The 57671-nt window shown below is 39.9% G+C and carries 59 protein-coding genes, 4 pseudogenes and 1 riboswitch (1 of these 64 running past the window's edge); of the genes and pseudogenes, 21 read left to right on the top strand and 42 right to left on the bottom strand.

What is annotated here, in order from left to right; translation table 11 throughout:
• The 4 genes from WD019_RS11050 to WD019_RS11035 all read right to left on the bottom strand — a co-directional run.
• Positions 1-189, bottom strand: the 5' portion of a protein-coding gene (locus WD019_RS11050) for a hypothetical protein (protein ID WP_425711519.1). It extends 30 nt beyond the left edge of the window; the window shows 189 of its 219 coding nt (coding positions 1-189); it begins with the start codon at positions 187-189; its stop codon lies off the left edge, out of view.
• A 118-nt stretch (positions 190-307) separates the two neighbouring features.
• Positions 308-1642, bottom strand: a complete 1335-nt coding sequence (locus WD019_RS11045; protein ID WP_051291457.1) for a nucleobase:cation symporter-2 family protein — start codon at positions 1640-1642, stop codon at positions 308-310.
• Positions 1635-2228, bottom strand: a complete 594-nt coding sequence (locus tag WD019_RS11040; protein WP_026677809.1) for a xanthine phosphoribosyltransferase — start codon at positions 2226-2228, stop codon at positions 1635-1637. The genes WD019_RS11045 and WD019_RS11040 overlap by 8 nt, the downstream gene beginning before the upstream one ends.
• A 121-nt stretch (positions 2229-2349) precedes the next feature.
• Positions 2350-2451: riboswitch (purine riboswitch) on the bottom strand.
• 52 nt (positions 2452-2503) lie between these two features.
• Positions 2504-3628 carry an MGDG synthase family glycosyltransferase gene (locus WD019_RS11035; RefSeq protein ID WP_425711518.1) on the bottom strand — a complete coding sequence of 375 codons (1125 nt, stop codon included), beginning with the start codon at positions 3626-3628 and terminating at the stop codon, positions 2504-2506.
• Between the two features lie 132 nt (positions 3629-3760).
• Between WD019_RS11035 and WD019_RS11030 the strand changes: the two genes are divergently transcribed.
• Both WD019_RS11030 and WD019_RS11025 read left to right on the top strand, forming a co-directional pair.
• Positions 3761-4336, top strand: coding sequence for a YkoP family protein (locus tag WD019_RS11030; protein WP_425711517.1), 576 nt, complete (start codon positions 3761-3763; stop codon positions 4334-4336).
• Positions 4337-4396: 60 nt separating this feature from the next.
• Positions 4397-5206, top strand: coding sequence for a metallophosphoesterase (locus WD019_RS11025; RefSeq protein WP_425711516.1), 810 nt, complete (start codon positions 4397-4399; stop codon positions 5204-5206).
• Positions 5207-5236: 30 nt separating this feature from the next.
• On the opposite strand, the gene WD019_RS11020 is transcribed toward WD019_RS11025, so the two are convergent.
• The 7 genes from WD019_RS11020 to WD019_RS10990 form a co-directional block, all read right to left on the bottom strand.
• On the bottom strand, positions 5237-5818 hold the full coding sequence (locus WD019_RS11020; RefSeq protein ID WP_425711515.1) for a superoxide dismutase family protein: 582 nt from the start codon (positions 5816-5818) through the stop codon (positions 5237-5239).
• Positions 5819-5976: 158 nt separating this feature from the next.
• Positions 5977-7281: an ABC transporter permease gene (locus tag WD019_RS11015; RefSeq protein WP_026677804.1), complete on the bottom strand. Its 1305-nt coding sequence runs from the start codon at positions 7279-7281 to the stop codon at positions 5977-5979.
• On the bottom strand, positions 7265-7969 hold the full coding sequence (locus tag WD019_RS11010; RefSeq protein ID WP_425711514.1) for an ABC transporter ATP-binding protein: 705 nt from the start codon (positions 7967-7969) through the stop codon (positions 7265-7267). Before WD019_RS11010 ends, WD019_RS11015 begins: the two co-directional genes overlap by 17 nt.
• A 136-nt stretch (positions 7970-8105) precedes the next feature.
• Positions 8106-8879 (bottom strand): hypothetical protein, encoded by a 774-nt coding sequence (locus WD019_RS11005; protein ID WP_425711513.1) that lies wholly within the window; start codon positions 8877-8879, stop codon positions 8106-8108.
• The gene (locus tag WD019_RS11000) at positions 8864-9445 is read right to left on the bottom strand and encodes a sigma-70 family RNA polymerase sigma factor (protein ID WP_425711512.1); all 582 of its coding nucleotides are present in this window, start codon (positions 9443-9445) and stop codon (positions 8864-8866) included. The genes WD019_RS11005 and WD019_RS11000 overlap by 16 nt, the downstream gene beginning before the upstream one ends.
• A gap of 98 nt (positions 9446-9543) precedes the next feature.
• Entirely contained in the window at positions 9544-10419 is an 876-nt protein-coding gene (locus WD019_RS10995; RefSeq protein WP_026677801.1) for an alpha/beta fold hydrolase, read from the bottom strand.
• 140 nt (positions 10420-10559) lie between these two features.
• The gene (locus WD019_RS10990; protein WP_026677800.1) at positions 10560-11624 is read right to left on the bottom strand and encodes a M42 family metallopeptidase; all 1065 of its coding nucleotides are present in this window, start codon (positions 11622-11624) and stop codon (positions 10560-10562) included.
• 256 nt (positions 11625-11880) lie between these two features.
• On the opposite strand from WD019_RS10990, the gene WD019_RS10985 reads away from it, so the two are divergent.
• The gene (locus WD019_RS10985) at positions 11881-13191 is read left to right on the top strand and encodes a murein hydrolase activator EnvC family protein (RefSeq protein ID WP_425711511.1); all 1311 of its coding nucleotides are present in this window, start codon (positions 11881-11883) and stop codon (positions 13189-13191) included.
• 101 nt (positions 13192-13292) lie between these two features.
• Positions 13293-13439 (top strand): hypothetical protein, encoded by a 147-nt coding sequence (locus WD019_RS10980; RefSeq protein WP_154657969.1) that lies wholly within the window; start codon positions 13293-13295, stop codon positions 13437-13439.
• Between the two features lie 51 nt (positions 13440-13490).
• On the opposite strand, the gene WD019_RS10975 is transcribed toward WD019_RS10980, so the two are convergent.
• The 5 genes and pseudogenes from WD019_RS10975 to WD019_RS10955 all read right to left on the bottom strand — a co-directional run bounded on the left by WD019_RS10975 (position 13491) and on the right by WD019_RS10955 (position 17844).
• A complete protein-coding gene (locus WD019_RS10975; protein ID WP_425711510.1) occupies positions 13491-14255 on the bottom strand; it encodes a protein-glutamine gamma-glutamyltransferase in 765 nt (254 codons plus the stop codon).
• Positions 14256-14382: 127 nt separating this feature from the next.
• On the bottom strand, positions 14383-15402 hold the full coding sequence (locus tag WD019_RS10970; RefSeq protein ID WP_425711509.1) for an ABC transporter permease: 1020 nt from the start codon (positions 15400-15402) through the stop codon (positions 14383-14385).
• On the bottom strand, positions 15399-16253 hold the full coding sequence (locus tag WD019_RS10965; RefSeq protein ID WP_425711508.1) for an ABC transporter permease subunit: 855 nt from the start codon (positions 16251-16253) through the stop codon (positions 15399-15401). The genes WD019_RS10970 and WD019_RS10965 overlap by 4 nt, the downstream gene beginning before the upstream one ends.
• Before the next feature lie 131 nt (positions 16254-16384).
• Positions 16385-16924: a hypothetical protein gene (locus tag WD019_RS10960; RefSeq protein WP_425711507.1), complete on the bottom strand. Its 540-nt coding sequence runs from the start codon at positions 16922-16924 to the stop codon at positions 16385-16387.
• Positions 16925-17044: 120 nt separating this feature from the next.
• Positions 17045-17844 (bottom strand): annotated as a pseudogene (locus tag WD019_RS10955) (DUF2935 domain-containing protein).
• Positions 17845-17949: 105 nt separating this feature from the next.
• Here WD019_RS10955 and WD019_RS10950 point away from each other — a divergent pair.
• The 4 genes from WD019_RS10950 to WD019_RS10935 all read left to right on the top strand — a co-directional run bounded on the left by WD019_RS10950 (position 17950) and on the right by WD019_RS10935 (position 20747).
• Entirely contained in the window at positions 17950-18669 is a 720-nt protein-coding gene (locus WD019_RS10950) for a helix-turn-helix domain-containing protein (RefSeq protein WP_425711506.1), read from the top strand.
• Positions 18670-18730: 61 nt separating this feature from the next.
• The gene (locus WD019_RS10945) at positions 18731-19645 is read left to right on the top strand and encodes a DMT family transporter (RefSeq protein ID WP_425711505.1); all 915 of its coding nucleotides are present in this window, start codon (positions 18731-18733) and stop codon (positions 19643-19645) included.
• 90 nt (positions 19646-19735) lie between these two features.
• On the top strand, positions 19736-20590 hold the full coding sequence (locus tag WD019_RS10940) for a hypothetical protein (RefSeq protein ID WP_425711504.1): 855 nt from the start codon (positions 19736-19738) through the stop codon (positions 20588-20590).
• A gap of 7 nt (positions 20591-20597) precedes the next feature.
• The gene (locus WD019_RS10935) at positions 20598-20747 is read left to right on the top strand and encodes a hypothetical protein (protein ID WP_425711503.1); all 150 of its coding nucleotides are present in this window, start codon (positions 20598-20600) and stop codon (positions 20745-20747) included.
• 11 nt (positions 20748-20758) lie between these two features.
• Here WD019_RS10935 and WD019_RS10930 read toward each other — a convergent pair whose 3' ends face one another.
• Positions 20759-20905: a hypothetical protein gene (locus WD019_RS10930; protein WP_425711502.1), complete on the bottom strand. Its 147-nt coding sequence runs from the start codon at positions 20903-20905 to the stop codon at positions 20759-20761.
• A gap of 185 nt (positions 20906-21090) precedes the next feature.
• Here WD019_RS10930 and WD019_RS10925 point away from each other — a divergent pair, with 185 nt between their 5' ends.
• From WD019_RS10925 to WD019_RS10915, 3 genes are all read left to right on the top strand, one after another.
• On the top strand, positions 21091-22431 hold the full coding sequence (locus tag WD019_RS10925; protein WP_425711501.1) for an Nramp family divalent metal transporter: 1341 nt from the start codon (positions 21091-21093) through the stop codon (positions 22429-22431).
• Positions 22432-22580: 149 nt separating this feature from the next.
• On the top strand, positions 22581-22703 hold the full coding sequence (locus WD019_RS10920) for a hypothetical protein (protein ID WP_281172187.1): 123 nt from the start codon (positions 22581-22583) through the stop codon (positions 22701-22703).
• Between the two features lie 95 nt (positions 22704-22798).
• Positions 22799-23587 (top strand): TatD family hydrolase, encoded by a 789-nt coding sequence (locus WD019_RS10915; RefSeq protein WP_425711500.1) that lies wholly within the window; start codon positions 22799-22801, stop codon positions 23585-23587.
• Positions 23588-23679: 92 nt separating this feature from the next.
• Here WD019_RS10915 and WD019_RS10910 read toward each other — a convergent pair whose 3' ends face one another.
• A complete protein-coding gene (locus WD019_RS10910; RefSeq protein WP_154657967.1) occupies positions 23680-23838 on the bottom strand; it encodes a hypothetical protein in 159 nt (52 codons plus the stop codon).
• 123 nt (positions 23839-23961) lie between these two features.
• Between WD019_RS10910 and WD019_RS10905 the strand changes: the two are divergent.
• The 8 genes and pseudogenes from WD019_RS10905 (at position 23962) to WD019_RS10870 (ending at position 32343) form a co-directional block, all read left to right on the top strand.
• Positions 23962-24651, top strand: a pseudogene (locus WD019_RS10905) (response regulator transcription factor).
• A gap of 13 nt (positions 24652-24664) precedes the next feature.
• The gene (locus WD019_RS10900; RefSeq protein ID WP_425711499.1) at positions 24665-25651 is read left to right on the top strand and encodes a sensor histidine kinase; all 987 of its coding nucleotides are present in this window, start codon (positions 24665-24667) and stop codon (positions 25649-25651) included.
• Positions 25652-25793: 142 nt separating this feature from the next.
• On the top strand, positions 25794-26450 hold the full coding sequence (locus tag WD019_RS10895) for a lysozyme family protein (RefSeq protein ID WP_425711498.1): 657 nt from the start codon (positions 25794-25796) through the stop codon (positions 26448-26450).
• Between the two features lie 122 nt (positions 26451-26572).
• The gene (locus tag WD019_RS10890) at positions 26573-27343 is read left to right on the top strand and encodes an ABC transporter ATP-binding protein (RefSeq protein WP_026677788.1); all 771 of its coding nucleotides are present in this window, start codon (positions 26573-26575) and stop codon (positions 27341-27343) included.
• On the top strand, positions 27318-28232 hold the full coding sequence (locus tag WD019_RS10885; protein ID WP_425711497.1) for an ABC transporter permease: 915 nt from the start codon (positions 27318-27320) through the stop codon (positions 28230-28232). The genes WD019_RS10890 and WD019_RS10885 overlap by 26 nt, the downstream gene beginning before the upstream one ends.
• Positions 28220-29242 carry a hypothetical protein gene (locus WD019_RS10880; protein ID WP_425711496.1) on the top strand — a complete coding sequence of 341 codons (1023 nt, stop codon included), beginning with the start codon at positions 28220-28222 and terminating at the stop codon, positions 29240-29242. The genes WD019_RS10885 and WD019_RS10880 overlap by 13 nt, the downstream gene beginning before the upstream one ends.
• A 339-nt stretch (positions 29243-29581) precedes the next feature.
• Entirely contained in the window at positions 29582-30418 is an 837-nt protein-coding gene (locus WD019_RS10875) for a transglycosylase domain-containing protein (protein WP_425711495.1), read from the top strand.
• A 35-nt stretch (positions 30419-30453) separates the two neighbouring features.
• Positions 30454-32343 carry an FtsX-like permease family protein gene (locus WD019_RS10870; RefSeq protein WP_425711494.1) on the top strand — a complete coding sequence of 630 codons (1890 nt, stop codon included), beginning with the start codon at positions 30454-30456 and terminating at the stop codon, positions 32341-32343.
• Positions 32344-32379: 36 nt separating this feature from the next.
• On the opposite strand, the gene WD019_RS10865 is transcribed toward WD019_RS10870, so the two are convergent.
• The 24 genes and pseudogenes from WD019_RS10865 to WD019_RS10750 all read right to left on the bottom strand — a co-directional run bounded on the left by WD019_RS10865 (position 32380) and on the right by WD019_RS10750 (position 56146).
• Positions 32380-32889: a YhcN/YlaJ family sporulation lipoprotein gene (locus WD019_RS10865; RefSeq protein ID WP_051291452.1), complete on the bottom strand. Its 510-nt coding sequence runs from the start codon at positions 32887-32889 to the stop codon at positions 32380-32382.
• A gap of 141 nt (positions 32890-33030) precedes the next feature.
• Entirely contained in the window at positions 33031-33258 is a 228-nt protein-coding gene (locus tag WD019_RS10860; RefSeq protein ID WP_081412645.1) for a hypothetical protein, read from the bottom strand.
• 171 nt (positions 33259-33429) lie between these two features.
• Entirely contained in the window at positions 33430-34260 is an 831-nt protein-coding gene (locus WD019_RS10855) for an SAM-dependent methyltransferase (RefSeq protein ID WP_425711493.1), read from the bottom strand.
• A 75-nt stretch (positions 34261-34335) separates the two neighbouring features.
• Positions 34336-35166 carry a malonyl-ACP O-methyltransferase BioC gene (gene bioC, locus WD019_RS10850; RefSeq protein ID WP_425711492.1) on the bottom strand — a complete coding sequence of 277 codons (831 nt, stop codon included), beginning with the start codon at positions 35164-35166 and terminating at the stop codon, positions 34336-34338.
• Entirely contained in the window at positions 35111-35908 is a 798-nt protein-coding gene (locus tag WD019_RS10845) for an alpha/beta fold hydrolase (RefSeq protein ID WP_425711491.1), read from the bottom strand. Before WD019_RS10845 ends, bioC begins: the two co-directional genes overlap by 56 nt.
• Positions 35905-37083 (bottom strand): 8-amino-7-oxononanoate synthase, encoded by a 1179-nt coding sequence (bioF, locus tag WD019_RS10840; RefSeq protein WP_425711540.1) that lies wholly within the window; start codon positions 37081-37083, stop codon positions 35905-35907. Before bioF ends, WD019_RS10845 begins: the two co-directional genes overlap by 4 nt.
• A gap of 129 nt (positions 37084-37212) precedes the next feature.
• The gene (locus WD019_RS10835; protein ID WP_026677780.1) at positions 37213-37536 is read right to left on the bottom strand and encodes a c-type cytochrome; all 324 of its coding nucleotides are present in this window, start codon (positions 37534-37536) and stop codon (positions 37213-37215) included.
• Between the two features lie 418 nt (positions 37537-37954).
• Positions 37955-38095: a hypothetical protein gene (locus WD019_RS10830; protein ID WP_211235567.1), complete on the bottom strand. Its 141-nt coding sequence runs from the start codon at positions 38093-38095 to the stop codon at positions 37955-37957.
• A 175-nt stretch (positions 38096-38270) separates the two neighbouring features.
• Positions 38271-40097, bottom strand: a complete 1827-nt coding sequence (abc-f, locus tag WD019_RS10825; RefSeq protein WP_425711490.1) for a ribosomal protection-like ABC-F family protein — start codon at positions 40095-40097, stop codon at positions 38271-38273.
• A 395-nt stretch (positions 40098-40492) separates the two neighbouring features.
• Positions 40493-41686: a D-alanyl-lipoteichoic acid biosynthesis protein DltD gene (dltD, locus tag WD019_RS10820; protein ID WP_425711539.1), complete on the bottom strand. Its 1194-nt coding sequence runs from the start codon at positions 41684-41686 to the stop codon at positions 40493-40495.
• Positions 41683-41922 carry a D-alanine--poly(phosphoribitol) ligase subunit 2 gene (gene dltC, locus WD019_RS10815; protein WP_026677777.1) on the bottom strand — a complete coding sequence of 80 codons (240 nt, stop codon included), beginning with the start codon at positions 41920-41922 and terminating at the stop codon, positions 41683-41685. The genes dltD and dltC overlap by 4 nt, the downstream gene beginning before the upstream one ends.
• 32 nt (positions 41923-41954) lie before the next feature.
• Complete coding sequence (gene dltB / locus WD019_RS10810; RefSeq protein ID WP_425711489.1) at positions 41955-43103, bottom strand: D-alanyl-lipoteichoic acid biosynthesis protein DltB; 1149 nt, start codon at positions 43101-43103, stop codon at positions 41955-41957.
• Positions 43100-44611 carry a D-alanine--poly(phosphoribitol) ligase subunit DltA gene (gene dltA / locus WD019_RS10805; RefSeq protein ID WP_425711488.1) on the bottom strand — a complete coding sequence of 504 codons (1512 nt, stop codon included), beginning with the start codon at positions 44609-44611 and terminating at the stop codon, positions 43100-43102. Before dltA ends, dltB begins: the two co-directional genes overlap by 4 nt.
• 17 nt (positions 44612-44628) lie before the next feature.
• Positions 44629-44778 (bottom strand): teichoic acid D-Ala incorporation-associated protein DltX, encoded by a 150-nt coding sequence (locus tag WD019_RS10800; RefSeq protein WP_026677774.1) that lies wholly within the window; start codon positions 44776-44778, stop codon positions 44629-44631.
• Between the two features lie 353 nt (positions 44779-45131).
• On the bottom strand, positions 45132-46892 hold the full coding sequence (locus WD019_RS10795; RefSeq protein WP_425711487.1) for a methyl-accepting chemotaxis protein: 1761 nt from the start codon (positions 46890-46892) through the stop codon (positions 45132-45134).
• Between the two features lie 242 nt (positions 46893-47134).
• Entirely contained in the window at positions 47135-47494 is a 360-nt protein-coding gene (locus WD019_RS10790) for a DUF2294 domain-containing protein (protein WP_026677772.1), read from the bottom strand.
• Positions 47491-47946, bottom strand: a complete 456-nt coding sequence (locus WD019_RS10785; protein ID WP_425711486.1) for a 2Fe-2S iron-sulfur cluster-binding protein — start codon at positions 47944-47946, stop codon at positions 47491-47493. The genes WD019_RS10790 and WD019_RS10785 overlap by 4 nt, the downstream gene beginning before the upstream one ends.
• A gap of 272 nt (positions 47947-48218) precedes the next feature.
• Entirely contained in the window at positions 48219-49235 is a 1017-nt protein-coding gene (moaA, locus tag WD019_RS10780; protein ID WP_425711485.1) for a GTP 3',8-cyclase MoaA, read from the bottom strand.
• A gap of 32 nt (positions 49236-49267) precedes the next feature.
• On the bottom strand, positions 49268-50089 hold the full coding sequence (fdhD, locus tag WD019_RS10775) for a formate dehydrogenase accessory sulfurtransferase FdhD (protein WP_425711484.1): 822 nt from the start codon (positions 50087-50089) through the stop codon (positions 49268-49270).
• Between the two features lie 286 nt (positions 50090-50375).
• Positions 50376-50609, bottom strand: coding sequence for a hypothetical protein (locus WD019_RS10770; protein WP_425711483.1), 234 nt, complete (start codon positions 50607-50609; stop codon positions 50376-50378).
• A gap of 6 nt (positions 50610-50615) precedes the next feature.
• Positions 50616-51743: pseudogene (locus WD019_RS10765) on the bottom strand (Ger(x)C family spore germination protein); the annotation flags it as partial.
• A 91-nt stretch (positions 51744-51834) separates the two neighbouring features.
• The gene (locus WD019_RS10760) at positions 51835-53433 is read right to left on the bottom strand and encodes a spore germination protein (RefSeq protein ID WP_425711482.1); all 1599 of its coding nucleotides are present in this window, start codon (positions 53431-53433) and stop codon (positions 51835-51837) included.
• Positions 53434-53511: 78 nt separating this feature from the next.
• Entirely contained in the window at positions 53512-54585 is a 1074-nt protein-coding gene (locus WD019_RS10755; RefSeq protein ID WP_425711481.1) for a Ger(x)C family spore germination protein, read from the bottom strand.
• A 31-nt stretch (positions 54586-54616) separates the two neighbouring features.
• Positions 54617-56146: a spore germination protein gene (locus WD019_RS10750; RefSeq protein ID WP_425711480.1), complete on the bottom strand. Its 1530-nt coding sequence runs from the start codon at positions 56144-56146 to the stop codon at positions 54617-54619.
• Between the two features lie 151 nt (positions 56147-56297).
• Here WD019_RS10750 and WD019_RS10745 point away from each other — a divergent pair, with 151 nt between their 5' ends.
• A complete protein-coding gene (locus tag WD019_RS10745; RefSeq protein WP_425711479.1) occupies positions 56298-57404 on the top strand; it encodes a GerAB/ArcD/ProY family transporter in 1107 nt (368 codons plus the stop codon).
• Between the two features lie 15 nt (positions 57405-57419).
• Positions 57420-57671 (top strand): annotated as a pseudogene (locus tag WD019_RS10740) (hypothetical protein); the annotation flags it as partial.

Here is a 57671-nt window from a genome sequence, read left to right as displayed (position 1 = left end):
GATACCTGCCAGATTACGGCCTTTTTGCATACCGAAAAATGCTGTAGCTATTCCAATGATTAAAGCAAGAGAAGAAAATAGCATGCCACCTCTTCCATTTCTTCGGTAGCCAAACCTCCTCATAACAGGGTCCAACAGCCGCCCATTTCGCCGGTTAAACAAGGATGCCATCCCGATTAATCTGTTCACTTTATCACCTCCTTTAAATATTCAATACATTTAGTGTATGAAGATCGGAAATTGTCATCCTTCAAAACGAAAACCAGAATTGGAAATAAAAAAAAAGAAATACGACAAAACGTATTTCTTAAAGTGTGGATGTCATTTTTTTATCAACCGGTTGAATTGGTTGTTTGTTATGGTGTAAAGCTGGAATTTTCATTTTTTTGGATTTTAACGTAAACAATATATTCAGTAATATCGCGGTTAAACTTCCGGCAACGATGCCATTCGATGTAATGAGTTGAACCCCCTGTGGAAGTTTTACAAACATTTGCGGCTCGACTGTCACGCCAAGACCAACACCTACTGATAAAGCAATAATCAACAAATTTTCTTGTTTAGAAAAATCGACTTTGCTTAACGTCTTAATTCCTGCGGCAACGACCATTCCAAACATTGCCATCATCGCTCCTCCTAATACGGAAGTAGGAATTAATGTCGTAATGGTTGCAATTTTCGGGACAAACCCTAAAACAACAAGTATTCCGCCTGCAGCGTAGATGACATTTTTAGTTTTCACCCCTGAAAGCTGAAGAAGGCCGACATTTTGCGAAAATGTCGTATATGGAAAGGCGTTAAAAAGACCGCCTAAAATGCTTGCAAGACCTTCGGAACGATAGCCTTTCGTTAAATCATTTGTCTTTAAATCCTTTTCGCAAATTTCACTTAATGCCATAAATACACCGGTAGATTCCACTAAACTTACGATAGCGACAATCGTCATCGTAATCATTCCACTTAAGTGAAAAGAAGGAACACCAAAATAAAATGGATGCACCATATGAAACCACGACGCTTCTTTAACAGGCATTAAATCGACCATCCCCATCAAATAAGCGGCAATTGTTCCAACAATCATCCCGAGCAATACAGCGATTGCCCGAAGATATCCCTTGCAAAAACGATAAACAACAATAATAAAAAGCAAAACGCCGAACGATAAAATAAGATTTTCTATTGATCCGAAACCCGGGCTTCCTTTCCCGCCTGCCATATCTTCAATGGCAACCGGAATTAATGTCACTCCAATCACCGTAATAACAGATCCAGTAACAATCGGCGGAAAGAGCCTCGCAATTTTCCCAAACAACCCTGAAATGAGGACAACGATTAGTCCAGAGAAAATAATAGAACCGTAAATGGCCGTCATACCAAATGATTTACCGATGGCAAGCATCGGGCCCACCGCCGTAAATGTACATCCGAGAACAACCGGCAATCCTATGCCAAAAAATCGATTGCTCCAAACTTGAAGCAATGTGGCTAGCCCGCTAGTCGCTAAATCGATCGATACTAAATAAGAAAGCTGCTCCGTTGTAAGATGTAATTGTTGCCCGATGATTAATGGAACGATAACGGCCCCTGCATACATTGCAAGCACGTGTTGAAAGCCTAAAGAAAACACTTTTCCTTTATTCATTGCATGCCACCTCTTCAGAAACAAAAGTTACTTTTCCGTTTGAAAGAGAGCCAATTCGTGCTAAAGATTCAATTCGGTACCCTTCTTCTTCAAGCTTCCGGCGACCAGCCTGAAAGGATTTTTCAATGACGATTCCGATGCCGCTAATAGTCGCTCCTGCTTGCTTTACTAATGAAGCAAGTCCAAGTGCGGCTTCTCCATGGGCAAGAAAATCATCAATGATGAGCACATGGTCTTCAGGGAGCAGCCATTTATTCGAAACCGATATTTCATTCGTTTCTTGTTTCGTAAACGAATAGACTTGAGCCGTAATCAAATCTTGATTTAATGTTAACGATTTCTTTTTGCGGGCAAAAACAACTGGTACATTCATTTCTAACCCCGCCATAACCGCTGGTGCAATTCCGGATGACTCAATCGTTAAAATCTTTGTGATCGGGTCGTTTTTAAAACGACGGCTGAACTCCTTTCCGATCTCTAGCATAACTTCCGGTTTTATTTGATGGTTCAAAAATGAATCAACCTTTAAAATGTTGTCGGACAATACCGTACCTTCCTCACAAATTACTTTCTCAAGAAAGTTCATTACCCTCACCCTTTAACATAAAAATAAAAAACTCGAAGAATCGCTACAAAGTGAAGCAATCCTTCGAGTTTAATTCGAAAGAAAAAAGAACTAGTGCCAGGGCAAAAAACTGCTCTAACCGTTCTATATTTGCGTCACCCGTAGTCGGATTATTTACGGTAATCCGGTAGAAACTTGCAGGCCTTATTCCTGCGATTATACGAGTTCTATGAAGATAGGCACATTATACTTTACTTTTACATAGAAGAAAAGCCTTAAATGGAAATTTCCTATATTCACATTTTTCCATCACCCGGTACACATGATTGCAGCACCATTTTTAAAGAAGAAGATAGATCTATTCTTTCTGAGAAGCAGCGGCGAATGGCATTGATGTACTCTTCTTTTTTCGTAGGACAATCTAAAAATGAGAGAAGCCTATTTTCGTGTTGTTTCATTTTCCATTCCGGTAAACGAAAAGCAATGCCAGCCTTTGTTAAATAGTCCATATTCAATTCTTCCTGCCCTGGAAGCGCGTGATAAATAAAAAAAGGTAATCGTTTCATGAGGCATTCGCTTACGGTCACGCCTCCGGGTTTAGAAAGAACGGCGTCCATTTTATCGTACAATGCATTCATTTCCGCTCTCGAAGAGATATAAGGCAAAGGCGTCACAGTCTCTTTATTTAATTTTTTAATACGATAATATAACTTTTCGTTTTTTCCGCACAATACATAATAATGCAATCGGTTCATTTGAAACGGAGTATTCAAAAGCGTGTCCATCGGCCCAACTCCGAGACTTCCACCGGTCACTAAAACATTGTACTTCTTTTTATGCTGGAACATGCTTTCGCGACGTTCAATTTCAGGATGGACAGGAATTCCGGTCACCCAAATCCGGTTCTCATTCACCCCTTTTTGCATTAGCCATTTTTTTAACGCTCCGTTCGGAACAAAGTGGTATTCAATCGCTGAAATCCCCCATATGTGATGAATAAAAAAGTCCGTATAGGCATTTATAACCGGAACATTAATTCTTCCATTTAGTTTTAAGCGATTGAGCAAATAGGACGGAAGTGAATGACTGCAAATGACTAAATCCGGTTGCTCTTCGCGTATTAAGTTAAACATGCTTTTTAAAAAAAGGCATTCATAAAAGAAAAAACGTTTGTTTTTATCTAACTGTTCATAAACCGATTTTTTATAGAGCCAGCTGTATAAACCCGGGGCTAAATTAATCCAGCGCAAATAAGCCCCTGATATTAAAGATTCTAAATTCCCAAATGTATAAGTTAATATATCGACTTTTTTACATTGGATGAAAGGATCTATTTTCTTTATATTTGCTATTAATGCATTCGCGACTTGATGGTGTCCTGATGAAATTTGCAAAAAAGGCAAAAACAAAACCTTTTTCATATAAAATAGTCTCCCTTGTTTTTTCCTTTAGTATGGTACTTTTCCAGGAAGCCGTTTCATCCTTTCTTTTCCATCAATACAACGATTTGTTTTTAGATATCCTAAAACAAGAAAGGGGGAATGAAAGAAAATATGAACGTCAGACTTTACTTTTTATCTATTTGGAGTTTCTTAGACCCGATTTATTTTGTACTTACACGATTAACGTATATTGATCAGGAAAAAAAGAACATTTTCAGGGTCAGGCTTACAAAATATAAAGGAAGAGACGTGATTCTATCCGACGGTTCAAGGATCGTTAAAAATGACCTGCTCATAAAAATTCATTTGCATAATGCCCGTTTATTAAAAGAAATTAAATTGCTCTCCAACCCTTTAAGCAAAGGAAAATTAATTCATAAACTCATTTATGATTCCATGCCAGAATTAGCGAAATATATAAATAATCATTCATTAGAAAAAGAAATAAAGGGAATTATTGGAATTACAATGATTAACAAAGGCTTCCGTGCTCTTGGGTTTGAATGTTTTTCCCCTGTTAGCCGGATCTATAAATGGTTCAAATTTATTACACAGCTGCCTATTTTCTTGCTGTCTACCTCGCATTTTTCTATAAAAAATTTCCATAAACATTCACCTATCTACTTAGTAATGTCAAAAGATCAGCTACTTAATAAATATTATAGACCAACTGGAAACTCCCAGTAATCGCCTATTGGTTTACCACCCTCTCATTCACTATACTGTAAATGGGAGGGGATATTTTTTATGATCTGGTATGTTCTTTTATTTTTCGTTTTATTAATGATTTTATATAAAGCAAATAAAAACACAAAAAAAGTTGAAGTTAACACCATTTCACTCGAAACCCCGGACAAAAAGGATTCCATTTCTAAATTAACGGTTTTGCACCTTTCTGATATTCATCTTGAAAATATTTCTGTTTCCCCTGCTGAATTATATGAACAAATACGCCATGACACTATTGATATAATTGCTTTAACTGGTGATTTTCTTGATCGCAAAAGAAGCATTCCTAAGCTCGTTCCGTATCTTCAAGTATTGCAAAAAATCAATCCTACCTATGGAACGTTCGCTGTTTTTGGGAATCATGATTATGTGTTAAAAGGGGAGCATTTTGATAGATTGAAAGAAACACTTGAATCTAACGGTTGCCGCACATTGCAAAACGAGAATATAACAATCGAAATTGAGGGCAATCTATTAAACATTATTGGAATTGATGACTATAGCACAAACCGGAGTAATTTAGCCCAATCGTTTGAAGGGGTCAAAGAAGGATATAACCTTGTATTAACACATGATCCTAATGTCGTATTGGAGATGGATAACTTCCATTTTGACTACCTTCTATCAGGACATTTCCATGGAGGCCAGATTCATTGGCCAAAACCTTATCATCTTAAGAAAATGGGCAAGCTAGTCGGCATGAATATGATCAAAGGGCTTCATTATCATAAAGGAAAACCTTTTTATATTAGTGAAGGGTTAGGGCAAACTGGTGTCAATATTCGGATCGGCAGCCGCCCCGAAATTACGTTGCATCAGCTTTCATAAAATGGTGTGAGGAAAAATCCTCACACCATTTTATTTTATCATTCCACACATCACGCGATCGCCTGCATTTCCTGCTGGATCACTTCGATAATCATCCGCTTTTGCATGAATGACCAATGCGGATCCATCAGCATCCAAAAGCGAGTTTGGCTTGCCTTTTTCAAGTGTTACTAATCCGGTAATAAATTCCGCTCGTGCACGTCCTTTTTGATCCGCAATGATATTTTCAAGGTCGCCGACATGTGGTCCTTTCGGGTTTAAAAAGCCGTGGTGTTTCCCGTATGGATTAAAATGCGCTCCTGCTGACTTAAAGGTTGGGGCTTTGCAAATCGCTTTTTCATGAAAGTGAATGCCATGCTTTCCCGGAGCCAGGCCAGAAGCGTACACTCTTACCTTTACTCCATCAACGACTTGCATAAGTGTCGCATATCCTGCTGATTTACCTTCCGCATTGACCAGGTTGACTTTAACTGTTTTCGCTCTCTCCATTTTTGAAACAACCTGCGCTTTTTGCTTGTGATTCGTCTGTTGTTTGGCATGGTCATGATCGGCACATGCCGTAAGTACCGCCGCCAAAACAAACGACATCGACATCGTCATCCATTTTTTCAATTGAAAAACCTCCCTTTTTTTCTCTTTGGATTTAAGCATCCACTTGTAGTGTCCGCCAATAAAGGGAGGTTTCAAACATGATTTGCCTAAATTGTTTGTTTCAAGTTCTTGTTCCACGATTTTTCCGTTTATTTTAAATTTCTGAAGAATCCCCCTTTCTAAACATCACGACGCAGCGCTTGTAGTACATCTACCTGTGTCGCTTTTCTGGCGGGTCGCCAACCAGAAATGAGCGTTACGACAATGCAAATGACAGTAGCAATTAACGTTAAAGACAACGGAATATAAGAGAAAGAAAGGTCGCCCGGGACATTTTCCCCTGTAAACTGCTTAATCACAATCGGTAAAATCAAGTTCACCGCAAAACTGATAATATAAGCAATTAACGTTCCAAGAAGTGCTCCAAGCAATCCGATAAAACTGGACTCCATTAAGAAAATACGTTTAATCGTTTGAGGATGTGCTCCGATCGCCTTCATAATGCCAATATCCTGGGCGCGTTCCGTAACGGCCATCGTCATCGTGTTAAAAATACCGATAGAAGCAATGAGTACGGCAATCGTTCCAACGAAAATTAAGCCGACTTTAATGATCATAAATATAAGGTTCACTTCTTTCAATTCACTGTATACCGAATACGTTTGATATCCCAAATCGTTTATCTTTTCCGTAAACGTTTTGACATCATCCATTGATTTCGTATATACATTAACTTCATCATACGTCCGGGTAGAGCCTTCTTGCTTTTTTTCCTGCTGACGTTCACCGATATAACGATTAATTGTATGAAGGACGGTTTCGGAAATGTAGACAGAACGATCGTCGATCCATGCTTTCTTCGGCTTCTTCCCGATACCAACGATCGTCAGCGGAATTTTTTTCACTTTTTTGCCATCTCTCTTCTGCACTTCTAATTGAACCGTTTTTCCAAGCAACTTACCTCTATACCGATTTTCTTCAAGCTTTTCTTTAACCTCTTTCTCGGTCAATCCGGAATCCTCTTTGTTTACTCCTTTTTTTATAAAAGCTTGACTGCTACTATACCCGACAACGATTTCATTTTCAGATTTCGGCAGCCTTCCCTCACTTAATTCAAAGCCCGCTTTCTTTTCTTGTTCCATATTTACCGACACTACAGGCAGATCCCCTTCGTAATTACGAAAAGAGATTTTACTTGCTTCGCTATAGTTTTTTGTTGTAACCGCCTTAATTCCTTTTAATGTTTCTAGTTTCTTGACATCCTTTTCCGTTAAAGGTCCTTTTTCACTATGGACTTCAATTTGATTAACTAGCTTGCGGCTCATAATATCATTCGCTATATACTGATGCAGTCCAAATCCGACAGAGGCAAGAACGATTAAAAACGAACAGCCTATTGTTGCTGCTAATACGGTCATAAATATCCGCATTTTGTTTTTCTTCATATTCGCCCGAACGAACCGATATTTATCCTTGAATCTCATGAAAAACTCTCCCTTCTAGCAGACTTCCATCCTTAATTTCTATCTTTCTATGAGCAATAGATGCCACCTCTTCATCATGGGTAATGATTAAAAAAGTGATACCAAGCTCTTGATTCAATTCTTGAATAAAGGTAAGGAGAGACTGTTCATTTTCGCTGTCAAGACTTCCCGTCGGTTCGTCTGCAAGAATGATGGGAGGGTTAACAACTAACGCACGTGCAATGCTGACGCGTTGCTGCTGTCCTCCCGATAATTCCGAGGGGTAATGTCCGCCGTATTCTTCTAATCCTACTTTTTTCAACATAGCCTCCGTTTGTTGTTTCCGTTCTTGTTCGTTTGCGCCCTTTAACACGAGGGGTAATTCTATATTTTCATAAGCTGTCATGCTCTGGATCAATTGGAAGCTTTGAAATATAAATCCTAAATGCATCAGGCGAAAATCAGCCCATTGCCCTTCGCTAAAGTGCGTAACATTTGTTCCATTAATGATAATTTCTCCTTTTACCGGTTTCATGTACCCGCTGATCAAATTAAGCAATGTCGATTTGCCTGAACCGCTTCGCCCAACTATGGCAACAATTTCTCCTTTCTTTACTTGAAGATTAATCGTATGTAAGACTGGAACAACTCGTTTCCTCTCTTTCTTTCCCAGATTAAAGCTGTGTGATAAATTTTTCACTTCTATCAAGATAATCCTCCTTATCTAATGTGTATTATAATGTATAGTACACATAATACAAACAGAACTCAAAATTGTCAACCGGTTCCATGTAATGTTAGCGAATGATTCTTAACAAGACCGTTCAAAAATTCTTAAATCTTTCTTAAAAAAATCGGAGCGGGAAAATGAATCCCGCTCCATTACAGATGGCTATATCACATTGAAACAATAAAAATAATGGGCAGAGAGAGCTCAATACACCAGACTTCTTTACTCCCTGCTCTACATCTTCTTCATCAAACGATCCCCATCTAATTTTCTTATCCCATGTCATTTTAACGCCTTCGGTTTTAAAATAAGGCCAATGGTAAGGATAATCGATTGAATCATCACTTATGCCAACCTGAATGGTCACATGCAGCTTGTTCCATAGCCCGCCCAGGCCATTCTGTTTATTATACGGTTCATCAAGCATCAGGTGGGATATTTTTTTTAATACTGTTTCTGCAATTTTATGTTTTTCTTGTTTGCTCACATGTTTCGCAAAAACGAAAGCAATGTTCAATGTTTCACCCGATTGGTAACCATATAGATCGTTGACTTTTTTCCCTGCCATCATCTGTTTTTGAACACTTGTCAAAATGGCTAAATTCACATAAGGGATGGCTCTCACCTGATTTTCTTTAGTCCGCTCTTTACCATCACGTTTCTCTTCGACTTTTCCGCCAGCTACTTGAAGGATAAAAAAGAGCAACAAACCACACACGATAAAGGTAAGCCCTTGATGGAGAAACTTAGAAAAAAAGGAGGGCTTTTTGCGGGCATTCATCCGATGAATTTTTCGAAACACATTGCGGCGGCCTTCTTCGGTAAACGTTACATGCTTTAGTTCTCCTTCGTTTAAAAGATGGGGTAAATCTTTTAATTGTCGCTCCATCCTTTCACCCCTTTCTGCTGGAGCTTCCCTTTAAGCATTTCCCTTGCCCGTTGCAAGCGTGTCCGAATGGTTGCTTCTTTTTTCTGTAAAACTTCCGCCATTTCTTTAATCGACAAATCTTGATAATAATGCAGGATGATGACTTCACGGTATTTGATCGGCAATGTAAATACGCCGTTTATCAATTCTTCCTGTTCGCTTTTTTGCACAACTTTCAGTTCGGGTGTGGATGGATCGGATTTTTTCAACTTTACCATAAGGTCAACGACATTTATGTACTTTTTCCAGCCGCTTCTTAAATAATCTTTACAAAGATTGGCGGTTATCGTAAACACCCATGTTTTTAATGAGGCTTCATGGCGGAATCCGTCAATATGCATATAACAACGGACAAATACCTCCTGGGCGATATCTTCCGCAGCTCTTCGATCCCGCACATACGTATAAGCAAGGCGAATGACGCTTTGCTCATACATGTCCATTAATTGATGCAGTATTTCTTCCCGTGATTGATAGTAGATCCATTTCTCTTTTCCGGCAGGCATGGCCATTCTCTTTCCCCTCACTACAACCCTCCCCCTTTTCAACTACTATTGACGATTCGGATTTGAATTATTATTCAAAAAATTTTCTAAGCCCGCATTACAATATGCAGGCTTCCCATTTACTGAAGTTGATTAGTGGGATATTTACGAAAAAATGTGTTAACAATGCCCATAAACTCTTCAGGGTATTGGCGAAATGGAGCATGATACCCTTTTTCAATGATATGAAATTCGCTATTTTTCAAAAGACGGTGATATTGCTCGCCACTAGCAACCGGAACGGCCCTGTCTTTTCGTCCCCAGACAATTAACGTCGGCAATGTCATTTCTTTTGCTGCAATCCGCAAACGTCTCGGCCGCTGTTTGTATATCTCTTTATAGTGACGATGATCGTTGCGATTGTTTTTCACCAATCGTTCATTGTACGCCATTACTTCAGAAACGTTGGACAGTGAATCATTAAATATTGGCTTTTTACCTGGCATGCCCGCTGTCAGGGATTCTACACCCGGTGCATCAATTAATACAAGGTGGCTCACGGCCCCGGGGTAAAGGTAACTTAGATTAAGGGCAATTTCCCCTCCCATCGAATGGCCGAGTACGGCAAATTTTGTATACCCGAGTTTTTTCATTAACTTGTAGTAAAGGTTGGCATGCGTTTGGAACGAATAATAAAAATTCATCGGTTTAGATGATCTGCCGAACCCTAATAGATCGACCGAAACAATTGTAAATTGTTTGGATAGCGCTGGATAAACGGCTTTAAACCCATCGGAAGAACCACCGAAACCATGCAGCATAAGGAGCGGATACTTGCCATTGCCAATTTTTTTAAAATAAAGAGTTTGCCCTTTAATATCGACCATTTTCTCTTCCATCTTCATCATTTCCGGAAAGCTTATCCTGCGATCCGACGCATAAGAGCTTATTTGTTTTTCACTGCAGCCCGACAAAATGCAAATGAAGAGTAATCCTACTACGGCTATTTTTTTCAACCTTTGTCATCCCTTTCAGTGTGTTCCCTCCTATTATGTAACACAGTTACTGGAAATACTATGCTTTTTTTGGAATAAAAAACTCGACTTTAATCAAGTGGATCAAGTCGAGTACGCCTACTTTGTGGTGAATTTTTCTTTTACTGATTGTCGTGTAAATTTTTCAGCCAGGTGCTGTCCATTTTGCGTATACATGATTTTATTAACGCTACGGCATTTTCAAAATCATCACGGTTTAATAGTCCTGTGTGGCTATGAATATAACGGGTCGGGACGGTAATCGCAATGGAAGGGACCCCCCTCCCAAAATATTGCGCAGCCCCGGCATCCGTTCCGCCGCTAACAGCATCCAATTGATATGGGATTTGTTCTTCTTCAGCTGTTTCAATTACAAAATCAAGCAGTCCTTTATGAGGAATATGATAGGAATCTTTAATGAAGATGACCGGGCCTTTACCCATTTTTGATGTTGACTTATCTCCCGGTACATCATTCGCAATCGTTACATCTACCGCAAACATTACATCAGGGGCAACAGCTTCTGTTGATGTTTTGGCACCTCGACATCCGATTTCCTCTTGCACCGTCCCAACCCCAAATACAGTATTTGGATGTTCCGTTTCCTTTAATTGTTTTAGCAATTCGATTGTAATAGAACAACCAATGCGATTATCCCACGCTTTGGCCACTAACAATTTTGGATTTTCCAACTGCGTCAATTCTGTATCAGGAATAACCATATCGCCCGGTCTAACTCCATATTCGACTGCTTGTTCTTTGCTTTCCGCTCCTATATCGATAAACATATCTTTCATTTCTACAGTTTTCTCCCGGTTTGTTTCCGGAAATTTAAATCCGATAATCCCCTTTACTTCTTTCTGCCTCGTAATGACTTTAACTTTCTGGGCCATCATATTTTGCGTCCACCAGAAACCAAGTGGTTCAATTCTCAAAAATCCTTCTTCGGTAATTTTTGTTACCATAAATCCGATTTCATCTAAATGACCTGCAACCATAATCCGCGGCCCTTCAGATGTTCCTTTTTGCTCGGCAATCAAACTTCCAAGATGATCATATTGAATAGAGTCAGCAAATGGAATGATGTATTTTTCCATTACTTTTCTTACTTCACGCTCATTTCCCGGGACACCATGTGCCTCTGTCAGCTCTTTAAACATTTTCAGCGTTTGATCCATTTTCCCAATCACACCCATTCTATCATTCTATTATCCCGAATTTTCTGAACTTCAATTCAACTATAGCATATTGCCTGTTTCACAGGCTATCATATGCACTTAACAGACAAATAAAAGCCACTTTTCTTGCATTTTTTGTCTAGCATTATCGGCTTTTGTAACATTTTGAAATATAATTGTAATAGTAATGACAGAGAAACAAACGATTTTTCAGTGGTATAATAACCTTTGTGATAATGAGATTAAGAGAAGGGGAGTATTAGTTTTGAAACGAAAGATTGCGATTACAGCACTATCTCTCAGTCTGGGATTCGGAGCATTTACATATACTACGGCTCATGCGGAATCATTAAGTGACATACATAAGAAGCAAGCGGAAAATGCGGCAAAAAAGGCAAAGAAAAACAAGGAAATGAGCAAAGTAAAAGAGCAACAGAAAGATCTGTTGAACGATTTAAGCCAAATTAATGAGAAACTGGCGACAACTGAAAATGAAATTGAATCGAAGAAGCAAGCCATTTCAAAAACGAAGTCCGAAATTGAAAAGTTGCAAAAAGAAATCAAAGTACTGGAAAAACGGATTAAAGAGCGCGATGCCATTTTAAAGGAAAGGGTTCGCTCCATGTATGAAAGCGGCGGGTCTACCGGCTATTTAGACGTAATTCTTGGTTCTAAAAGCTTCGGAGATTTCATCGACCGCATGGTTTCATTAAACGTGATTGCCCAATCGGATGAAAATATTTTAAAAGAGCAAAGAGAAGATAAGAAAAATGTCGAAGAGAAAAAAGTCCGGGTTGAATCTAAATTAGCTTCATTAAATGCAAAACTAAATGAATTGAATGCTCTTAAATCAGATTTAAATAAACAAAAAGCGGATAAAAAGAATATCGTCAAAAAGTTAAAGAAAAAAAAAGATCATATTGATGCTGAAATGAAAGATTTGAAAGAAAGAGATGCGATTTTAGCAGCTCAGGAAGAAGCGGTTAAAGCAGAAATCGAACGTGCTAAAAAAGAAGAAGCAGCTAGAAAAGCAAGAGAAGCGGCGGCTGCAAAAGCAGCACAGGCAAAAGCGGCGCAAGCTTCCAAACCGGCATCTTCCGGTCACTCAAGTTCTTCAAGCTCTCACAGTTCAAGCAGCCCGGAACCTACACCGGCCCCAACGCCGAGCGGACATGGTATGTTTATTAAACCGGCTGCAGGCGCCTTTACATCCGGCTTTGGCTCTAGAAGCGGAGAATACTCTGGTTTCCATCCGGGGGTTGATATTGCTGCACCGGGAACGGTTCCAATTGTTGCTGCAGCTGACGGAACGGTCATTCGTTCTTATTTATCATCAAGCTACGGAAATTGTGTATTCATTTCTCATTACATTGATGGGCAATTATACACAACCGTTTATGCGCACATGAGAAGCCGTCAAGTGTCTAACGGTCAGACCGTTCATCAGGGTCAGGTCATCGGCTATATGGGAAGCACTGGCTGGTCAACCGGACAACATTTACACTTTGAAATCCATAAAGGCGAGTGGAATTATCAAAAATCAAACGCGGTAAATCCAATGCAATATATTAATTAATCTGAATCACACTTTGGCGCTTTGCCAAAGTGTGTTTTTCTATTAAGAATGTATCGCATAAACCTGGGCAAACTGGTAAGGAAAAGGAAGGTGACCTCCAGATGAGTTTTACACTGGCCCAATTAAATGAACTGCAAAAAACAAAAATTAAACAGCTGGAAAATGAGTTAAATGTCGTGCTCGTTGCGTGGGAAAAAGAGGGTGAAGAAACAAACGCCCTGCAAAATATGCAAGGAGAAGGTATATAAGTATGAAAGACGTTTGCCGGCCATCGGCAAACGTCTTTTCTTTATCGTACGTTACGCTAACAATCTCCGTATCGGGTGACCCGTATATTCTGCCATCAACCTGTAATTCGGGCGGATGATTTGATTCGTTAAAAAAGCAGAAACGGTCGCACCCGGTCTTCTTCTTTGATTTAAAATTTCAATAATGCTTTCGAGTGTTCCGATGCCAATTCCGTGGCCAAAATACGTTCCATTACCTAAATCGATAATGTTTTCTCCTTGCCATTGAGGGGTTAACGGATGAAACTCGGGATTTTTTATATAAAGGACATCACCGGGCATTGAATCGCCCTGGACGGCTACAAGCTGCAAGTCTTCATCATGTTCTGTGCTCCACAATAACAGCCCTCTAAAAAGCTGGTTAAATTTCACTTCACCAATTGTATCAAGCACACCTTTATATAGTAGAATCATAATTCCGGTTGTACATTCAAATGCATATAATTTTCCATTAATGTAAATATCATTAATGGCGGCACTTGGAGTAACATCCGGCCTTAGTAAAAAACCTCCGTATCTCGTTAATAACCAATAAGCCGGATTGCATCTTGCCGTACTGAATGATGCAAAACCAGGATTGCTTTTTTTTAGTGCATAGCAGGCGGCCACAATGTTTTTTCTAAATTTGGTTTCAAACGTTAGTTGCCTGACAGTTTGATACACAAATTCTTCCCTGCTGTTGATCAATTTCATTGCAATCTGTTTTTCTTGTTGATCAAGCTGCTTTATATTCTCAATCATTGAGGCATTCACAGGCATGCCATTTACATAGATCAATTCTCCCCACCTCTTCTTTGCGCGTGCTTCTTTATCATATGACTTCTAGAGGTGAGAAGTGAGAGGTGGGAGGTTAAGTATCTCTAGAAGAAGAAAAGGCTGACCGAAACTGCCTTACTGTTTTTCGCTATGCCCCTTTTTGATCAATGAATGTAAACTTGTTTTCTGTTTTTTCTATAGTTGGCTGCTGCTGCAAAGTTGCCTTTTTGTTTTTCTTACCTTTTTTCAAAGTTTGTTTGTTTTGACTAAAATGTGTCTGCATCCCTTCTGTGATTAAATTAAAAGCGTATATGACGATCGCAAACATGATGATTGGACCTATTGCCACAAACGGATGGGTAAAGATTTCAATATAATAATTACCGATCAATCCTGACCATTCATTCGATAAAGAACGTGGTGGATCAGGAGCCATCTGGTTAAAATCAATAAACGAGCCGCCAAAAAACAGTTTAAAATACCCGAGGTGGATAAAAATAATTAAAACTTGGACACATTGCTGGGTAAAAACGATTAACATTTTCGGCACTAAATGGGGAAGCAAATGTTTATGAAAGATCCGCCATTTACTTGCCCCAAGCACTTTCGCCCCTTCGATAAACTCCTCTTTCATTAAGGCCGCCATCATATTTCCAATCATGACACTAATTAACGGTACAACCAGGACAGTTAAAATAACAACTTCCAGAATGATTCGCATCGGAAAACTGTAAAGAAAACCGTTCGCTGTATTTTGTAAAATCGGTGTTAATATAAAGATTGCGAGTATAGTAAGTGGCACATAATAAAACGAGCTTAATAGTTTCTCAAGCCATAACCTCATACTTGAACGGATGTAAAACGCATACGGAATCGCAACAAATAATGAGATAATTACTCTTACAAGCGCAATCAACACAGCAAAACAGATTGTAAATTTCGCTCCTTGCAACACCTTTAATCCAATATCATAGCCCAGTTTATCCGTCCCTAACGGAAACTTTAACGAAGGAGGAAATGGTGCCGCACCGATCACATTGCGATGGTTATCATAGATAATTTGCTGCTGGCGAATATAGCTGTCAAAGATAAACGTATGAATGAAACTCCCTGTAACCAACAAGAGAATAATCGATAATCCGATCCAAAATTTAACGCTGCGAATCATAATGCCACCTCTTCCTTCATCTTCCTGGAAAGAAGCCATTCCAGCAAGGCATACAGTACGAAAAACGGCACTGCAATTAAAATAAGGCAAATCGCCAAAATTTCCGGCCGGAAATCATCGTACATGTAATGGGTAATACCGTTCATGTTAAAAATCCACTCGACTAATAGCAAATTGGATATCATAAACCAGAGGACCGTTTTCGAAAAGTGAAACAAATTTTCATGCGTATTTCTCGTGACATGAAATAAATAAACATACACATCCTTAAGCCCTTTTGCCCGGCCAAATTCGAAATATGGCTTTTGACTTTCCTCTTCAGCAAGCAATACCATCATTTTATAAAAATAAATCGTCGGCAAAATCATCAAACAAACGATAGGAACGATATAAATTCGCTGCTCACCCATTGCCGCAACATTTGAAAGCAAAATATGCGTTTTTTTATAGAAATAGACGATAAAAATTTGCATAAGGGCAAATACAAGCAAATCTGGCAATGACTCAAAAAATGTAAGCACATTTTTAATTAATTTTCTTAGAAAAGTAGGCAACAACAGCGTTACCCATGTTAATAGTTGAGCCATTACATATGCCGAAAGTAATGAAATGATTAAAATCGTTAATGAATAAAAGTACGGGCTTAAAACCTCCGGAAAAAGCGGCATCTCCCTTCCTTTATAAAAATACGTCATGTCCCCTGCCCTATATAACCATAACGCTACCTCCTTCACCTTTTGAACATAAAGCCTGAAATCCTTCTGCATAATAAGTGCCGGTAAACCGCTGATTAAAATAATCGAAACAACGGTTAAAATCCATTGAATAATCATTTTCAGCAAGATCTTCATGGCGCTCCCCCTTTTTTATCTCCCTCTTTTAGATTAGACGTATATAAAACAAATTTTCATTCATTGTTTCTACTATTAAGAAACGCCAATTATAAAAAAGCCCCAAACTAAAAGACGGCATGCCGCCGTCTTTAGTTTGGAGAACCGTATTTTTGAATTTCTTTTGCGTGAATCTCCCTGAAAATCTGCTTTAATGATTTCCCTTCCGTTGAAATCCCTAAAGCTTTTGCTTTATTGTGTAAAAACGTTTTGATTCTTTCAGTTCGTTTTGCAGTTATGTCATTCATTACTTGTTTGAGCGATTTGTTTTTCGTCGCAATCTTTTCACGTTTGGCCATTTCATAAATTTGCGCTTTATGTAATTCCAATTTTTTATTTACAATTTGTTTGGCAATAGCCGCTGTATTCTTATCTTTAATTTGATAATGTTTCGCCAGTTTTTCTGCTCGCTTGTCGACATGCGCTTTATGCTCTTTATCCAGTTCATTATAGTGATTAGCGACATAGTTCCAAAAGTGAACTTCGGAAAGCCAGGTTCCGCTTTTCATATGATGATGGTGCATAGCGAGATGATTTACCGATCTTACCTTTGTTTCAGCCCCCGCTTTAAAGCTAAAACCTCCCAACATCAAAAACACTGCTACTGAGAGTGCCATTATTTTTATTTTCATGCCCGAGCCTCCTTGTATTTTTATACCAGTTAGTATGACCGATATCATGAAAATTATGAGTCTCGTAGTAAATCCATCCACACAATTTACGGGTGGATGGATTCACGTTGTATCACCGGTTTATTCCGTTCTTGGCTTTGTCGGGTCACAATTTGGTTGATCGACCCCCGCCGACTCAGAAAGTTTCATTAAATAATAACACTCTTCCCTTGCCATATGATCCGCCATAAGCGCAGTGAAATTCCCTAATACCTCTGCAGACAGCTCCATTTCCTCCAGCTCTTCTAAAAATTTTTTGAACAACTTCATTTCTAATTGGACATCATTATTCATCCTTTTCAATGCCGGGAATGTATCTAAATTTGTTCGCAAATAACCCGCCATTTCTACCGCTTTTAAATAAAAATGTTCAAAATGCTTTTCAAACATCTCGCTCTTTTCCCTGAGTCGATATTCGACCATATCCATATTTTGATTAACAGCGCCCGCATGAAACGCCGCATCCGACAGCCAGACAAGATGATAATGAAGTTCATGAAAAATTGGAGGTGTTTTTTGTTTCAATAAATAATCAGGATCATTACATATTCGTCTAGTTCGTTGACCATATGATTAAAGAAGCTTGGCGATAAATGAATGGACGTCGCCCCTTTTAATTTTCGTTCTAAAAGATGAAGTTTATATTCCCTTAATTCCCTTGTATATTTTTCAGCCTTTTGTGTCAGGGAAACGATGTTCGGCCTTCCTCTTGCCTCAATCAGCAAACGGTCAAATGCTTCCTTCAACGATTTCGCCCGGGCAATTTCCGTCTTTTCGTATTCAGACAGACCTTCTAAAATAAAACGGGAGTGTTCCCCGAGGATTTGCAGCCAAAACCGATGTTCAAACAAGGCGCTCTGTTCAAATGATGTTCCCGCCAATTTTGTTCCCTCCCCTTCCTTCTCCTTTCATATGTATCAAAAAAGAAAAAGGATATTCCAAAGATTTTTAATATACTGTACTATACATAGAAGGAGGTATTCGTTATGTCCATCAGGCAAACCGTTTGCGAGCGAAGAATTTATTCAGACCGTCCACATACACATGAACATGACTATTACCAGATCCTTTTCCCGCTAAAAGGAACATTAAATGTGGAGACAAGACAAAAGGATTCACAACTTGATCAACGACATTTATTAATTTTGCCGCCACAATGTGAGCATACATATTATGCAAACGAACGAAATGAATTTCTAGTATTGGATATTCCGATTGGCATGTTTCAAACACATGATGTTAAAAATGAACGCTATCTTGCCCTTAATGATAAATGGAAATCTATTCGTTTTCTTTTATTAAATGAGCTTGAGGAAGCAGATTCCGTAACGAGAATTCAGGATCTTATCCAATATGCAGCACGGTTGGTCACGCCGAAGCCAGAATCTCCTTCCATCCAATACATCCAAAACCATTTTAACGAAGCAATTTCCCTGGAAAAACTAGCTGCGATGGAAAATTATTCACCGTCATACTATATTCAATGGTTTCAAGAAAAAATGGGAATGACCCCTGTAAAATACATTCAAAAATTACGGGTAAATCATGTTAAACATTTGCTTCTCAATACAAACTATACGATTCAGCAAATCGCCCATTTGGTAGGGTATGAACATCAATCATCATTAACACGTTTGTTTCAAAAGTTTGAAGGCATTACCCCAAATCGCTATAAATTGGATAAAAATAATCAAAATTTCGGCTAAAATCCTCCTCCCCCATTCATTTAAAATGGATAAAAATAATGTTTTATGAGGAGGAATCAAGGTGAAATCATCAATGAAAGGACCGATTTATTTATCCATTGCAGCGGGGATCTGGGGCGGTATGTATGTTGTAAGCAAATATGCCCTTTATACCGTGCCTCCGATGACGCTGCTTTTTTTGCGATACTTTATCGCTTCCATCATTTTAACATTGATTTGTTTTCAGAAGGGCGAATCTTTACGTGTGAAACATTGGAGCTTATTTGTTCAGGTAGGTGCTATTGGCTATTTATTATCGATCGCGGCGCAATTTTTCGGAACAAAATATTCGTCCGCCCATTTAGGAGCATTAATTACTACGCTTTCTCCGCTTTTTTTATCGCTATTTGCGATGATTTTACTAAAAGAGAAGCTTTCCGTTAAGCAAGGGATGGCGATGCTCGCCGCTTTTATCGGTGTCATTATTATCGTCGGGTTTCCAGGGAGCGATGGAAAAAGCATGCTGGCCGGCAAAATCATCCTGCTTATTGCCGCCATTTCCTGGGGATATTATTCCGTCATTTCGAGAAAGGCATCTTCCATTTATTCACCATTGCAAATTTCAACCATTGGCATTTGGATTGCCACTTTTTTATCATTCCCGGCTGTATTTATCGAATGGCGCCAGTGGAATGTTCATGACCTCTTTGATTGGCCAATCCTGGTAAGCGTGTGTTACATCGGGATCATTTCGACGGCTGTTGCTTTTCATTGCTGGAATGTCGGGCTGAAACTGACACCATCCCATCAAGCAGGAATTTATTTTTTTCTTCAGCCTGTAGTAGGAAGCCTTCTTGGCTGGCTCATACTTGATGAACATTTATCCCTCTCCTTCTTCATCGGCAGTTTATTTATCATTTTTGGTGTTTATCAAAGCATCAAAGCAGAAGAACCATTAAATCCAGCCTCCATACAAACCACTCACGAAGCGAAATGATTTTTCGCTTCGTTTGATTTTCATTCGGATGAATTCTGTTGAAAGGTTACATAATAAGCAATACCACACTTCGATAGAATGGTGAACATCATGAACTACAAGAAAAAAACGATGGCATTTGCCTTCATCATTTTTTTGCTGATTTCTCATCAAACCATTGCCAGGGATAAGAAACCCCCTACTTATTTTCCTATAACTGAGCATGGAAAAATGATACCGTGGGAGAAAGTGAAAACATTGCTTCCAATAGGCAAAAAATTTGAAGTTATTGATTTTGAAACAGGATTCCATTTTATGGTTCAAAGACGGGCCGGGGATAAACATGCGGATGTCCAACCATTAACGTACAAAGATACAGCGATTATGAAGCACGTATTTAACGGAAAATGGAGCTGGAAGCGCCGGGCGATTATCATTCCTGCAAAAGGAAAGATGATTGCCGCTTCGATGCATGGGATGCCGCACGGTGCCGGAGCTCTTGCCAATGGATTTCCCGGACATTTCTGCATTCATTTTCCCGGGAGCACCACACATCGGACAAAAAACGAAGATCCTTCCCATCAGCTTATGATCATAAAAGCAGCAGGAAAACTGAATGATTATGCCCAAAAGGCGACACCGAAGCAAGTTGTAAACCTGTTTTTAGTAGGTATCAAACAAGGCGATGAACGCTTTATACTCCCGGCTTTAAAAAATCAAAAGCTAAAAAGAAGCTACCTTTCGATCACAAAAGATATTTCAGCGATCCAATATAAAATCCGTACAGATGGCATTCGTCCGTCATTTGTAGTAAAAACGGAAATTCCCGTTGAAGCATCGATCTACTGGAGTGAAAGAGGAAATGAAAAAACTGACCTTCTTTTTACAGTTGAGCGTCTTTCACTGACAGATCCGTGGAAAATTTCAAACATTGAGTTTGGACAGTCTAAAAGCAAAAAGGAGTAGAATTTTAATGAAAAAACGAAATGAAGATGAGCCGAAATATGCACCGGGCATGGATGACCAGGAGGAATTGAACCGGGATGCAACCAAAGAAGAAATCAAAAAAGGAGATTATACGGAAGTTACCACTTTATCTTATGATGAAGTAGGTCCAAGTTAAAGCGGGCATCTTTATATGCCCGCTTCGTTTTCTTGCACATTTTCATTTAAATACTCATTTTCACCAGGTACAAAATCATTTTTCCGCAAATCCTCATCAGTATTCAATCCCAAATGGTATTTGCCTTGTTTTTCTTCTTTTTCACTTTTTCTTCTCATCGTTCCTCTCCTCTCTTCATTTTGTTTTATTAGTAATTTTTCCAGAAAGCGCCCATTGGAACAAGGAATTTTTTGTAATATAATTTTACCAGAGGCAAAAAAATATTACATGATCATAATTGTAGTGTTTATTAAAAAGTAATGTTAAGATACAACAAGAACGTACGTTGAGGTAGGTGAGATCGATGTTTAAAGAAAAAGAAATAATGGACAATAGCGGCTTCAGGCAAAATCGAAAATCCGCCAGTCTACAAGAAGTTCATCAAAGCATCCCCGTCCCTAAAAGAGGGGGATTCCTTCGAAAATTTTTGGCGTTTCTTGGCCCGGGCTATTTAGTTGCGGTTGGATATATGGATCCGGGGAACTGGGCAACGTCCCTTGAAGGCGGATCAAAATATAGTTATTCATTATTATTTGTTATTTTAATTTCCAATATTATGGCAATTATTTTACAATCCCTGTCCGCAAAGCTCGGAATTGTCACGGGACGGGATTTAGCGCAGGCCTGTCGCGACCATTTTTCTAAACCGGTCTCTTTTGTTTTATGGATTCTTTGTGAGTCGGCGATTGCTGCCTGTGATCTTGCGGAAGTCATCGGTTCGGCCATTGCCCTTAACCTTTTATTCCATATTCCGCTCCTATATGGGGTGTGTATTACGGCATTTGATATTTTGCTGGTCATGCTCCTGCAAAACAAAGGGTTCCGTTATATTGAAGCATTTGTAATGGCGTTAATCGCCACAATTACCGGATGTTTTATTGTTGAGCTGTTTTTATCGCAACCGGCGATTTCCGAAGTCGTGAAAGGATTTATTCCAAGTTCGCAAATCGTTTCTAATCCAAGCATGCTCTATATTTCCCTTGGAATTTTAGGCGCAACGGTTATGCCGCACAACTTATACTTGCATTCGTCGATTGTGCAAACCCGCAAATACGAGAATTCAACGAATGGGATACGTGAAGCGATTAAATTTGCAACTCTAGATTCGACAATTGCGCTTATGCTCGCCTTATTTGTTAATGCCGGGATTCTTATTTTGGCGGCTTCCGCCTTTTATCAAACGGGCCATACAGGCGTTGCCGAAATACAGGACGCGTATAAACTGTTAACACCGCTCTTAGGCAGCGGCATTGCGAGCATCTTATTTGGAGTAGCCCTATTAGCATCAGGACAAAACTCTACCCTAACCGGAACACTCGCAGGACAAATTGTTATGGAAGGATTTTTAAACATTAAGCTGAAGCCATGGCTACGCAGGTTGGTTACGCGTCTAATTGCCATCATACCGGCAGTCATCGTCACCTTTTTATATGGCGAAAAAGGAACAAATGAATTGCTTATATTAAGCCAGGTCATTTTATCCGTCCAACTTTCTTTTGCCGTTATTCCGCTCGTTATGTTTACAGGCGATAAAAAGAAAATGGGTGAATTTGTTAACCGTCCATGGTTAAAAATCCTCGCCTGGTTTATCGCCATTCTAATTGCTGTTTTAAATCTGTATTTACTATGGACGACACTTTTTTAAAGAGATGGTCTAAACTTTTCTTTAGTTGTTAAGAATACACTACATTTGAATTTTTATTCCTGCTTCCTGATGCCACAAAAAGGCATGCTTTTTTCTATTGCACTTTGGTCAAAATATAAACATCCTTTTTTATTAAGGAGTTGAAACTTATGGCTAGAGGCAAACATTATCATCATAAGCGGAAAGGCCATGAACAACAACCGCCGAAGCACGCGGCAGAAACTGAACTTCCAGCTGAACCAAGAGCGGAACGGATGAAGCCGAACAAATAAGTTAAGCACCGGGGATCAATTCGCTCCCCGGTGCTTTTTTAAGATTGCTATGTATGGTAAAGTTGATGTATTCCAAGATTAAAGGAGTGCCTATTATGTATGGCATTGATGCCCATCTTCATTTGGATCAATATGACAAAGCCGCTCAAGAACAAATAATAAGCGAACTCAGCGAACATAAAATAAAGGGCGTCGTAACCGTATCGATGAACCTTGGCTCATGCATGAATACATATCAATTGGCTGAGGCCAATCCCGGAAAGATTTATCCCGCTTTTGGCTTTCACCCGGAGCAACCTCTTCCCTCCGAAAAAGATATCGATCTTTTATTTCAATGGATTTTCAAGCATCAAGAGATAATGGTTGCGATTGGAGAGGTTGGGCTCCCTTATTATGAGCGAACAAAAGCCGAAGAAGAAAATCGTCAATTTGAGCTTGCACCTTACATTCATTTGCTAGAGAAATTCATCCTTCTTGCAAAAGAGATAAATAAGCCGATTGTCCTTCACTCTGTATATGAAGATGCGGTGTCCACATGTGAATTGCTTGAAAAACACAGGATCAAAAAAGCGCATTTTCATTGGTATAAAGGATCGGCTTCAACGACAAAGCGATTAATGAACAACGGCTACTTTATCTCAATTACTCCTGATGTTTTTTATGAAAAAGACATCCAGGAACTAGTGAAAAAATATCCATTAGAACAAATGATGGTTGAAACCGATGGTCCATGGCCTTTTGAGGGACCGTTCGCACATAAGATGACCCATCCGAAAATAATCCATGAAGTCATTTCTAAGATTGCCGAAATTAAGAATTTACCGTTAAAAACTTCGTATGAACGGATCATGGAAAATACGATTCAGTTTTATGACTTAAAATAATGTAACCTATAAGATCTTAAAAGACGCAAAATTAAAAAGCTGATGATCTTATCACAACGAAGAAACATCAGCTTTAATTACTTTTTTTCATTTCAATAAACTTCTTTTCTGAAAATCAACTTACATTCGTCAACGACAAGACTGCTCCTTTCCTTCATCTTCAAATTAACCAACACGTCTTTTGTCAACAGGGCGGAACCCCCAATTGCTGCAATAAATGTAAAAACAGTTAGTTGTGCTATAATAAACATCGGATAAAACATCTCCCATTCGTTTTTGTTACTTTCATTTTACTTACTGGCCTGTTTTTCACCTATCGATTTTTCTTTCAGCCGACTTACATTTTTGTAAGACTTTTAAAGGAGAAGTTATTTATGAATAAAATTTTAATCGTAGAAGATGATCCAAAAATCGCTGAATTGCTCAGGTCCCATATTGAAAAATACGGGTATGAGGCATATAGCGCAAAAGACTTTGACCATGTACTTGAATACTTTCATGAAGTTCAGCCCAATTTAGTGTTGTTGGATGTGAATTTGCCAAGCTTTGACGGTTACTATTGGTGCCGCCAAATTCGCTCTATCTCGACGTGCCCCATTATTTTCATTTCTGCCCGCGCAGGGGAAATGGATCAAGTAATGGCTCTTGAAAACGGTGCAGACGATTATATTACAAAGCCGTTTCATTTTGAAATTGTCATGGCGAAAATCCGTAGCCAACTCCGAAGAGCGTATGGGGAATATGCTCCGAAAATGGAAGAGAGAATTGTTGAGTAGTCGGGGCTTACCCTATTCCCCGAGCGGATGGAACTTAAACTCGGTGAAATCGTAACATCATTAACAAAAAAAGAAGCCGTCCTTTTAGAAACGCTTTTAAAACGATTTCCTCGAGTGGTTAGCCGTGAAACGCTTTTAGAAAAGCTCTGGGACGATCAATCGTATGTTGATGATAATACATTAAATGTCAATATTACGCGTGTACGGAAAAAGCTTTCAGAATTAGGGATTACGGATGCGATTGAAACGGTTCGTGGTGCCGGTTACCGTTTCCATGTCACGTGGTGAAAGGTGAATCACCATGAAACTATTTTTTAAAGAACATGTCCCACTTATTTTAGTTACGATTGTTCAATTGTTTGTCGTACTCCTTATTTATTGGCTTGATGGCTATCATCATTTATTAACCGCATTGTATTCGGTATTTCTTGGCATTTGTTTATTGGCCGGTTACTTATTGTACCGTTATTTCACCCATCGAGCGTTTTATAAACGATTATCCGAACCTCCGCATTCGTTCGATGAAATTGCGCAAAAAACCGGCTTTTCGCCGTTAGCGGCCGCACTTGATGAATTGCTTCAGACACAGTACCGGCATTATCAAAACCAACTAAGAACGTGGGAAAGGAAAAAGAGTGAACACCTCACCTTTATGAATCAATGGGTTCATCAAATGAAAACCCCTCTTTCCGTCATCGAACTGTTAATTCAAGATGACGATGATCCTCGTTTTGAAAGTATTGCTGAAGAAACAGACCGCATGCGAAAAGGGTTAGAGATGGTTCTATATGTTGCACGGCTTGGCGTGTTTGAACATGATTTCCGGGTGGAACAAGTCCGGCTTCATGAAATAGTAGGTAAAGCTATTCATGAAAACAAAAAACTGTTTATACGAAATCATGTGTTTCCCGAAGTAACCATTGATCCTTTGTTAACTGTAGAATCCGATGCGAAATGGCTTCGATTTATCCTTAACCAATTGCTATCGAATGCCATTAAATATTCAGCGGGAAGCCATGAGAAAGTAACTGTTTCTGCTTATGCCAAAGAGCGATCCGTAATATTGGAAGTCATAGACCGGGGAATTGGTATTCCGAAAGCCGATTTATCCCGCGTTTTTCGTCCGTTTTATACCGGGGAAAACGGACGAAAATTTAAGGAGTCAACCGGTATGGGTCTATACCTTGTTCATGAAGTATGTGAAAAATTAAACCACCATATCGATTTAGATTCCGAAGCGGGCAAAGGAACAACCGCCCGTCTTACCTTTCCATTTGCCCATCATTAAATTTCCAGTTAAAGGAGCCTATGCCACAATCGAGGCTCCTTTTCCCTTACAAAATTGTAAGGGAGATTTCGTTCATTTGTCACCTTTTTGATCATTTATTTGCTTTATAATGTTTAAAAAGAATGAAGTTTGGGAGAGAAAAATGAAACGAAAACGGAAGAAGAGAGTTAAAACCATTTTTGTCATGGTTTTGTTTATATTTGCTTTTTTTATCGTATTGAAAGCCATCCGGTCTCCACTAGAAGTCGCCAATCGCTTAAACGAACAAGACTCGTATGATAATGTAAAAAAATACGAACCATTTTTGCGTAAAGAGTTGGCCAAATATCAATTGCAAAACTATACACCTACCCTTCTCGCAGTAATGCAACAAGAAAGCAAAGGAGAAGGCGGTGACCCGATGCAAGCTTCCGAGTCTGCCGGCCTAAAACCGAACGCCATCCAAAATCCTGAAGAAAGCATTCGCCGTGGTGTGAAACATTTTCAAAGAGCACTAACGTATGGCAAAAAGGAAAAGGTAGACTTTGCGACAGTGATACAGGCATACAATATGGGAATCGGATATATTGACTTTGTAAAGAAACACGGCGGCAAGCATAATGAACAGCTGGCAAAGCAATTTTCATTGATTCAAGTTCATAAAAAACCGGATCAATATAATTGCGGCGGCGATAAACATAATTTTCGCTATCCTTACTGTTACGGAGATTTTACGTATAGTACGAAAGTCATGGAAAACATCAAATCAATCACCGCATCTCTTCCTGCAAGTAAAAACCAAACCGACGGCTCTTTTTAAGTCCGCCGGTTTGTTTCTTATCTTACAAGAATGTAAGAAAAATGAAAGCTATTTCGATTGGGAAAACTAATCATCTCCTCTAAACTAAAGGTAAGATTGATCTACATGAAGGAGGTATCCGAATGGATATTCTTAAAGTTCGCGGACTTAGCAAAGTGTACGGTGGCAAAGTATCCTATAAAGCGCTTTCTGATATCGATTTAACGATCGAAAATGGGGATTTTGTCGGCGTCATGGGCCCATCAGGAAGCGGGAAAACAACACTGCTCAATATGGTGTCAACAATCGATTCTCCCACCACAGGGGAAATACGAATCGGGGGAAAAAATCCTCATGAATTAAAGAAAAATGAATTGGCATTGTTCAGGCGGCGGGAATTAGGCTTTGTCTTCCAATCTTTTAACTTACTCGATACGTTAACGGTGGAAGAAAATATCGTTCTTCCATTAACTCTAGACGGCGTAAGTGTAAAGGAAATGGATGAAAAGGTAATTCAAATAGCGAAAAAGCTCGGAATTACAGACATCCTCAACAAACGGACGTATGAAATATCCGGCGGCCAGGCACAACGGACCGCAATCGCCCGGGCAATCATCCATTCTCCGAAATTGCTTCTTGCCGATGAGCCAACGGGGAATCTTGACTCTAAAGCGTCCAGGGATGTCATGGAACTATTAGAAACGATTAATAAAAATGACGGAACGACAATGATGATGGTAACACATGATCCGCTTGCCGCCAGTTTTTGTAACCGTGTCATTTTTATTAAAGACGGGCAATTATATAATGAAATCGATCGCGGAGACAACCGCCAGGCCTTTTTCCAAAAAATTATCGATGTTCTTTCATTACTTGGTGGAGGCGCTTATGACCTTTCGTCAGTTCGCATGTAATAATGTAACGAGAAAAACGCGGACATATGCTGCTTATTTTTTGAGCAGCGCTTTTTCCGTTATGATTTTCTTCGTCTATGCGATGTTTATCTTTCATCCAAATATTGAAAAAGGAATGATTTCGAAATATGCTGCAGGCGGAATGAAAGCAGCGGAATACATTATTTTTGTCTTTTCTTTTTTCTTTATTTTGTATTCCGTGAGTGCTTTTCTCCAATCACGGAAAAGGGAATTTGGCATTTTAATGATGCACGGGATGACAAAAAGACAACTTAATCGCTTAATCTTTTTGGAAAACATGTTGATCGGTACTGCTGCCATCATCGTTGGAATCGGTATTGGGCTTATATTTGCGAAAGCGTTTCTCCTAATTGGTGCAAGCATTCTTGATGTAAATGAACTGCCCTTTTACTTATCATGGAAAGCCGTGCTCTTGACTTTCGCAAGCTTTATCGCACTCTTTCTAATTATTTCTACCTTAACATCCGTTTTTATTCGAACAAACAAAGTCATCGATCTATTAAACGGCAGCCAAAAGCCGAAGCCTGAACCGAAAGCATCTATTCCCCTTTCTATAGTTGCAGTTGTATTATTGATTTCCGGTTATGTCCTTTCATGTACGACAACAGAACAAAACTTAAATCAACGCATAATGATCGTTCCCATTATTGTCATCATCGGCACGTACTTTTTATTTGACCAACTGTCCGTTTATACCATTCGAGTGTTGAAGAAAAATTTGCGATTCTATCGAAAACAAACAAATATTATTATGCTATCCGATTTAGCCTATCGAATGAAGGATAACGCAAGAATGTTTTTCTCGTCACCATCGTATCGACAGTTGCGTTTTGTGGAGTGGGCGCCTTTGCGGCAATGGGCACATTAACGAAAATGTATGAAATCAATTATCCTTTTGCCATTACTTATGTTTCCGATCCCGGAAATCCAAAAGAGAAGCGGCACCTGTCGATCATTGAACATGACTTACATCATCATCATCTTCACTATACGAAAGCTGAATTAACCGTAAAATCGCAAACGAGTGCCACAACTAAAAATACGGTAACGCTTATAAAAGTATCCGATTTTAACCGTTTTGCCAGACTTTTAAATGTACCCGGGCTTTCGTTAAAACATCACGAAGCACGCGTCATTCCGAGCGACTTTGAGCAAAGGAACGATTTGACAAATGAACCGATAGACGTAACCTTGAAAGAAAGCCATAGAACCGTTCATGTAAATGGTTCGGTAAAAAAGCCGATCTTTTCGCGCTATTCTCTCGGGTCAAATTTGCTTGTGGTTTCAGACAAAGTTTTTTCTGAAGTGAAAAAGCCTTCCAACCCCCCCCCTTTCTATCCGAAGTTTGGGACAAAATATATCGGATATAAGGTAGCGAACTGGAAAGAGACCAACCAAATCGGAACCAAAATTACGGATGAAAGAGATGCCATAATTGATAAAGGCGATGACACAACCTTTTATTTTTCTTCAGCCGGAAGCGATTATTTGATGACAAAGCAATTATATAATGTGTCGTTATTTATCGGTTTGCTTATTGGAGCCGTTTTTTATATTGCGGCTGGAAGCTTCTTATATTTTCGTCTCTATACCGATTTAGAAAATGACAAACGGAAATACAGGGCAATCGCCAAGATCGGGATGACGGAAAAAGAATTGAGCAAAATTGCTACAACAGAACTTGCCCTTATGTTCTTTATTCCGATCATGGCAGCCATTATTCACAGCTGCTTTGCATTTGTCGCCTTGCAAAGCTTGTTCCACTTATCGATCGTACTCGAGACAATGGCCGTTTTAGTTGGCTTTATCATTGCGCAAGTTCTCTACTTTTCCTTTATCCGATCCCGTTATTTACGGCATCTAAAAGAAGTCTTATAAAACCGGAAGCGAAAATTACGCTTCCGGTTTGTATTTTCGCTATAAATTCTCATAATACCCGGTCATTTCAGCAAATGCATGATTATCATTTACTACAACGAAATTAGCCCTTTTTTAATTCTTACAAAAGTGTAAGGCGGATGAAAGGAAATTCGATGGGAGGATTGCGCTTCCCATCTTATACTGAAAACAAAGATGAAGGTAAATGGGGTGGGACTATGAAACAAATCAATAAGATCATGTTTGTTTATATGACGATCTTAATTGCGATTATGATGACATTCAGTTATATGTATATCTCGAGGTAAAAACTTGGCTAAAGCGACGGAGGGGATGTCAGTGAGCCACTACGCACATTCAATTAAAAATCAAAAAGTACTTACCGCTCAAAAAACAAAGAGAACAATGAAAGCTGTTAAAACATGTGCGATCATTATAACGTTAGCCATATTGCTGCTTAACCTTTTATGGTATACGATATTCGGAGCGGGAAATATTCTCATATATAATGAAAAATTGCCTGTATTTAGTGCTTCGAATACGATCAAAACGTCCGGTATGATTTTTCATAACCGACCTTTTGTCACAACAGACCATATGCCTGATTATGTATGGAAATCTTTTATTGCCATTGAAGATCACCGTTTCAATCATCATTTTGGGGTAGATCCAATATCGATGGCCAGGGCTTCTGTCGCAGATGTGAAAGCCGGTCATTTTGTCCAGGGTGGAAGTACAATCACAATGCAGCTGGCCCGCAATTTATTTTTAACACATGATAAAACGATGAGCCGGAAGATGAAAGAAATGGTCATTGCCATGAACTTAGAGCACCGCTATACGAAAAAACAAATTCTTAGCATGTATTTAAATACGATCTATTTCGGCCACGGACAGTACGGGATCGAAAATGCCGCAAATTACTACTTTGGAAAAACAGTGAAAGCCAATGATCCGAATAAAGAAACGATCAATATGAGTGAAGCGGCTATCCTTGCTGCATTGCCAAAGGCACCGGAATATTATTCCCCCTACCGCCATCTTGCCGAAGCAAAAGAACGCCAAAAGCTCGTATTGCACAAAATGCTGGATTACGGCATTATTCGAGAGTCCGAAATGCAATCGGCACTAAGAGAACCTATCGTTTTGAATCCGTCGCCAATACAACCACAATGAATCTAAATCCATTAAAACAAAAGGAGGGGAAAATTGTGACCTTTCGCCAATTGGCCTTTAAAAATGTTTCACGCAATAAACGTACTTATGCCGCTTATTTTTTAAGCAGTGCCTTTTCCGTCATGGTTTTCTTTGTATATGCCGTCTTCGCATTTCATCCGTCATTTTCTAAAGAACATCTTGGCAGTTATGTTTCTTTAGGCATGCACTTTGCTGAATCCATAATTTACGTCTTCTCCTTTTTCTTTGTTTTATATTCGATGAGTGCGTTTTTAAAATCGCGCAAAAAGGAATTTGGCATTTTCGTCATGCACGGCATTACTACTTTTCAATTAAAGCTGCTCGTTTTTTTTGAAAATATGATCATCGGCTTTGTCTCGACGATATCCGGGATGTTAGGCGGGCTCATCTTTGCCAAAGCGTTGTTGCTCATTGGAGAAAATGCACTCGGAATACCGAAAGAATTGCCTTTTTATTTTCCCTGGAAGGCCATTATTTTAACTTTTTTTGCCTTTTTTTCACTTTACTTATTTATTTCGCTATTCACCGCTGCTATTTTACGCAGCAACCAATTAATCGATTTACTAACTGGAAGTGCCAAACCGAAATCCGAACCGAAAGCTTCTATTTTCTTATCCATACTTGCTGCGGTTCTTTTAATCGCGGGATACGTTGTCGCATTGTCGGTAAAAGAAGTCGGGGTTGTTTTGGCCATGATCCCAGTTACAATGATTGTGACGATTGGAACCTACTTTTTCTTTACTCAACTTAGCGTAGCGATCATCACGATGTTAAAACGAAATAAAAAACGCTATCGTTACAAAACGAATCTCATTGCCTTTTCCAATTTGGCCTATCGGATGAAAGATAATGCACGGATTTTTTTCATTGTAGCCATCGTGTCGACCGTCGCATTTGCTTCTATTGGCACATTGGTCGGCTTTCGCTCAATGATTGGCGATATGATGACAAACGGGAAGCCATATGCCTTCACCTACTCTTCTAAACAGGGGAATAAAATGGAAAAGAAGCATATTGCTCTTATCGAAAATACGTTAAAAAATGAAAAAATAAACTACGTAAAAACGAAAGTCACCGTAAAAAAAGAGACGAGCGCCAGAACAGGAAATGAGGTTACGCTCGCGAAATTATCCGATTATAATGCATTTGCCAAAAGCGAAAAGCAAAAAACCCTTTCTCTTAAAGGCAACGAAACGATCTTTGTTCCGGATGAAAAAGAAGCGGGGGGTAATCAACCCATTCGTAAAAATATTCTATTGAAAGAAAGTAACATTACACTACACCCAATTGGAATGGCAAATAAATCGGATTTTCCAATTAGCAATGTCAGCTTTAATTTGTTAATCGTGCCTGACTCTCTTTATCAAAAAATTTCACGGTCAGGAGAAAGAGATTATATCTTTTTTGATGTGAAGCGATGGAAAGAAACGAGAAACGCAGGCGACTATTTGCTTAAAAAAATTCCTCCTTCGCCTAACGGAGCTTATGTTTTTTCATCTTTAGCTTCTGAAGTCGGCAAAGCAAGAGATGGAATGAGCATGATTTTATTCGTAGGATTGTTTATTGGGGCCGTATTTTTCGTGTCCGCAGGAAGCTTTCTCTATTTTCGCCTATATACCGATTTAAGCGAAGACATCAAGCAATACCGGGCGATCACGAAGCTAGGGTTAACGCCGCGTGAGCTTTCTAAAGTAATGACATTTCAGCTGGCTTTACTATTTTTTGTCCCGATTATTGTCGCCACGATCCACGGTGCCGTAGCACTTACTGCATTGCAGCATTTGTTCGATTACTCGCTTGTGAAAGAGTCACTTTTTGTTCTCGGCAGCTTCTTTTTCATTCAAGTCATTTATTTCTTGTTTATGAGAGCCCGATATATTAATCATATCAAAAGAGCACTTTAAAAAAGTACCTACCGGATGGTAGGTACTTTTTATGTTTTAGCGTGCATTCGGGAATAATCGCTGCACCATTTTTGAAAATTCATTAACGAAACCAGAGATCGGCCGTCCTTCTCGAATATCTTTTGCATATCGTTTCATATGGTTAACAAAATCGGGGTTTGTTGAAACATAAACATTATTTATGGTAGGATCAGCTTTTTTCACTTCATCTGCCATTTTCTTTTCAAGATCTTTTGTTAACTTCTTGCCGCCTTCCAATACAGCTGCAACATAGGCATTATTATCCGTGACAATGACATTGGCGGTGTGTACTTCCGGTAAATTAGCCACATTTTCGGCCGCATCATCTGCAACTTGCATATTCGTTTTGTTTTTAACGTAAGCGCGCTGTTTATGAGGCTGGTCGTCATTGTACGTGACATTTTGCCGATCACTCTGGTTTCGCAATTCTTGTCTTGACGCATCTTGTCCACTACGACAAGCTGAAAGCAGTGCAAACATAAACAGAAGCATCACAAAAGCTATTCGTTTATAGCGAACAAACATTGTTGTCACTCCTTATCAATGGATTATATATAACGTCTGCTGTCTTTTTAAAAATTATTCATTTATTATATTAACCGCCTATTGCAAGAAAAATGTCATGGAATCATTTCCATGACATTTTTCTGTATGACTCTCATGACTTTAGCCATGATGGTAATGGCCATAAGGATAATGATGATAATAATAAGGGTAATGATGATAATATGGATATGGGTAATATGGTGGATAGTAAGACGGCGGGTAATAATAAGGCGGATAGTACGGATAATAGGGATATGGCCTTGGCCCGGGATAATAAGGACGCGTTTCTTCTGCAGCGGCATTCGATTGACTCGGTTGATAAAGGTGAACCCCATCCTGATCGTACATACTTTCTCCTCCCCTTCCTTTTATATAGTCCAACATATGTAGAAGTAAAGGAATTGGAGCCTATCCAATCTGAAGTCGTTCCTTTGAAAATGAACGATAAACAGCACAGGTAACCTTTCGCTGTGCTGTTTTACACTTATCTCATTTTCTGATTCGTCATCCAAAATTTTTCTACTTTTTATAGGCAGTCACTAAGAAAGTTTTTGGAAAATCGGTAAGTTCTCTCGGTATTATCGGAAACGGCCAGCGTCCATAATCCGCTTCATACGATCCTGGTTGAACCGCTTGAGCATCCCAACCAAACCGTTTTAAAAACCGTTCCGGTTCATCCGTGCCAAACTCCCAGGAAAGTCCATATTTTTTTAAATAGGTTCGGTCTTTTTCCGCCCACGGCCCATTAATGAATGCTTCGCTTATAAGGTCTGCTCCGAGCCAGCTACCAGAAGCAGACAGCCTTTCAACTTGCTTCAAGACATGTTCGACCGACGGCTGTTTTAAGTACACAAAAAAGCCTTCCGCAAGCCAGACGGTTGGCTTTTCTGGGTGGAAACCCGCTTCAATCAGCTGGCGCTCCCACTCTCTCGATAAATCAGCGCCAATTGTATAGCGGTCGCAATAAGGGATCGCATGTTCATTTGAAAGAATTTGATTTTTCAAGGCTATTAGTTCTGGGCGGTCAAGCTCAAATAATTTGTAATGGGAAAGCAATGGCAAACGATAAGCACGGGCATCCATCCCTGCGGCTAAAATGACGATTTGGTCAATTGTTGTATGTTGCAGTATTCTCATTAGAAAATCATCAAAGTATTTAGTTCGAATAGGCAAAAACGGATTTTCAATACCGCTTCCATGTTCTTGCTCCAAATTCCTCATTATCGTAAAACCAATTTCACCCGCTAAAGTTCTCGCATACGGATCAAAAAAAGGCGATCCGGCCTTTCGCTTTCTCTGGCGCGAACAGCAGCAGTATATCGAGACGTATCGGCGACTGATCCATTTCATTCGCTCCTTTAACAATATTTCTCTCGATATACTATGGTTGGAGCTCAGCTGATGTCAGTGAAATTTAATTTCATCCTATTTGCAATTATCTTTTCTGTTTTTCTCGATCGTCACATACAAACAATGATAGGTTGCTTTAATGAGATCATCCAACCTATAGTGAGATTCATAAATTTTCATCATCTTTTTAAAAACGGCTGGCCGCTGGCAATAATCCCCTTCATTGCTATTGTTGGCACCAATTTTTTTAATCGATGTAAGAAAGTCTCTTACGCCAGGGAAAGTTTGAACTTCTAATCTTTCTTTTCCTTTGAAGGAAAAAGATGATGGCTCCAGCGAATGAGCAATTACTTTTTGCAAGCCTTTTAGTGAATAAAATGGTTGTCCCGGGGGATTTGCGTCTTCAAGCTGAAAAGACCGTTTGGCCTGGCGGAAAGACGCATGGAGCTCTTGAAACGTCAAATGCCCGAACGTCGAAAAACATAGAACCCCGTTTTGCTGTAAGTGTGAAAAAAGATATTGAAGCGTATGTTCAAGCTGATTCAGCCATTGAAACGTCGCATTCGAAATGATGAGGTCATATTTATGCTGTAACATCATTTCTTCGATATCTCCACAAAGGAATGAAACATTTCGATGCATTACCCGCTTTTGAGCAACGCTGATCATCCCCGGTGCAAGATCAACAGCGTGAATCAAAGCGTTTGGAAAAAGGGCGCAAAGCCGCTCCGTTAAATAGCCTGTCCCGCATCCTATTTCGAGAACGGCGACCGTTTCATTTTTCAACTTTTGTCGTTTTACTATTGCCAATACTTCTTCGGCCATTTTCTTTTGAACAACGGCAAATTGGTCATACGTTTCCGCCTGTTTGCTGAATCGTTTTTGCAATAACTGTTTGTTGATCATGATTGGCTTCTCCTCCCACAAACTCTTTAATCCACTGCAAACATTGATCGGGCATTGTGAAAAACGGAATGTGCCCCGTATGTTGGAGCCGTTTTATAGTCACTTTTTCTTTTATCCGTTGCTCAATATACTGTGAAGCGCGAAAAGGGCATATGGCATCTTCTTCGCCGTGAATCAATAAGACTGGCGATGAGATTTGTTCCAATTTGCTGCGGAAATCGGAAGCTATTAAATAATCCAATCCACTTCGCAAGGAATGAACATCATCACCAACAAACTTCTCGCCGATTTCTCCCATAAACCGCTGAACCTCCCCTTTTCGCCGTTCTTCAGTTGAAAACATCAATTCATAGAAAGACGCTAATGTTTTTTCCTTATTACGCATAAGTTGCCGTTTCATTCTTTCAACCATTTTCGGATGCACTCCGCATTCATAATCGGAATCCATTGTGAACCGGCTTGTTCCGCTTAATAAAATGAGATGCCTTACTTTCGAAGGATATGTACTAGCAATATCGATCGCCGCAAGTGAACCGAGTGACCAACCAATGACTGTGAAAGACTCCATTGTATCCTGTTGGATGTACTCGTTTACCCGTTTCCTCACACCATCAATTGTTTTAAGCCCGCGCCAGTCCACAAGCTGGATTGAAAAACTTTCGCGAAGCCCGTCCGCAAGAAGCGACCAGACCGCACTTTCCATCCCCCATCCTGGCAGCATGACCAACTGTTTTTTGCTCATACGATTACTCCCATCTCTTTACCAACTAAAACGATTTTCTTTACAGCCCACTCTAGATCTTTAAGGTCATGGGTAGCCATTATTGAAAAGCGGATTCTTGCCGCGTTTTCCGGGACCGTTGGCGGACGAATGGCAATTGCCGCAACTCCTTCTTCTTGCAGCCTTTGACTAAAGCGAAGGGCCCTTTCCTTTGAACCAATCTTAATCGGAACAATTTGTGTCTCACTTCCGCAAAGATCAAATCCCGACTCCTCTAGCGCGATCCGAAAATACGTTACATTTTTCCAGAGACGCTCGCGCAAATGCCAATCCGTTCGAACAATTTCGATGGCTGAACTTATCGACCCAAGAATAGAAGGCGGAAGAGCCGTCGTATAAATGAAACTTCGCGATTGATTAAGAAGATATTCTATCAACCATGCTTCCCCAACGATGTACGCACCGAAAGACCCGAGCGCTTTACTGAATGTTCCCATTTGAATATCGATTTTTCCTTGTAGTTTCAAATGATGGACAAGTCCCTCGCCATGATCACCATAGATACCAGTGCTGTGAGCTTCATCGACCATCAATATTGCCCCATACCGCTCTTTAAGCGTAACTAAATCTTTTAGCAGCGCCGTATCGCCATCCATGCTAAATACACTGTCTGTTACAATAAGTTTCCGTTGATCGGGCGATGCCTTTTTCAATAACTCTTCAAGATGATTAAGATCATTGTGGCGGTACCGTTTATGTTCCGCACGGCTAAGAATGATTCCGTCGATAATAGAAGCGTGGTTTAACTTATCACTGAATACAATGCTTTTTCGATCACAGATCGCAGAAATGATTCCTAAATTAGCCGTATAGCCGGAAGTGAAAATGACTCCGGCTTCAGATTCTTTCCAATCTGTTAACAAGGCTTCTGCTTGTTCATAAAGAGGATGGTTTCCGACAATAAGCCTTGAAGCAGCCGCACCTGTTCCGTATTGTTCAACGGCTTGAACGGCAGCTTTTTTCAGCCGTATATCTCCCGCTAATCCTAAATAATTATTGGAAGCTAAATTGAGAAGCTTTTTGTTTTGCCTGATCAGCCATGGCTCTATCGCCTTTTCAGCCACCATCATGTTCCTCTTCTTATGCAGCTGCTTTAACCTTGCCAGTTCATCTTTAAGGTCACTTTCAAACGTCATCATTCACCACTTCCCTCCCTCACTTTTTATTTTACTCGCAAGGTCGACTTTTGTTAACTATTATAATTTGTAGGTTAACAATACTTTGTTAAAAAAAGCAACCTTTCATCGAAGAAAGGTTGCCATTTTTTATTTTTTAGAAGCGAGCCATCCAGCAACGTTTTCGGCATCATTTCCTTTAATGAGACCGCCTGGCATTCCGCCTCCTCCATTTTTGATTTGATTAAGAATTTGATCTTTACTCATTTTTTTGCCAACATCACTTAGTTTAGGAGCAGCATTTGTACCTTCTAAGTTTTGGCCGTGGCAGCTGGCACAGTTTTGTTTAAATACTTGTTTTGCAGCAGCAGTATCAACTTTACCTCCGCCAGGCTTTTCTTCTTTTGTCTGCTTATTGGCCGCACATGCGGCAAGTGATAGCGCGAGGCAAGTTATAATAATTAATTTTTTCATGATTCTTCTCCTTTAAATACATTTTGTTTTTATTATAACTTCTTTAAGGCCGAATATACGAGAGATAACATTTTTTGAATTTTATTTGGAGCAAGATCTTTAGGCTTTGACGGATACGGAAAGTTCGCGAAGAAACAATGAAGGCGAATTAGACGGAAACTCAATCAAAACAGCAATTGGACATTTAACTAATTTAACAAAAATGGTCCTCAAATTCATTATTTTGCTTATGTAAAAATACACAACTATGTGCGTTTTGTGATGGCTAATGTTTCAGCTGATTACTTGTACTGTCCCGCCCATCCTTCTTTATGAATCGGGAATCGTTCTTCCAATATTACGTCCTAAACGCTGAGAAAAAGTGGTGATCTAAAATCACCGCTTTCTCATTTTGAAAACCTATACGTTGTCTAGAAAATTATTTTGAAATATACTCTAACACATCTTGCAGTACGCTAATATCATTTGTAATAAGTAAAGCAGGCAGTAAGGCGATGGTTAAAATAACTGCTGCATTTGCGACAAATACATATTTAAAGACTTTTTTCAAAATTTTCATTTCACCACAACTCCTTTATGATAAAGTGGTTTTTAACTTTGTTTTATCATAACACCATTTCATCATTTTTGCGAGCATTTTGTCATCATTTTGTCAAAATTAGATGTTGCACTTTAAGAAAACGCTACCATTCAAAGCGAATCCCCCGCACAATTGAAATGCAGGGGAAATAAAACTATTCTCCTTTTAACCGGGCAATTTCTCGTTTAATCGTTTGGATCCGCTTGAGACGTTCCGCTTCAACCGCTTCACTTCCCTGCTCCTCTGCGATGCTATTAATAAGATCAAGCTCAAGTTTTTTAATTTGATTCGCAACGAGCGAATCGACTGGATGGTGGCTATTTTCCATTCTCTCGAAGAAATCTTTATACGGTTCCTGAAAGATCTCAACCTCTCCTTCATTTAATCGGATGACGCGATTGGCAACCTTTTGCAAAAGATAGCGGTCGTGAGAAACGATCAACATCGCTCCAGGATAGTCGATAAACGCCTCTTCAAGCCTTTCTCTCGTTTCAATATCCAGATAATTGGTCGGTTCATCTAGCACAAGCAAATTCGCATCTGAAAAGTAAAGCTTTACGAGCGCCACCCTGCATTTTTCACCCATACTTAAATCCGCTATTCGCTTGTACACATCATCTTTTCGAAAGAGAAAACAAGCAAGGATCGTTCTCGCCTTCGATTCTGTCATATCTGGAAGGGATAAAAATGTATCCAATATCGTTTTACTAAAATCAAGGTCTTCCAGTTCCTGGGCAAAATAGCCGATTTTCAGCTGTGGGTGATGAACGATTTTTCCTTCTCCCGGCAATAATTTTCCTGTTAAAAGCCTTAAAAATGTCGTTTTTCCCGCGCCATTTGAACCGACAACTGCGATTCGGTCACCGCGGTTTACAATTAAATGAAGCTGCCTAACGATGTTATTTTCTCCATATGAAAATGATATGTTCATTGCCCGTAGTAGCGTGCGCGCCTCGAAACTTTCTTCAAACTTCACTTGAAGAGAAGGATCTTTTTTTACTTTCGTAACCGATTCTTTATCCAGTCGTTCTAACTCTTTTTCTTTAGCCTGCGCTCTCGTAATATTTTTCATCGCTTTCTTTTTCGCACCTGGATCGCGCACGGAAGCCGCATGATGTGCTGAGTTAAACCACTGGCGATACCGCTGAATCGCTTCAAGCAATAGTTTTCTTTCTTGTTGCTGCTTTTTATAGACGGCCATTTGTGTCTGTTCTTCAATGTCTTTTTGCCGCCGATATTCGCTATAGCCGCCTTTGTACACCTTCGTTCCTTCATTTGTTAATTCATATGTTTTATGTGCCGTTCGGTCTAAAAAGCGGCGGTCATGCGAAACATAAATGACCGTGCCTTTAAAATGGTTCATCCATTCTTCCAGCCAACCCATCGTCTCTGTATCTAAATGATTGGTCGGTTCATCTAAAATGATTAGTTTTGGTTTTCCAATTAAAATGCGGGCTAACTGTGCTTTCGTTTTTTGGCCGCCGCTTAACCGTTCATAAGGGGTTTCCCAATCTTGTGGCTTAAATTTTAATTTTGTGAGACATTTCTCTATTTCAAGTTCCCATTCATACCCGCCATTTAAAATGTACTGTTCCTGAAGTTCACTATATCGGTTCATGATTTGGTCAAAAAACGTTTCCTCTTGTTTCGCCATTCGATTTTGCAATTGTTCAAGTTCGTTTTTTATCTCATATAGATAACGATGCCCTTTCTTGACATATTCAAGAAGAGTACACATTTCCTCTTGTCCCGTTTGCTGTTCAAGCATTCCCCATTGACTGGCCGGTACCTTACTGTAAATCGTTCCAGAGTCTTTTTCTACTTCACCTTTCAATATTTTTAAAAGTGTTGTTTTTCCAACACCATTTTTTCCTATGATTGCTATATGCTCCCCTTCAAACACTTCAATATTCGCATTTTTAAAAAGGAGATTCCCATTCAATTCCTTTGAAAGACGTTCAGCCTTTAAAATTAACATCATTACACCCCCGATAAATTTGCTGGCAGAAAAGTTCGTACCCCGCTTAACAGGACCTTCAAACCGAAACCAGGCAATAAAAAAATCACAGACGGCAGCCTGTGAGATCAAGGGCGGAAAAAATACGCGAAAATAAACGATGGCCAAAAGCCAATCGTAAATATATATGCTATAAAAGGATAAAAATAGGCATACGTATCCCGTCCGCTCTCCCACCGGCGGAGCCATTTGTCCGTATTAAAAATGATTTACGCAACAAAAGTCGGGATATCAATCATCGGCCTAAATTTAATCCTCCTTTTTATTTCCAAAACTTTCTTCCTCTATATCATATCCGATGTAAAAAAGAAATTCAACCCGCTGATAAATGAATCATTTATCAGCGGGTTGCTGTTTAATTAATATTTTTTAGAGATTGGTTTCTTTGAATGATAAAATTCTGCAATCGCCCGGTCAAAATAGACCCAGCCTTTCCATCCTAAATGCATCGTGTCTTTCAAGAAATATTTGTCGTACTCATGATTGGAAAAGTCGGCGACCGGGAACCCGGCTTTTTCAATTTGATGTCTCACTTTTTTATAATAGACCTGGCGCCGTTCTTTCGGCACGCCTGCAAAGTCATACCATTTTCCGTTCACCGGGATAGAAACGAACAATGCCTGGGTATGATTTTCCCTGAATAAATCTAAAATGAGCTGTAAGTCCCGATATTCCGGCGAATGGTTGTAATGCTCTTTCGCCCGGTAGCCTTTTAATTTATTAATCCGCGGTTCGATTTTCCGCTTATAATACCGATCGGTAATGCCGTATGGGTTGGAACGGGAACTTCTCTCTCCTGTGATCTCAGCTCGCTTGATCAACTCTTCCCATGATAACGACCCGAGGCTTGGATCGACTTTTGCCTTACGGGCATGAATGGAGCGGGATTGGACGAAATCCCTCCACGTAAGCACTTTATAGTTTGCATACGCATACGGAGTAAAGGCGTATTTTTTCGCCTGATCGATCGGATCCCCATGAACAACCCCATTTAAGAGGGCGGCGAGGTCTCTATCTTTTCGGATAAATGGAAAAGACAACAGCCTTTTCGCTGCCCGCTTTTTCAATATCGGATCGATCGTGTCGTTAAACGCCAGATCGTACGCCTGAAGCTTCGAAAAGTTCGGCGCAAAATGGCGGTGATTCAAGCCTTCCTTCACGAACCATTGCGGGGAAAGGATAAAAACGACCTTGCGATTTTTCAGTTCGTTTGAAGTCGCCGCCAGGTTTAAAAACTGCACGAGCGATTGGGTTCCCCCTCGCCCGACTAAAAAGGGAGTGAAGCCTTCATGTTTGACTTTAAAGTAATTTGAAGGGTGGTATTCGTCTAATCGAAAAAGCTCGGATGACCCATACAATGGAAGGTAATGCTTATCTTGAAGCATTTTCTTTTGCAGCGCTATCCCTTGAAACATGTTGGGATCCAAGCTTGTTGCGGCCTGTTTCACCTCATTGTTCGTCACTGAAGACTGTAACAAGCTAGTTGGAATCCATAAAAGGATAAGAAAGATGAGAACCGCCGCAATGATAGGGCCAAACGTTGCCTTTTTCATCTCATGTCCGCCAGCTTTTGAATAATAAGATTCGGGGTCGCCCATTCCTCCCGGTCAAAGTCGGAAATAGAGACTTCTAGTCCTAGCCGTTGTTCAATTTCGACGAGTAAAGATACCGTCCCGAACGAATCGAGCAGCCCTTCTTCAAACAGCTTCACATCGGGATTTTCTTTCACAACTTCGTTTTCACACACTTCTTCTAAAATCTCCAATACTTGTTCTTTTACGTTTTCCATGGTGATAAACTCCTTTATTTTACATAGTGTTTTTAGATGATCCTTCCAGAGAAGATCAAAAAGCCGAAACAAACGAAATGGAACGTAATGATGACGGCAAGACAATCGGTCAGCCGGTTTTGCGGCCAAAAACGGCGCTTTTTATTTTGGCGTTCAAACAGATCAAACAAGATAAATAAAGCGGCATGGTATAACCCGTACACGATATAGTTGACGTGCGGACCGTGCCAGATGCCCATGATCAAAAAGTTTAAAAGAAAGCCCATATAAGAAATAAGGTATCGGTCTTTAATGACTTTCTTTTTAATCATAAAATAGACGAACCGCATATAGACGTAGTCGCGGAACCAGAATGACAGTGTCATATGCCAGCGGTCCCAGAATTCTTTAATGTTCCGGCTGATAAACGGTTTATTGAAGTTTTCCGGCGTTTTAATGCCGAGCATATAGCTCACGCCGATCGCAAAAGCGCTGTAGCCGGCAAAGTCAAAGAACAGGTACATGCTATATGCGTACATATACAGCCATGTGCCCATAAACGTATGTTCCTGAACCGGTCCGGAACTCATAACATAGTGATGGATCAAATACCCGATAATGAATTTGTATAAAAACCCCTGGAAAATCCGGTTAACCCCAGTATATAACAGGTTTTTGTATTCGTCTTTCGTCGGGGTGTGCTCGATATCTTTTTCAAACCGGCGGTACCGGTCAATCGGACCGGATGTAATGGTCGGGAAAAAGAGCAGAAAGCGTAAAAAACGATAGAACGAGACCTCTTTTATCCGGCCATCCCGGATTTCCATAATCATTTGGACGGCTTTAAATGTCAAATATGAAATGCCCAAAAAGCCAACCAGACTGCCGCTTGTAAAAAACGGCGCAAACTTGGAAAGGGCGAGCGGTAAAATCGCAAGCACCATCGCCCCGTAAAAATAGCCTGTTGAATTGTGTTTGAGCCTGGTGGTTAAATACCCTTTGACTAACACTGCCTGCCAGATCGTAAAGAGAATGAGGGAACCGGCTTCAAGCGGCTGGTTCGCGAAAATGATCGCTAAAAAAACGACCGTTAAACAGGCGTTATAGGTTTTGAACGTTTTTCCCCGGAGCCCGGCGATAATGGACGGGAGGAGAAAAACCGCTAAGATGATAAAATACGTCAGTGTTGCATAAGGTGTCATGCGGTAACCTCTTCAAGCAATTTTTTGCGGTCCACCTTTCCGTTGGCCGTCATCGGGACGGAAGACCGGTAGACGAATTTCCGCGGAATCATGTACGCCGGCAGAATTTCTGCCAGCTCTTTTTTTATCGCGGATGTCAGCTGGTATTCTTTTTCAAACTCGTGGCTGCCTGCCACAACGATTGCGAGCAGATGATCGTATTTGTCGTTCTTTTTAACCGGAACGACAACGGCCGTTTGCACGTACGAACTTGCGCGCAAATGATGTTCAATTTCTTCGAGCTCCATACGGTATCCGTGGAGTTTAATCTGGAAGTCGAGCCGGCCGTGGCAAAAGAGCAGCCCGTCTTTTAAAGAGCCGGCGTCTTTTGTCCGATAGGCCCGCTCGCCGTTGATCATAAGAAACGCTTCTTCCGTTCGCGCCGGATCGCTCAAGTAGCCTTTCGCCACACTCGGGCCGACGATGACGATTTCTCCTTTTTCCCCGTCAGGAAGAACGGTTCCGTCTTCAGCCATGATCAAAATGCGGCAATCGGATTTGCAGTATCCGACCGGAAGCGGTTGATATTGCTCGATCGTTTCTTTCGTGATCTCGATGCTCGTGACGGCGACAGTCGCTTCAGTTGGGCCGTACGAATTGATCACTTTCGCCTTCGGAAAGCGCTCAAGCAATTGTTTCGCAACATCGTTCGATAAGACTTCCCCGCAAAACAAAAAGGTGTCAAGCCCCGGCAGCATATTCTCGCCAAACGCCGGTTCCATCAAACACATTTCGACGAAGGACGGCGTTGATGTCCAGACATTAACGCCCGACTTCGCCAAAGATGCAAACAATTCCTTCGGTTTCGCGATCATCTGTTTATCGATCGCCCAGAGCGTTCCCCCTGTAACGAGTGATGGATACAGATCCATGACGGATAAATCAAAGGAAAATGGTGCCTGATTTAAAAACACCTGGCCGGTTGTCAGGCCGAAGTCGCGAAGCGTCCAGCTGACAAAGCTCTCCAGGCAATCGTGGGTAATTTGAACCCCTTTCGGGTTGCCTGTACTTCCGGATGTATAAATAATATAAAAGTTATCATCTCCATCCACCGCCAATTCCCGGTCAAGGGACTCTCCGCTCAACCTTTCGGCGATCGATCGGATTTCGTTTCTATCGATCCGCTTTAGCGGAAGGTTAAGCGTTGTCTCTTCAACAGCGAAAAACAGCTTCGCACCCGAGTTTTTGGCGATGCGTTCAATGCGTTCATTCGGAATCGAAACATCGACCGGAATGTAGGCGCGGCCGGATTTGACCGCAGCCAAAAAGCAAACGATCATCTCTGGCTGCATATGGCCATACACCATGATTGGCGCCGAATCATTCGGGAAATTTTGTTGAATCCAAACGCTCAGCGCATCGGATTGGTTCTTTAACTGCCCATACGATAGCACATGCTCTCTATAACGGAAGGCCGGCCGATCAGGATGTTCGATGGCCCATTTCTCGATTTGTTTTAGTAAACTCATTCGTTCATCCTACCTTTTTAAAATTCATTATAAATAAATGGCGCATTGCCGCCAGTGCCATTAATGCCATACAACCATAAAAGGCCTATTAAGATCGCCAGGTAATAGGAAGTTTTAAACACCCATTGTGTAAGTGGCTTAGACCATAGTTTTTTTAACATTTTCAATTTCCCCTTTAAAATACTTTTCGTGTTTAATTTAAGATTTAAAGGTTTTAAACATTATAATCGATTTATTTCGTGTTCAAAAAGGAGGACAAACAGGGCCAAGAAGTTCAAGGAAGCGCAGCCTCCGCGCACCGGAGCGTATGTTTTTAATACGTGAGGATCTAGAGCTGCGCTGACGTAGAAATTCGCAGGCAATGTTTCCCGGACTTTTTGAACATCCAATTGTTATATTACTACAACGACTAAGTATAGAGGCAAAAAACAAAAAAAGGGTAACAAAAAAGTTACAAATTTATAAACCAAAATCACATAAAAAGCCCCCATATCGCTTTCCTGTATATGGGGGACTTTTCCTAAAGCTTAAATTGATTCGTTTTCGTTTCAAGATTATGGATCGCTTTTGACACTCGGTCAACATTTTCTGCAAAGTGATGTACGTTTGATTCTACTTGTTGAATGGTAGCTGTAACTTCTTCAGTCGTTGCCGCCGTTTCTTCAGATACAGCCGTAACAGACATGACTTCCTCATTTATTTTCATTTGTTGTTCTTTCATCATTGAAATAAGATTAAAGATCGTAACGATTGACTTCTTTGACTCTTCAACTAGCTCGGTCAGATGAAGGACACTTTGTTTTACTTCTTCCATTTCCCTATACTGCTCGTTAAATTGATGAACCGTTTCTTCCGTTTTTGTAATCGTTTCTACTATATGTGTTTGAATCTCAGCGATATTTTTTTCAATCGATTTTGTCGCTTCTGACGATTGATTTGCCAGATTCCCGACTTCATTCGCGACAACGGCAAAGCCCTTTCCATGCTCCCCAGCGCGGGCTGCTTCAATCGATGCATTAAGCGCTAATAAATTCGTTTGGCCCGCAATGGAGTGAATTTCCTTTACAATGTTTCCAATTTGTTCAGAATGTTTATTGAGCCTGTCCATCGCCTTTGTTACATCGGCGAACTTTTCTCTTGTATCCTCACTGGCTGTAATCAACCCTTGCAGCGATTCGAAGCTTTTTTGTTGAGTGTAAGAAACATCATTCGTGATTTCTTCCATTTTTCCGACCGCTTCATAAACAGTTTGAACCTCTTTCTGAAATCCATTTATGACGCTGGACGTGTTTTCCATCGAAGAGGCAACTCCTTCGTTTCCGCTCGCAATTTCTTCACTTGCTGTACGAATGCTGGAGGCCTGTTCCTGTATTCCTCTAATTTCGTCCGCAATGACAGAAAATTGTTCATTGGTTTGTTTTGCCGTTTCTTTCACATCCAAAATTAGTTTATTTAATTGAACTTTCATGTTGTTGAACGACTCATAAATTCTTCCAACTTCGTTATGTTTAGTATACGAGAGCTCTTCTAAGCGGAAGTCGCCCTCTGCAATTTTCGCCGCTTGCTCTTCTAAATGTGTTAACGGCTTTAATGTACGTCTGCAATAAAAATAAATAAGGCCGACAGACAATAGCAAAGTGACAATATTAACAATGACTAAAACGAAACTTTCCTCTTTTAAAATATTCATACTAATACTAGCGGCATCTTTTGCTTTAATATCGATACCGAGAACACCGATGACATCGCCTGAAGAATTTTTAATCGGGGAAAAAGCCGATAAGTAATCACCATACTCAGCATCATGGACAATGTTCGTACTTGCCGTCTTTCCGTTTAACACATCTTTTACATCATTGTACGTTGTAGCGGTGGTAGGTGCACCGATCTTCGATGCATTTTTAGCATTTTTATCCAACCCATCCACTAAAATGGCCAATTTATGATTGTCTTTTACTTCTATCGTATAAACATAAAAAGCGCCAATCTTTTTTCGAAATTCGTTAAGTTCATCCCGCAATTTCCAATATGCATCATTCTCTGTTTTATTTTGCAAAAATTCTTCATATAAAGCAGGATCAAGTTGTTTGGAAAAACTATCCGCAACAATCGTCCCAAAATTCCCAAGCGTTCTATCGGTTGAAGTGAAAACCGTTTTGTACAATAAAAAACCATTAATCACCATGAGTAAAATTAATGTCAAACTTGTAAACCCGATAATCGGTTTAGCAATGGATGATTCTTTTTTAGGTTTCCCGATGTTTCCTTTTGATCTTTTCATTATTGACTCAGCTCACCTTTCAAACTTCTTTTACTATATATCGGCATATAAGGCATTAACTTTTAGTATAGTAGTAACCTCTTTTTCGGCAAAAGGTGAGCTTACTTTATTACGCCAACGTTAAAAATTATGGACCATGGTATGATTGAATAAAAAAGTGTGTAACTGGAGGTTATATTACCATAGTAGCCTTATAATGTTTATTCATTGCATATAAGGCTACTATTATTAAGAACCATAGATCACAATGATCCATGAATAGGCCTGTCAAATACATAAATGGTCATTGCCGTATCAGTCTCTATATCAATGTCTGTAAAGATGTTTACAATTTTTGCTTCTGTAATTTCTTCAAATTTTTTCAAAACGACAGGATTCTTATAAATTTGCTTTACTAATTTCGTTCGCGCTTCATGAACTACCCGTTGCCCTTCTATTGAACTTATCATAAAATGTTCCACATTCGTCAGATTGCCTTTCATCTCACTAATGACCCAATTGCCTGCAAAACGGGTAGTAATTTCTCTTGGTCCATTGCCAACATATTCTTTGCGTATTTCACGAATTAACATATTAAATTGATGTTCCACATTTTTTTTCATTTCATTTCATATCTCCTATCTAGCCCTTTTATCATTTTAGCTTCTGCCGGAGGCAAGATGATATAGCTAATGGTAAGTACAAAAATGACGACGGATAGCCATATATTTTGAATGGGTTCTCCGTTATTTACGATGATAAATCGAATGGCAGCGGTAATTCCTATATAGAGAAGATATCGTAATGGAAAATGGTAATCTTCTCTGAAATTTTTGGCCCGTTCTGATGAAGTTAAAATATTCATGCCTTCTTCAAATTTTGTCGAACATGCTCTTAGAATTTTGCCATCGACTTCACACATACACGTATCGCAAGTTTGAATGGGGCCCAGAACTTCTGAATAACAAATATGTGGGTGATCTACTCCCTGTTTCAGAAGATAATCAAGAATTCGAGTCCCTTGTTCCACTTCATGTTGCTGGCCATTGATTTTTACTTGGACGGTTTCTCCCATTTTCATCTCTCCCTTTTTTAAAATCAAAAAGCCCGCCATAAAATAGACTGCATCATTGAATACAAGTCTATTTTATGGCGGGCTAATAACTGAGCAGTTTTACCCTACTAGCAATCCGTCTCACCATATATAATGAATGAAAAAACAGGACGTCAAGGCAATTTGTAGTTACCCGACATCAATGATCTTTTCATTTGCTTTTGTAATTTTATTATAATCCTTTACCCGTTTAACCTCAATCACTTAATTTTTGATGCCTACATTTGATCATGTTAACCGCCAATATGAGACATCTCTACTTTGGATCGGTTGATTGAATGATTAACACTTGCTCGTTCATCAGAATAGCGGTCTAGTCGATGATTCCAAATCTCAATGATTTTATTGGCAATCACATTATCCGATTCACCTGATCGAAGCAATTGGCGAAGATCATACCCATTTGCTGCAAATAAACATGTATACAATTTCCCTTCGGCAGAAACCCGCGCCCTTGAACAAGTTGAACAAAAAGAATCGGTAACAGATGAAATTACCCCAATTTCTTGATCACTTCCTATATAACGGTATCTAGTCGCTACCTCTCCAGGGTAATTGGGCTCGATTTGTTCGAGTGGCATGATTTTTTCAATTTCATTTAAAATCTCTTGTTTCGTCATGACTTCTGCCATTGTCCAGCCATTGGAATTCCCAACATCCATATACTCGATAAAGCGAAGAGTATGCCCGCGTTCTTTAAAATATTTCGCCATCGGAATGATATCTTGATCGTTTATCCCTTTTTGAACAACCATATTCACTTTTACTTTCAGTCCTGCGTTAGCAGCTGCCTGAATCCCTTCTAAAACCGTCGCGACTTTACTTTTATTTCCATTCAGCTCTTTGAACCGTTGATCCTCTAAAGAATCAAGGCTAACGGTCACCCGTCTTAATCCTGCATTAAATAACGCTGGGGCAAACTTTTTAAGAAGCGATCCATTGGTAGTAATTGCGATATCTTCTACTTCCTTAATGGACTTCAAACGGTGAATGAGTTCTGGAAGATCCTTGCGCAATAAAGGTTCTCCACCTGTAATGCGTATTTTTTTGACGCCTAAAGATACAAATATACGGGTTAATCGTTCCATTTCATCAAAAGATAAAATTTTATCAGAAGATAAAAAAGGATAATCTGGACCAAATATTTCTTCCGGCATGCAATAACGACATCGGAAATTACAACGATCGGTCACAGATAAACGAAGATCCCTTAAAGGGCGTTGCCATCTATCTATTATACCATTTTCCATTTTTCCCTCTCCCTTGTAAGTCGAGCAACCGGCTAATGATTAGATTCATCCTGGTACTTACTGTCTGTTTGAATTCGTTCAGGAAGTGTGTAAATATTGAATGATTGATTTCGAATAAAGCCAACTGTAGTAATCCCTAAATCTTCGGCTAACTTTAATGCTAATTCAGTAGGAGCAGATTTCGAAAGAACGATCTCACAACCAATTTTTGCTACCTTTAATAAAATTTCAGAAGATATACGACCGCTAAAAACAATGATTTTATTTGCAATCGAGATGTTATTTTTCAAACAATATCCGTATATTTTATCCAAAGCATTATGTCTCCCGATATCCATCCTGCTCAGCATAAACCCATTTACATCACATAATGCCGCATTATGAACTCCTCCTGTGTCTCGGAAAATGGTGGCTGAATTTTGTAAACGATTCATTAAACGAAGACAGTCATCTGGAGAGATTTTGACCCGGATTTCATTCATTTTTTTAGCCGTTAATGCATCATTGACGAAGACAAACCCCTGTCTGCTCATTCCACAGCAGGACGTAATATAGCGCTTGTTTTGAATTTTTCGGTAATAAGGGTTCAATCTATCAATTTTCACATGCACATATCCTTCTTTTTCCTGAACCCAAATTTCTTTAATATCTTTATATCTTCGGATAATTCCTTCGGATGCCAGGTAACCGATAACCATATCTTCAATGTATTCTGGTGTACAAACCATCGTAACAAATTCTTGTTCATTAATTTTCACAGTAACGGGAAACTCCGTAACAATGATATCCTCAGCCTCTTTGATTGTTCCATTTGTGAATTTAAGAATTTCTCTTTTTCCTACGATTGGTTTCATACAATGCCTCATCCTTTAAAAGATTTTTACTTTAATGCTCAAAAAGCCCATTATAAAATAGACTATTTACTTCCCAGCCTATTTTATAATGGGCTAATTACTAAGCAGTTTGATCTACCAGCAATCCGTCTCATCACATATCGAAAAATAAAAGTAGGATATTAAGGCAATTGATCATTACCCCATATCGATCATTTTTATACTACTATTGTAATACTTCAAATGGCTAACATCAATAGCTAATTAGCAGAAAATTACCAGGGCAATCGTCATGTCCCTTCACCTACTATTTCAATAAACCAAATACAGCATCACTCACCGGTTTGAAAATAAAAGTAATCAAGTCTAACGGGTTTGGAATGTGAACGTGCAAGCTTTGCGCAATGCTTAAACCAACTCCGATAGAAAGAAGGGTAAAAAATACGACCATTTCCTTTTTAAGCTTCTTTTTTGCTAATTGCGGCACTTCAAACCAAATGATGAATGCTGCAATTGCTATGATTCCTAAGATGGCCCACATCTAAAATTACTCCTTCATCTCTTCAATAAATGAATTTCCAATCGTCCCTACTCTTCGTATTTTCATCTCAACCTTTACATGGACAGGCATATGGACGAAAATTTTATCCCAATTTTTTTGTGCTTTCTTCCAATACTCCGGATTTGAGCGATGAACAGCCTCGCCGAATCCAAAGCTATCTATTCTATATTTTCGTTTCACTTCTTTAACCGACGTTTTGACTAGTTCTACATTCCTTTTTTCTATCCCTTTTTCCAATTGGGTAATAGACTCCGGTTTGGTTAAATCGATGCGGCATTCGACTTCACCGACATTTCCTTCTTGCCGGACGTACACAAACGCCTCTGGTTGTCCATTTACGATTTTTGTTTTTATTTTTGTTTTTGAATTAATAATTTCTACTGCAGCTTTCCCGCCTTTTGGGCATTTCACATGCATGATACCTTTTGACAATTGGTCAGTTGTAATGACATAACCTGCACTGGCGGCTTCCTTTAGCCATCCTTTTAGCTTATCCTTTTTGAAAATAGCAATCCCATCTACTTTAATTCGCGCATCAGGGTCGGTCTTTGCGACGTTATCCAATGGTGTTCCTTCTTGTTCGTTTCCTTTGAGAACGACTCCGGTAATAGCCGGCTGCTTTCCATGGGTGACTAAAGTGGAAATAAGATCATCCAATGTTTCTTTGTATGTCGGTCCGTATACTTTATCCGATGTCTCCAAAGCATAAAAAATTTTGTTTGACGGGATTTTTTCTAAAGAAGTTGTCACATTTAACACATCGCTTGCCTTCATTCCCCTTGCGATCATGACAAAAAAATCGGTCCTGAGTTCCTGGTTTCTCGAAAGCAAGTCGAGCGACCGCCCGATTCCTTCTCTTGCTAAATCTTCACCGATAACGAGCACACGAAGATGGGAGGAATATATCTTTCGCGGTGACTCTTTCGTTATTTTCCGAATGGCTTCATAAATTGTCTTATCTTTCGCCTGGAACGTGATGACTGGCGCCCGGCTGCCCGCGGCTCCTTTTTGTGCAGCCACTTCGCCTGGATTAACGACCTGGGCGGTAACGACATACTGATCTCCGTCTTTATCAATCCCTATTCCCATGGCAATCGCCAGTTCATTCAGCTCCTTACGATCCCATCAACCGGTCATCGTCATAAGACAAAAAATGATGAGCGTACAACTTATGACTGAACGTTTCATGACGTGCCTCCATGTCTCAATTTTCATTTGGCTGAGGCGGCCTCGGTTGCGGCGTTTGTTCCCTTTCAATATTGTCCTGGTTAATCAGCCGCGGCCTGCTTGACATTTTCCACTTCGGTAAACGGAAAAGAGCATCTTTCTGGTCAGCAGGAATAAACGGAGCAAGCGGCGACATGTACGGGACGCCGAATGAGCGCAAACTGCACAAATGAAGAACAAGTGCAATTAACCCGACAGAGATGCCGAAAAAGCCAAAAGAGGCAGCAAGCGCCATAAACAAAAAACGGATCATCCGCACGGCAATCCCCATTTCATAATTAGGGAAAACGAAACTTGCGATCGCCGTAATCGAAACCACAATGACCATCCCTGCTGACACCATTCCTGCGTCAACAGCGGATGTTCCGATGACTAATGTCCCAACAATCGAAACAGCCGGTCCAATCGCCCTCGGCATGCGCAAGCCCGCTTCCCGGATAATCTCGAATGTTACTTCCATTAGAACCGCTTCGACGAACGCAGGAAAGGGAACGCCTTCACGCTGCGCTGCCAGGCTTAAGAGAAGCGGAGTCGGGATCATTTCCTGGTGAAAGGTCGTCAGAGCGATATAAATGGATGGCGCAAGCAAGGCCATGAAAAAAGCACCGTAACGAAGGAGCCGGATCAAACTACCCATGTATGAGCGATTATAATAGTCTTCTGGTGTCTGAAAGAATTGGACAAAAAGAGCCGGAACGAGAAGATTAAATGGGGTTCCGTCTACAAAAATGGCTATACGGCCTTCCATCAGCCCCGCTGCAATCACATCGGGCCGTTCCGTATTGAAAACGGTCGGAAACGGGCTTTTTCCCCCATCCCGGATTAATTCCTCAATATTTCCCCCTTCTAAAACACCGTCGATATCAATACGTTTCAGCCTTTGGCGTACTTCTTCGACGGTTTTATCGTTGGCAATCCCTTTCATGTACATGACGGCGACACTCGTTTTTGTCAGCTTCCCGATTTTCTTCATTTCAAGCCAGAGAGCCGGGCTTTTAATTCGTCTGCGAACTAGAGCGATATTTGTTAAAATATTTTCGTTAAAAGCATCTTGCGGGCCCCTGACGATTGATTGGGCAATCGGCTCGGACACTTGCCGCTCATCCCATTTATTAACCCCAAAAGACATTCCTTTATCCTGTCCATCTATTAAATAAATGACATTTCCTAATAAAAGGCCTTCAAACAATTTTTGATAATCCGTTATATCTTGAATGTCGCTTATGGTGACCGCTAAATTTTTAAGTACGTCAAATAATTGCGGACCTTCGACTATTTTTTGCTCAAGATCCGTATTTTTCACTTCTGTCATAAGGGTTTTTAATACGAAATCCTGGATTGCCGCTTCATCAGTTAAGCCTTTCATATAAATGACAGCACATTTAATCGTTAACCCTTTTCCGATTTCAAATTGTCTCGTCTGGACGTCATCACTGTAGCCTAACGTATTTTTTATGTACATCATATTTTCCGCAAGACTCGTTTTTAATTGATCGTTTTTGTTTCTTTGCTCCGCATCTAAGTTATCCGGCCCTCGCGAAAAACGGCGCGTTTTATTCTTCTTGAAAAATCCCATAAATTGTCCCACTTCGCTTTCCATTTTCATTCACTGTCTAATCGAACAAAATTTAGCATTTCCTTTTGTGGCATATTTTTACTCAATCACACCAGAATGAAAAATATCGACATCGGTTTTCACGTCAAATGTTAAGTTTTGATAATCTTTTTTATATTGTTTTTCATCATAATGTCTTATTTTGCTATCTAAATAACTGCCAAACCCTAACGGATCAATATTCTTTTTTTGAAAAAAGGTAAGCAATTCCATCGCATGGTTGCTAATATGTTTTTCAACGTTTTTTTCAAGAACCCCAACATCTTTTTGAAGATCAAACCAGGTTGGATACTCTTTTATTTCTCCTTTTATTTTTAAATGAATGGTAATTTTCCGATGAGCACCTTCTTTTTGCAACTTCATGATTTTCTTTGTCGCGATATCATAAATGACAACATTTCCCTTCTTCCCCCTCGCGCTGAAGCTGGATTCATAGATTCCCTCTTCGGAACCTTTATTTAAGAGCATGAAGATAAAGGTATCTCTTTCATCAATTTTTGTTACCAATTTGTAATGGTCAAAGAGGGCTAATCCATCTACTTTGACCGCCTGTTTGTCCATCGTTAAATACGGCAGGTAAGGATCTTCTCCCCAGTCCCACATTTGGTACGTAAACGTGTGCAAATTTGTAATCGGCAAGTTTTCCGTTTCTTCATTTTGCCGGAGAATGTTTGAAATATATAAATCAACACTGCTTTTCTTTTTCCAACGCTCAACTAGCATATGTTCGGCATCTTCCACGACTGCGATTTTCGTCATGTTCCCGACATTCGAATCTCGGTAAAGCGTTGATATTAAAGTAGAGATCCCTTTTTCCGCAAGGGCTTCGCCAATGAGAAGGGTCCGCATCTGGCCAACTTCGATCGGCTTGTCTGATTTATTGTTCATGATTGCTAATATTTCCCTGCCGGTTTTTGAAGACGACGTGATCAACCTGAACGTTTCCTGTTTATCAGGTGAATACATTGGAAAAATGGCCGTCCCTCTATATTCGCCATCCTTCCAATCGTAGCCCAACACTTGAATGAGCTGAATATCATCGATCGTTTTTTGCTGCAATGCGCAGCCTGTAAGCAGTAGAAAGATCGGAACGACTATACGTAATAACCGCAACACATTACGCCTCCGTATGCTTGTTTTTTTGTTATTCATCGATATCTTTCTTTTCTTTTACATTTTTTCCTTTCACGCGGAAAATTGCCCCGGGCCGGTAATAATCAACGGTTTTAATCATTTTTGAATACGGGGCGCGTACGAAGGTGTCACCCCAAAATGATTTCCTTGGCGGATAAAAGGGAACCAGGTACGGTGTCCCAAGGGATGTCAACCGGATTAAATGTGTGAGCGTAAACCAGAGACAGATAGTGATTCCTACCATTCCGAAAAGTGCGGCAAACAAAATAAACGGGAACCGCAAAAAGCGAAGCGTGTTATTCATTTTATAGATCGGCGACGTAAAGGAAGCCAGGGCTGACAAAGCGACGAGAATTAGCAGGATATTACTCGTTAATGCCGCTTCTACAGCCGCCTGCCCGATGACGATACCGCCAACGATACCGAGCGTCTGGCCGACTTTTGTCGGAAGCCGCGCGCCCGCCTCGCGAAGAAGCTCAATTGTGATTTCCAAAAACAGTGCTTCTATAATCGGCGGAAAAGGTACGTTTGACCGTGAGGAAATCAATGGACCTAATAAGTCCTTTGGAATCATTTGATAATGATACGTTAAAATCGCAACATAAAAAGGCGTTGCAAAAATGGAAAACGCTACCCCGAAAATGCGGATCATCCGAAAAAGAGAGCCGACTACCCACGGCAAATAATAGTCTTCCGGGCTTACCAAAAATTGCCTGAGGGAAGAAGGCGCTGTTAAAACAGCGGGAGATCCGTTGCACAAGACGGCGATCGCACCGTTTGCAATATCTACGACTACACGGTCTGGCCTCTCCGTTGTCATAAAAAGGGGGAAAATGGACTTCGAATTATCAGAAATTACTTGTTCGATCAGCGAAATATCAGCAATAACGTCATAGTTGATTTCTTTTATTCGCTGGGTGATAGTGTTCACATTTTGCGGATTCGCCACCCCTTCTAAATAGGCAATGATCACCTTTGTTTTCGAAATCGTCCCTATCGTCTCTTCTTTTAAAATCAATTTCGACGTAGGCAGCAGCCTCCTCAAAATATTGGTGTTAATGTCGATATTTTCAACGAACCCGACTTTCGGTCCCAAGACGCTGAATTCCGTTTCGGTATCGGAATTTTCCCGCTGGCCGCTTTTGTCATTTAACAAAAAGACGAGACCGAAATGGCTATCAAATTCCCTCAAGCGAAAAATGACATAGCCTTTCATCAATTTTTCTTCAATCTCGCAAACATCATCACAAAACTCAATATTGTCCAATCCCAAAAAATCGGCAATGTCCTCGATCTTTTTGATGTTTTGCATATTTTCTTTTAACGGCCTGATAATATGTTCATGCAACGATTGCATTTGCACTAGCGATTGGAAATAAGACATCCATAAAAAGTTTTCATTAAGAGCGGTATCCAAGAAATCATTCGACTCGCTCATATGTTGTTTTAATGATTGAAAGTCTTTATGCTGAGTTTCATTGACCTTATCATTTTCCGGCTTTTGCTCTTTTTTCTTGCCTTTCAATAAAAAACGGAACATAGCTTCACCCTCTAAATTGGCCTGCCTAACGCATCTTTATTTGCCTATTTTCTATCTTTTCCCCGAAGACTATTCACAAAAAATAAATTCATACATTCTTGCGTTATCGGCAACAACTAATGGTAGGAAACCTTGTTCAAGGAGTAGATTTATGAAAACTTCCGTGAAAGAAGCCGCATTAGTTTCACCTTTTTTGACTTTATTTCTCATTCACGCCATACAGGTAGGCATCGGGATGCTGAGATTTCAGCGTTTTTTAACAAAGACAGCTGGAAATGACGCTGTATTTACAATTATTATTTATGGCATTATCGTTCATATTACGATTTTTCTTATATATCAAATTTTAGAGAAACATAATGGGGCGGATTTAATTGAGATCCACAAAGCGCTATTAGGAAAATGGGCCGGGGGATTAATATCGATTCTTTATATGGCGTACTTTTTACTGCTATCGTTCACAGTTATACGATCCTATATCGAAATCATTCAAGTTTGGATTTTCCCGGAATTAAAAACATGGTGGTTGGCAATTATTTTCGTAATCATCATCTATTACGTCGTTTCCGGGGGCTTTCGAGTTGTAACAGGAGTTTGTTTTTTCGGAGTGATCATTCCGTTCTTCTTGATCATATGTCTTGCTTTCCCGCTCCGGTTTGCCCATTTTAACAATTTGCTGCCTTTGTTTAATTATTCAATAAAAGATATTTTAACGCCGATCAAACAGACGGGCTTGACGTTTGCCGGCTTTGAGACGTTATTAATGTTTTACCCCTTTATAAAAAAACGTGAGAAATCACAAAAATGGGCGCAACTGGGGGCTTTAATGTCCACGCTCATTTACTTATTCGTCATGACCGTCAGCATCGTTTTTTTCAGCCAACAACAACTGGCTAAAACGATCTGGGCGACGCTGACGATGACAACAATGGTGCAATTGCCCTTTATTGAACGTTTCGAATATGCGGCCATTGCCACCTATTTGATCGTCATCATGCCGAACGTTTGTCTCGCCATCTGGGTCATTACCCGCGGATGCAAGCAATTATTCTCCGTCCGGCAGGATAAAGCGCTTATTGTTCTATGTGTTTTAACATTCATACTAACTTGCACAATGGAGAGAAGGGAAATGATCAACAATATAAGTACTATTTCTTCTTATGTCGCTTTTTTCGTAACCTTTGTTTATATTCCATTGTTGTTTATTTTAACGATGATAAAAAAAAGAAAGCGTTTATCCGCCAGTACATTGAAATAGTATGGAGGGCTATTTTTGAAAAGATGGTTAACTAGAACTAATCAAGATCAACATAAGCAGGCTGTTGGAACGATGCAGTCGTTAGATCAAATGTTGATGAAATGCAAAATGTCCGCCGATTTTGTCACGTTCAAGCAATCTGAAGAGTGCTCTTATCAAGTCTCTTACTTTAAAACATTAGTCAATCCCGACACGGTGCAAAATCATATTTTACTCCGGTTATCGGAGAGGCCGTTTCAATCGCTTGAAGATTTAAAAACTAATTTG

It is taken from the genome of Fictibacillus sp. Mic-4, from assembly GCF_049843615.1.
GTDB classification, from domain to species: domain Bacteria; phylum Bacillota; class Bacilli; order Bacillales; family Fictibacillaceae; genus Fictibacillus_A; species Fictibacillus_A gelatini.
The sequence above is the reverse complement of the archived record's forward strand: the minus strand, read 5'-3'. Positions and strand labels throughout refer to the sequence as shown.

What these genes read in the sequence shown, in the direction of transcription:
- WD019_RS10900 (WP_425711499.1), top strand. Translation starts at nt 24,665, where the DNA reads ATGAAACTATTTTTTAAAGAACATGTCCCACTTATTTTAGTTACGATT.
- dltB (WP_425711489.1), bottom strand. Translation starts at nt 43,103, where the DNA reads ATGACACCTTATGCAACACTGACGTATTTTATCATCTTAGCGGTTTTT.
- WD019_RS10760 (WP_425711482.1), bottom strand. Translation starts at nt 53,433, where the DNA reads ATGGGATTTTTCAAGAAGAATAAAACGCGCCGTTTTTCGCGAGGGCCG.
- WD019_RS11035 (WP_425711518.1), bottom strand. Translation starts at nt 3,628, where the DNA reads ATGAAAAAGGTTTTGTTTTTGCCTTTTTTGCAAATTTCATCAGGACAC.
- WD019_RS10910 (WP_154657967.1), bottom strand. Translation starts at nt 23,838, where the DNA reads ATGTTTATTATAGCACAACTAACTGTTTTTACATTTATTGCAGCAATT.
- WD019_RS10950 (WP_425711506.1), top strand. Translation starts at nt 17,950, where the DNA reads ATGTCCATCAGGCAAACCGTTTGCGAGCGAAGAATTTATTCAGACCGT.
- WD019_RS10795 (WP_425711487.1), bottom strand. Translation starts at nt 46,892, where the DNA reads ATGAAAAGATCAAAAGGAAACATCGGGAAACCTAAAAAAGAATCATCC.
- WD019_RS10930 (WP_425711502.1), bottom strand. Translation starts at nt 20,905, where the DNA reads ATGAGAAGAAAAAGTGAAAAAGAAGAAAAACAAGGCAAATACCATTTG.
- WD019_RS10970 (WP_425711509.1), bottom strand. Translation starts at nt 15,402, where the DNA reads ATGATTCGCAGCGTTAAATTTTGGATCGGATTATCGATTATTCTCTTG.
- WD019_RS11015 (WP_026677804.1), bottom strand. Translation starts at nt 7,281, where the DNA reads ATGAGATTCAAGGATAAATATCGGTTCGTTCGGGCGAATATGAAGAAA.
- bioC (WP_425711492.1), bottom strand. Translation starts at nt 35,166, where the DNA reads ATGATCAACAAACAGTTATTGCAAAAACGATTCAGCAAACAGGCGGAA.
- WD019_RS10865 (WP_051291452.1), bottom strand. Translation starts at nt 32,889, where the DNA reads ATGTTTGTTCGCTATAAACGAATAGCTTTTGTGATGCTTCTGTTTATG.
- WD019_RS10855 (WP_425711493.1), bottom strand. Translation starts at nt 34,260, where the DNA reads ATGAAATGGATCAGTCGCCGATACGTCTCGATATACTGCTGCTGTTCG.
- WD019_RS10745 (WP_425711479.1), top strand. Translation starts at nt 56,298, where the DNA reads ATGAAAACTTCCGTGAAAGAAGCCGCATTAGTTTCACCTTTTTTGACT.
- moaA (WP_425711485.1), bottom strand. Translation starts at nt 49,235, where the DNA reads ATGGAAAATGGTATAATAGATAGATGGCAACGCCCTTTAAGGGATCTT.
- WD019_RS10785 (WP_425711486.1), bottom strand. Translation starts at nt 47,946, where the DNA reads ATGGGAGAAACCGTCCAAGTAAAAATCAATGGCCAGCAACATGAAGTG.
- WD019_RS10835 (WP_026677780.1), bottom strand. Translation starts at nt 37,536, where the DNA reads ATGAAAAAATTAATTATTATAACTTGCCTCGCGCTATCACTTGCCGCA.
- WD019_RS11030 (WP_425711517.1), top strand. Translation starts at nt 3,761, where the DNA reads ATGAACGTCAGACTTTACTTTTTATCTATTTGGAGTTTCTTAGACCCG.
- WD019_RS10770 (WP_425711483.1), bottom strand. Translation starts at nt 50,609, where the DNA reads ATGTGGGCCATCTTAGGAATCATAGCAATTGCAGCATTCATCATTTGG.
- WD019_RS11045 (WP_051291457.1), bottom strand. Translation starts at nt 1,642, where the DNA reads ATGAATAAAGGAAAAGTGTTTTCTTTAGGCTTTCAACACGTGCTTGCA.
- WD019_RS10885 (WP_425711497.1), top strand. Translation starts at nt 27,318, where the DNA reads ATGACCTTTCGTCAGTTCGCATGTAATAATGTAACGAGAAAAACGCGG.
- WD019_RS10980 (WP_154657969.1), top strand. Translation starts at nt 13,293, where the DNA reads ATGAGTTTTACACTGGCCCAATTAAATGAACTGCAAAAAACAAAAATT.
- WD019_RS10935 (WP_425711503.1), top strand. Translation starts at nt 20,598, where the DNA reads ATGAAAAAACGAAATGAAGATGAGCCGAAATATGCACCGGGCATGGAT.
- WD019_RS10965 (WP_425711508.1), bottom strand. Translation starts at nt 16,253, where the DNA reads ATGAAGATCTTGCTGAAAATGATTATTCAATGGATTTTAACCGTTGTT.
- WD019_RS10915 (WP_425711500.1), top strand. Translation starts at nt 22,799, where the DNA reads ATGTATGGCATTGATGCCCATCTTCATTTGGATCAATATGACAAAGCC.
- WD019_RS10830 (WP_211235567.1), bottom strand. Translation starts at nt 38,095, where the DNA reads ATGAAAATTTTGAAAAAAGTCTTTAAATATGTATTTGTCGCAAATGCA.
- dltC (WP_026677777.1), bottom strand. Translation starts at nt 41,922, where the DNA reads ATGGAAAACGTAAAAGAACAAGTATTGGAGATTTTAGAAGAAGTGTGT.
- WD019_RS10860 (WP_081412645.1), bottom strand. Translation starts at nt 33,258, where the DNA reads ATGTACGATCAGGATGGGGTTCACCTTTATCAACCGAGTCAATCGAAT.
- WD019_RS10845 (WP_425711491.1), bottom strand. Translation starts at nt 35,908, where the DNA reads ATGAGCAAAAAACAGTTGGTCATGCTGCCAGGATGGGGGATGGAAAGT.
- WD019_RS10940 (WP_425711504.1), top strand. Translation starts at nt 19,736, where the DNA reads ATGAACTACAAGAAAAAAACGATGGCATTTGCCTTCATCATTTTTTTG.
- WD019_RS10925 (WP_425711501.1), top strand. Translation starts at nt 21,091, where the DNA reads ATGTTTAAAGAAAAAGAAATAATGGACAATAGCGGCTTCAGGCAAAAT.
- abc-f (WP_425711490.1), bottom strand. Translation starts at nt 40,097, where the DNA reads ATGATGTTAATTTTAAAGGCTGAACGTCTTTCAAAGGAATTGAATGGG.
- WD019_RS11005 (WP_425711513.1), bottom strand. Translation starts at nt 8,879, where the DNA reads ATGGAGCGACAATTAAAAGATTTACCCCATCTTTTAAACGAAGGAGAA.
- bioF (WP_425711540.1), bottom strand. Translation starts at nt 37,083, where the DNA reads ATGACGTTTGAAAGTGACCTTAAAGATGAACTGGCAAGGTTAAAGCAG.
- WD019_RS10750 (WP_425711480.1), bottom strand. Translation starts at nt 56,146, where the DNA reads ATGTTCCGTTTTTTATTGAAAGGCAAGAAAAAAGAGCAAAAGCCGGAA.
- dltD (WP_425711539.1), bottom strand. Translation starts at nt 41,686, where the DNA reads ATGAAAAAGGCAACGTTTGGCCCTATCATTGCGGCGGTTCTCATCTTT.
- WD019_RS10920 (WP_281172187.1), top strand. Translation starts at nt 22,581, where the DNA reads ATGGCTAGAGGCAAACATTATCATCATAAGCGGAAAGGCCATGAACAA.
- WD019_RS10895 (WP_425711498.1), top strand. Translation starts at nt 25,794, where the DNA reads ATGAAACGAAAACGGAAGAAGAGAGTTAAAACCATTTTTGTCATGGTT.
- WD019_RS10880 (WP_425711496.1), top strand. Translation starts at nt 28,220, where the DNA reads ATGGGCACATTAACGAAAATGTATGAAATCAATTATCCTTTTGCCATT.
- WD019_RS10790 (WP_026677772.1), bottom strand. Translation starts at nt 47,494, where the DNA reads ATGAAAAAAAATGTGGAACATCAATTTAATATGTTAATTCGTGAAATA.
- dltA (WP_425711488.1), bottom strand. Translation starts at nt 44,611, where the DNA reads ATGAGTTTACTAAAACAAATCGAGAAATGGGCCATCGAACATCCTGAT.
- WD019_RS11040 (WP_026677809.1), bottom strand. Translation starts at nt 2,228, where the DNA reads ATGAACTTTCTTGAGAAAGTAATTTGTGAGGAAGGTACGGTATTGTCC.
- fdhD (WP_425711484.1), bottom strand. Translation starts at nt 50,089, where the DNA reads ATGAAACCAATCGTAGGAAAAAGAGAAATTCTTAAATTCACAAATGGA.
- WD019_RS10890 (WP_026677788.1), top strand. Translation starts at nt 26,573, where the DNA reads ATGGATATTCTTAAAGTTCGCGGACTTAGCAAAGTGTACGGTGGCAAA.
- WD019_RS10960 (WP_425711507.1), bottom strand. Translation starts at nt 16,924, where the DNA reads ATGAAAATAAAAATAATGGCACTCTCAGTAGCAGTGTTTTTGATGTTG.
- WD019_RS11025 (WP_425711516.1), top strand. Translation starts at nt 4,397, where the DNA reads ATGATCTGGTATGTTCTTTTATTTTTCGTTTTATTAATGATTTTATAT.